This is a genomic window from Streptomyces sp. NPDC048171 (assembly GCF_043202655.1).
Classification (GTDB): Bacteria; Actinomycetota; Actinomycetes; order Streptomycetales; family Streptomycetaceae; genus Streptomyces.
In genome coordinates this window covers 471,722-528,040 of the sequence record NZ_JBIDAU010000005.1, presented here as the reverse complement: position 1 = coordinate 528,040, position 56,319 = coordinate 471,722, and the positions used below count along the sequence as shown (strand labels likewise).

At 71.9% G+C, this 56,319-nt stretch carries 49 protein-coding genes and 1 tRNA gene (1 of these 50 running past the window's edge); 18 read left to right on the top strand and 32 right to left on the bottom strand.

Going from position 1 to position 56,319, the window contains the following annotated elements; all coding sequences use genetic code 11:
• The 8 genes from tmk to bldG form a co-directional block, all read right to left on the bottom strand.
• On the bottom strand, window positions 1-1,842 hold the 5' portion of the coding sequence (tmk, locus tag ACGF3J_RS17015; RefSeq protein ID WP_393854246.1) for a dTMP kinase. Its footprint begins 1,497 nt before the window's first position; the window shows 1,842 of its 3,339 coding nt (coding positions 1-1,842); it begins with the start codon at window positions 1,840-1,842; its stop codon lies off the left edge, out of view.
• A 116-nt stretch (window positions 1,843-1,958) separates the two neighbouring features.
• Window positions 1,959-4,802 (bottom strand): type I DNA topoisomerase, encoded by a 2,844-nt coding sequence (topA, locus tag ACGF3J_RS17010; RefSeq protein WP_161331968.1) that lies wholly within the window; start codon window positions 4,800-4,802, stop codon window positions 1,959-1,961.
• A 270-nt stretch (window positions 4,803-5,072) separates the two neighbouring features.
• Window positions 5,073-5,270: a hypothetical protein gene (locus ACGF3J_RS17005; protein WP_393854245.1), complete on the bottom strand. Its 198-nt coding sequence runs from the start codon at window positions 5,268-5,270 to the stop codon at window positions 5,073-5,075.
• A gap of 205 nt (window positions 5,271-5,475) precedes the next feature.
• The gene (locus tag ACGF3J_RS17000) at window positions 5,476-6,999 is read right to left on the bottom strand and encodes a methyltransferase (RefSeq protein ID WP_393854244.1); all 1,524 of its coding nucleotides are present in this window, start codon (window positions 6,997-6,999) and stop codon (window positions 5,476-5,478) included.
• Between the two features lie 45 nt (window positions 7,000-7,044).
• A complete protein-coding gene (locus ACGF3J_RS16995; RefSeq protein WP_161331965.1) occupies window positions 7,045-7,635 on the bottom strand; it encodes a small secreted protein in 591 nt (196 codons plus the stop codon).
• A 206-nt stretch (window positions 7,636-7,841) separates the two neighbouring features.
• Complete coding sequence (locus tag ACGF3J_RS16990) at window positions 7,842-10,247, bottom strand: sodium-translocating pyrophosphatase (RefSeq protein ID WP_161331964.1); 2,406 nt, start codon at window positions 10,245-10,247, stop codon at window positions 7,842-7,844.
• A 303-nt stretch (window positions 10,248-10,550) separates the two neighbouring features.
• Window positions 10,551-10,982, bottom strand: a complete 432-nt coding sequence (locus ACGF3J_RS16985) for an ATP-binding protein (RefSeq protein ID WP_125490188.1) — start codon at window positions 10,980-10,982, stop codon at window positions 10,551-10,553.
• A 107-nt stretch (window positions 10,983-11,089) separates the two neighbouring features.
• A complete protein-coding gene (gene bldG / locus ACGF3J_RS16980) occupies window positions 11,090-11,431 on the bottom strand; it encodes an anti-sigma factor antagonist BldG (RefSeq protein WP_003975386.1) in 342 nt (113 codons plus the stop codon).
• Window positions 11,432-11,513: 82 nt separating this feature from the next.
• Here bldG and ACGF3J_RS16975 point away from each other — a divergent pair, with 82 nt between their 5' ends.
• A complete protein-coding gene (locus tag ACGF3J_RS16975) occupies window positions 11,514-13,988 on the top strand; it encodes a DEAD/DEAH box helicase (RefSeq protein WP_393854243.1) in 2,475 nt (824 codons plus the stop codon).
• Here the strand turns inward: ACGF3J_RS16975 and ACGF3J_RS16970 are convergent.
• The 7 genes from ACGF3J_RS16970 to ssd form a co-directional block, all read right to left on the bottom strand.
• Window positions 13,933-14,403, bottom strand: a complete 471-nt coding sequence (locus tag ACGF3J_RS16970; protein ID WP_393854242.1) for an Rv3654c family TadE-like protein — start codon at window positions 14,401-14,403, stop codon at window positions 13,933-13,935. The two genes, ACGF3J_RS16975 and ACGF3J_RS16970, sit on opposite strands and share 56 nt — an antisense overlap.
• Complete coding sequence (locus ACGF3J_RS16965) at window positions 14,400-14,813, bottom strand: TadE family type IV pilus minor pilin (RefSeq protein WP_202558076.1); 414 nt, start codon at window positions 14,811-14,813, stop codon at window positions 14,400-14,402. The genes ACGF3J_RS16970 and ACGF3J_RS16965 overlap by 4 nt, the downstream gene beginning before the upstream one ends.
• On the bottom strand, window positions 14,800-15,027 hold the full coding sequence (locus ACGF3J_RS16960) for a DUF4244 domain-containing protein (protein WP_161328734.1): 228 nt from the start codon (window positions 15,025-15,027) through the stop codon (window positions 14,800-14,802). The genes ACGF3J_RS16965 and ACGF3J_RS16960 overlap by 14 nt, the downstream gene beginning before the upstream one ends.
• Window positions 15,028-15,115: 88 nt before the next feature.
• Window positions 15,116-15,916, bottom strand: a complete 801-nt coding sequence (locus ACGF3J_RS16955) for a type II secretion system F family protein (protein ID WP_393854241.1) — start codon at window positions 15,914-15,916, stop codon at window positions 15,116-15,118.
• Window positions 15,913-16,791 carry a type II secretion system F family protein gene (locus ACGF3J_RS16950; RefSeq protein ID WP_393854240.1) on the bottom strand — a complete coding sequence of 293 codons (879 nt, stop codon included), beginning with the start codon at window positions 16,789-16,791 and terminating at the stop codon, window positions 15,913-15,915. Before ACGF3J_RS16950 ends, ACGF3J_RS16955 begins: the two co-directional genes overlap by 4 nt.
• Complete coding sequence (locus ACGF3J_RS16945) at window positions 16,788-18,053, bottom strand: TadA family conjugal transfer-associated ATPase (protein WP_393854239.1); 1,266 nt, start codon at window positions 18,051-18,053, stop codon at window positions 16,788-16,790. Before ACGF3J_RS16945 ends, ACGF3J_RS16950 begins: the two co-directional genes overlap by 4 nt.
• 233 nt (window positions 18,054-18,286) lie before the next feature.
• Window positions 18,287-19,438, bottom strand: coding sequence for a septum site-determining protein Ssd (gene ssd / locus ACGF3J_RS16940; protein ID WP_393854238.1), 1,152 nt, complete (start codon window positions 19,436-19,438; stop codon window positions 18,287-18,289).
• Between the two features lie 585 nt (window positions 19,439-20,023).
• Between ssd and ACGF3J_RS16935 the strand changes: the two genes are divergently transcribed.
• Window positions 20,024-20,869, top strand: a complete 846-nt coding sequence (locus tag ACGF3J_RS16935; RefSeq protein WP_386934439.1) for an HAD family hydrolase — start codon at window positions 20,024-20,026, stop codon at window positions 20,867-20,869.
• A gap of 345 nt (window positions 20,870-21,214) precedes the next feature.
• Here the strand turns inward: ACGF3J_RS16935 and ACGF3J_RS16930 are convergent, their stop codons facing one another.
• Window positions 21,215-22,039 carry an oxidoreductase gene (locus ACGF3J_RS16930; RefSeq protein WP_393854237.1) on the bottom strand — a complete coding sequence of 275 codons (825 nt, stop codon included), beginning with the start codon at window positions 22,037-22,039 and terminating at the stop codon, window positions 21,215-21,217.
• Between the two features lie 111 nt (window positions 22,040-22,150).
• Between ACGF3J_RS16930 and ACGF3J_RS16925 the strand changes: the two genes are divergently transcribed.
• Window positions 22,151-23,131, top strand: coding sequence for an ATP-binding protein (locus tag ACGF3J_RS16925; protein ID WP_393854236.1), 981 nt, complete (start codon window positions 22,151-22,153; stop codon window positions 23,129-23,131).
• Between the two features lie 22 nt (window positions 23,132-23,153).
• Here ACGF3J_RS16925 and ACGF3J_RS16920 read toward each other — a convergent pair whose 3' ends face one another.
• Complete coding sequence (locus ACGF3J_RS16920; protein ID WP_393854235.1) at window positions 23,154-24,434, bottom strand: hypothetical protein; 1,281 nt, start codon at window positions 24,432-24,434, stop codon at window positions 23,154-23,156.
• 316 nt (window positions 24,435-24,750) lie between these two features.
• On the opposite strand from ACGF3J_RS16920, the gene ACGF3J_RS16915 reads away from it, so the two are divergent.
• The 6 genes from ACGF3J_RS16915 to ACGF3J_RS16890 all read left to right on the top strand — a co-directional run bounded on the left by ACGF3J_RS16915 (window position 24,751) and on the right by ACGF3J_RS16890 (window position 32,783).
• Window positions 24,751-27,111, top strand: a complete 2,361-nt coding sequence (locus ACGF3J_RS16915; protein ID WP_161328743.1) for a bifunctional SulP family inorganic anion transporter/carbonic anhydrase — start codon at window positions 24,751-24,753, stop codon at window positions 27,109-27,111.
• Between the two features lie 207 nt (window positions 27,112-27,318).
• Window positions 27,319-29,274 carry an acetate--CoA ligase gene (acs, locus tag ACGF3J_RS16910; RefSeq protein ID WP_393854234.1) on the top strand — a complete coding sequence of 652 codons (1,956 nt, stop codon included), beginning with the start codon at window positions 27,319-27,321 and terminating at the stop codon, window positions 29,272-29,274.
• Window positions 29,275-29,486: 212 nt separating this feature from the next.
• A complete protein-coding gene (nhaA, locus tag ACGF3J_RS16905; RefSeq protein WP_161328745.1) occupies window positions 29,487-30,911 on the top strand; it encodes a Na+/H+ antiporter NhaA in 1,425 nt (474 codons plus the stop codon).
• A gap of 114 nt (window positions 30,912-31,025) precedes the next feature.
• A complete protein-coding gene (locus tag ACGF3J_RS16900; RefSeq protein ID WP_053142649.1) occupies window positions 31,026-31,514 on the top strand; it encodes a phage holin family protein in 489 nt (162 codons plus the stop codon).
• Window positions 31,511-32,464: an alpha/beta fold hydrolase gene (locus ACGF3J_RS16895; RefSeq protein WP_161328746.1), complete on the top strand. Its 954-nt coding sequence runs from the start codon at window positions 31,511-31,513 to the stop codon at window positions 32,462-32,464. Before ACGF3J_RS16900 ends, ACGF3J_RS16895 begins: the two co-directional genes overlap by 4 nt.
• Before the next feature lie 127 nt (window positions 32,465-32,591).
• Entirely contained in the window at window positions 32,592-32,783 is a 192-nt protein-coding gene (locus ACGF3J_RS16890) for a hypothetical protein (RefSeq protein WP_161328747.1), read from the top strand.
• 15 nt (window positions 32,784-32,798) lie between these two features.
• Here ACGF3J_RS16890 and ACGF3J_RS16885 read toward each other — a convergent pair whose 3' ends face one another.
• From ACGF3J_RS16885 to nth, 3 genes are read right to left on the bottom strand one after another with little or no spacing between them, the layout of a single operon-like run.
• Window positions 32,799-33,998 (bottom strand): MarP family serine protease, encoded by a 1,200-nt coding sequence (locus ACGF3J_RS16885; protein WP_161328748.1) that lies wholly within the window; start codon window positions 33,996-33,998, stop codon window positions 32,799-32,801.
• A 45-nt stretch (window positions 33,999-34,043) separates the two neighbouring features.
• Window positions 34,044-34,757, bottom strand: a complete 714-nt coding sequence (locus ACGF3J_RS16880) for a CoA pyrophosphatase (RefSeq protein WP_161328749.1) — start codon at window positions 34,755-34,757, stop codon at window positions 34,044-34,046.
• A 52-nt stretch (window positions 34,758-34,809) separates the two neighbouring features.
• Window positions 34,810-35,817 carry an endonuclease III gene (gene nth / locus ACGF3J_RS16875; protein ID WP_161328750.1) on the bottom strand — a complete coding sequence of 336 codons (1,008 nt, stop codon included), beginning with the start codon at window positions 35,815-35,817 and terminating at the stop codon, window positions 34,810-34,812.
• A 369-nt stretch (window positions 35,818-36,186) separates the two neighbouring features.
• Between nth and ACGF3J_RS16870 the strand changes: the two genes are divergently transcribed.
• Window positions 36,187-36,861 (top strand): Crp/Fnr family transcriptional regulator, encoded by a 675-nt coding sequence (locus ACGF3J_RS16870; protein WP_122616797.1) that lies wholly within the window; start codon window positions 36,187-36,189, stop codon window positions 36,859-36,861.
• Window positions 36,862-36,880: 19 nt separating this feature from the next.
• Here the strand turns inward: ACGF3J_RS16870 and ACGF3J_RS16865 are convergent, their stop codons facing one another.
• The 5 genes from ACGF3J_RS16865 to ACGF3J_RS16845 all read right to left on the bottom strand — a co-directional run bounded on the left by ACGF3J_RS16865 (window position 36,881) and on the right by ACGF3J_RS16845 (window position 40,507).
• On the bottom strand, window positions 36,881-37,723 hold the full coding sequence (locus ACGF3J_RS16865; protein WP_161328751.1) for an MBL fold metallo-hydrolase: 843 nt from the start codon (window positions 37,721-37,723) through the stop codon (window positions 36,881-36,883).
• Window positions 37,720-38,637: an NUDIX hydrolase gene (locus ACGF3J_RS16860; RefSeq protein WP_393854233.1), complete on the bottom strand. Its 918-nt coding sequence runs from the start codon at window positions 38,635-38,637 to the stop codon at window positions 37,720-37,722. Before ACGF3J_RS16860 ends, ACGF3J_RS16865 begins: the two co-directional genes overlap by 4 nt.
• 72 nt (window positions 38,638-38,709) lie before the next feature.
• Window positions 38,710-39,720, bottom strand: a complete 1,011-nt coding sequence (locus tag ACGF3J_RS16855; protein ID WP_393854232.1) for an alpha/beta fold hydrolase — start codon at window positions 39,718-39,720, stop codon at window positions 38,710-38,712.
• Window positions 39,721-39,881: 161 nt separating this feature from the next.
• Window positions 39,882-40,349: a RidA family protein gene (locus ACGF3J_RS16850; protein ID WP_393854231.1), complete on the bottom strand. Its 468-nt coding sequence runs from the start codon at window positions 40,347-40,349 to the stop codon at window positions 39,882-39,884.
• A complete protein-coding gene (locus tag ACGF3J_RS16845; RefSeq protein WP_003975360.1) occupies window positions 40,346-40,507 on the bottom strand; it encodes a DUF4177 domain-containing protein in 162 nt (53 codons plus the stop codon). Before ACGF3J_RS16845 ends, ACGF3J_RS16850 begins: the two co-directional genes overlap by 4 nt.
• Before the next feature lie 107 nt (window positions 40,508-40,614).
• On the opposite strand from ACGF3J_RS16845, the gene ACGF3J_RS16840 reads away from it, so the two are divergent.
• Window positions 40,615-41,592 (top strand): ArsA family ATPase, encoded by a 978-nt coding sequence (locus ACGF3J_RS16840; protein WP_393854230.1) that lies wholly within the window; start codon window positions 40,615-40,617, stop codon window positions 41,590-41,592.
• Window positions 41,589-42,980 carry an ArsA family ATPase gene (locus ACGF3J_RS16835; RefSeq protein ID WP_393854229.1) on the top strand — a complete coding sequence of 464 codons (1,392 nt, stop codon included), beginning with the start codon at window positions 41,589-41,591 and terminating at the stop codon, window positions 42,978-42,980. Before ACGF3J_RS16840 ends, ACGF3J_RS16835 begins: the two co-directional genes overlap by 4 nt.
• A gap of 36 nt (window positions 42,981-43,016) precedes the next feature.
• Here the strand turns inward: ACGF3J_RS16835 and wblA are convergent, their stop codons facing one another.
• Window positions 43,017-43,355 (bottom strand): transcriptional regulator WblA, encoded by a 339-nt coding sequence (gene wblA, locus ACGF3J_RS16830; RefSeq protein ID WP_064729040.1) that lies wholly within the window; start codon window positions 43,353-43,355, stop codon window positions 43,017-43,019.
• 460 nt (window positions 43,356-43,815) lie between these two features.
• Between wblA and ACGF3J_RS16825 the strand changes: the two genes are divergently transcribed.
• Window positions 43,816-46,110, top strand: coding sequence for a transglycosylase domain-containing protein (locus tag ACGF3J_RS16825; protein ID WP_393854228.1), 2,295 nt, complete (start codon window positions 43,816-43,818; stop codon window positions 46,108-46,110).
• Between the two features lie 86 nt (window positions 46,111-46,196).
• Here ACGF3J_RS16825 and ACGF3J_RS16820 read toward each other — a convergent pair whose 3' ends face one another.
• The gene (locus tag ACGF3J_RS16820) at window positions 46,197-46,661 is read right to left on the bottom strand and encodes a GatB/YqeY domain-containing protein (protein WP_125493024.1); all 465 of its coding nucleotides are present in this window, start codon (window positions 46,659-46,661) and stop codon (window positions 46,197-46,199) included.
• A gap of 130 nt (window positions 46,662-46,791) precedes the next feature.
• On the opposite strand from ACGF3J_RS16820, the gene ACGF3J_RS16815 reads away from it, so the two are divergent.
• From ACGF3J_RS16815 to ACGF3J_RS16805, 3 genes are all read left to right on the top strand, one after another.
• Entirely contained in the window at window positions 46,792-47,721 is a 930-nt protein-coding gene (locus tag ACGF3J_RS16815; protein WP_393854227.1) for a metallophosphoesterase, read from the top strand.
• A gap of 134 nt (window positions 47,722-47,855) precedes the next feature.
• Window positions 47,856-48,605 carry a Pr6Pr family membrane protein gene (locus ACGF3J_RS16810; protein ID WP_393854226.1) on the top strand — a complete coding sequence of 250 codons (750 nt, stop codon included), beginning with the start codon at window positions 47,856-47,858 and terminating at the stop codon, window positions 48,603-48,605.
• Between the two features lie 67 nt (window positions 48,606-48,672).
• Window positions 48,673-48,746 (top strand) — tRNA-Pro (locus ACGF3J_RS16805).
• Between the two features lie 77 nt (window positions 48,747-48,823).
• Here the strand turns inward: ACGF3J_RS16805 and ACGF3J_RS16800 are convergent.
• The 3 genes from ACGF3J_RS16800 to ACGF3J_RS16790 all read right to left on the bottom strand — a co-directional run bounded on the left by ACGF3J_RS16800 (window position 48,824) and on the right by ACGF3J_RS16790 (window position 51,181).
• On the bottom strand, window positions 48,824-49,411 hold the full coding sequence (locus ACGF3J_RS16800) for a class IV adenylate cyclase (protein ID WP_161332514.1): 588 nt from the start codon (window positions 49,409-49,411) through the stop codon (window positions 48,824-48,826).
• Between the two features lie 114 nt (window positions 49,412-49,525).
• Window positions 49,526-50,746: a cation:proton antiporter gene (locus tag ACGF3J_RS16795; RefSeq protein ID WP_346346332.1), complete on the bottom strand. Its 1,221-nt coding sequence runs from the start codon at window positions 50,744-50,746 to the stop codon at window positions 49,526-49,528.
• Between the two features lie 153 nt (window positions 50,747-50,899).
• Window positions 50,900-51,181 (bottom strand): DUF3040 domain-containing protein, encoded by a 282-nt coding sequence (locus tag ACGF3J_RS16790; protein WP_346346333.1) that lies wholly within the window; start codon window positions 51,179-51,181, stop codon window positions 50,900-50,902.
• 289 nt (window positions 51,182-51,470) lie between these two features.
• On the opposite strand from ACGF3J_RS16790, the gene ACGF3J_RS16785 reads away from it, so the two are divergent.
• Window positions 51,471-51,779, top strand: a complete 309-nt coding sequence (locus tag ACGF3J_RS16785; protein WP_161332515.1) for a zinc-ribbon domain-containing protein — start codon at window positions 51,471-51,473, stop codon at window positions 51,777-51,779.
• A 77-nt stretch (window positions 51,780-51,856) separates the two neighbouring features.
• Here ACGF3J_RS16785 and ACGF3J_RS16780 read toward each other — a convergent pair whose 3' ends face one another.
• Both ACGF3J_RS16780 and ACGF3J_RS16775 read right to left on the bottom strand, forming a co-directional pair.
• On the bottom strand, window positions 51,857-53,407 hold the full coding sequence (locus ACGF3J_RS16780; RefSeq protein WP_202559071.1) for a flotillin family protein: 1,551 nt from the start codon (window positions 53,405-53,407) through the stop codon (window positions 51,857-51,859).
• Between the two features lie 66 nt (window positions 53,408-53,473).
• Window positions 53,474-53,983, bottom strand: a complete 510-nt coding sequence (locus tag ACGF3J_RS16775; protein ID WP_161332516.1) for an NfeD family protein — start codon at window positions 53,981-53,983, stop codon at window positions 53,474-53,476.
• A 233-nt stretch (window positions 53,984-54,216) separates the two neighbouring features.
• Between ACGF3J_RS16775 and ACGF3J_RS16770 the strand changes: the two genes are divergently transcribed.
• Window positions 54,217-56,139, top strand: coding sequence for an NAD(P)-binding protein (locus tag ACGF3J_RS16770; protein ID WP_161332524.1), 1,923 nt, complete (start codon window positions 54,217-54,219; stop codon window positions 56,137-56,139).
• The last annotated feature ends 180 nt before the right edge of the window (window positions 56,140-56,319 follow it).

Below are 56,319 nucleotides of genomic sequence, written 5' to 3'. Positions count from 1 at the left end.
TCCGGCGCCCTGGTAGGCGACCGAGGAGTCGATGTACCGGTCGGAGATGACCACGGCGCCGCGCTCCAGCGCGGGCCGCACCACGGTGTCGACGTGCTCCGCGCGGTCGGCGGCGTACAGCAGCGCCTCCGCGCGGTGCGACAGACCGGCGCTGGAGACGTCCAGCAGGATGGAGCGCAGGCGCTTGCCCACCGGGGTCGCCCCCGGCTCGCGCGTGAGCACGACTTCGTGTCCCTTGCCCCGGATCCACTCGGCGAGGGCCTCGGCCTGGGTGGACTTCCCGGCGCCGTCACCGCCCTCCAGGGCGATGAAGAAGCCGCCCGTCGCGGGCGTCGGCACCGGGTCGTCGCCGCCGAGCAGCGCGTCCCGCAGGTCGTGCCGGAGCGGAACGCCGGACCGGTCGTCGACCTTGGCCAGCACCAGCGCGGCCACCGGCAGCAGCAGCGCGCCGACCAGCATCAGCACGAACGCGGCGCCGCCGTGCGCGAAGACGAACTTGCCGCTCTCCAGGCGGTGCGGGCCGATCGCCGCGGCGACCACGGGCGCTACGACCGCGCCGAGCGCCACGCAGACCCGGACGACCGCGTGCAGGTGCTCGGTCGTGCGGGCGCGGCGGCCGTCCTCGGTCTCCTGGTCGAGCAGCGCGTGCCCGGTGTTCGCGGTCACGCCGGCGCCGACACCGGCCAGCACGAGGAGCAGCAGCACGGTGGTGTCGTCCGGGACGAGCCCGGCGGCCAGCAGGGCGACGCCGGCGAAGGCGATCGCCAGCGCGAGCAGGCGGCGGCGCGACAGGGAGGGCAGCAGGGCCGGGGCCGTACGGATGCCGACGACGACTCCGCCGGTGAGCGCGCCCACCATCAGCCCGTACAGCACGGGGCCGCCGCCCAGGTCCTTGGCGTGCAGCACCGCCACGGCGACCACGGCGGCCACGACGGCGGCGACCGCCGCGCAGGCGAAGACCAGCAGGGGCAGGACGCCGGTGCGGCCCTTGTCGACGCCGGTGCCGCTCTTGGGACGGCGCAGGCCCTCCAGCGGCGACCGCGCGCGGGGGGTGCGGACGCCGGGCAGCTCCAGGAAGGTCACCACGGACAGGGACGCGGCGAAGAGACCGGCCGCGACGTACGAGGCGAGCGCCGCCTGGTGCTCGGCGAACCAGTCGATACCGGCGCCCAGCAGGTTGTTCACCAGTGCCGCGGCGACCAGCACGGCGCCGGCGAGGGGGATCGCGACGAAGCCCGTACGCAGCGACAGGCGGCGCAGCGCGTCCATGTGGTCGGGCAGCGGCCGTACGGTCGCGCCCTCCAGGGGCGGCGCCGGCAGCAGCGCGGGGGCCGCGCTCTCGCGGCACACCGTCCAGAAGCGCTCGGCGACGCCGGTCACGAAGGCGGTCACCAGGAGGACGGCGAGGGCGTTGTCCGGCGTCCAGTCGATCCACAGGGGGGCGACGATCAGCAGGGCTGCCCGCAGCCCGTCGGCGCCGACCATGGTCCAGCGGCGGTCGAGCGGGCCGTCCTGCGAAGTGAGTGAGGTGAGGGGTCCGAGCAGGACGGCGCCGAAGAGCAGCGTCGCCAGGATCCGGACGCCGAAGACGGTCGCCACTGCGAACGCCACGCCCCGGTAGCCCCCGCCGAAGGAGCCCGCGCCGATCGCGGCCTGCACGGCGAGGAGGACCAGCACCAGCAGGGCGAGGATGTCGCCGACACCCCCCACGAGCTGTGCGCTCCACAAACGCCTCAGCTGCGGCCGGCGCAGCAGGGCGCGGACGGCGCGCTCGCGGGAGTCCGCGACCAGGGCGTCGTCCGGGGCGGGGTGAGGGGCCGTTGGTTGCTCGGCTCGCGTCATGCGTTCAGCCTATCGGTCGCCGCCGACAGTCCGGCATGCCCGGCGGCACGTACGAACGCCCCGGCATCCGAATGATGCCGGGGCGTTCGTTTTGCGAAGGCGTTCCTGAGTCGGGCTCAGTCCTCCGACGTCCGCGAGGCGGTCGCCTTCTTGGTGGCCGTCTTCTTCGCGGTGCTCTTGGCGGCGGTGGTCTTCTTGGCGGCCGTGGTCTTCGCCGCGGCCGTCTTCTTGGTCGCCGCCGCCTTCTTGGCCGGAGCCTTCTTGGCGGCCGTCTTCTTGGTGGCCTTCTTCGCCGTCTTCTTGGCGGGCCCCTTGGCGCGCTTCTCGGCGAGCAGCTCGTAGCCGCGCTCCGGCGTGATCTCCTCGACGCTGTCGCCGGAGCGCAGGGTCGCGTTGGTCTCGCCGTCGGTGACGTACGCGCCGAAGCGGCCGTCCTTGACCACGACCGGCTTCTCGCTGACCGGGTCGGTGCCCAGCTCCTTGAGCGGCGGCTTGGCCGCGGCCCGGCCACGCTGCTTGGGCTGGGCGTAGATCGCCAGCGCCTCCTCCAGCGTGATCGTGAAGAGCTGCTCCTCGGCCTGGAGGGACCGCGAGTCGGTGCCCTTCTTCAGGTACGGGCCGTAGCGCCCGTTCTGCGCGGTGATCTCGACGCCCTCGGCGTCGGCGCCGACGACGCGCGGCAGCGACATGAGCTTCAGTGCGTCGTCCAGGGTGACGGTGTCCAGCGCCATCGTCTTGAACAGCGAGGCCGTCCGCGGCTTCACGGCGTTCTTGCCGGTCTTCGGGGTGCCCTCGGGGAGCACCTCGGTGACGTAGGGGCCGTAGCGGCCGTCCTTGGCGACGATGGTGTGGCCGGTGGCCGGGTCGGTGCCCAGCTCGAAGTCGCCGCTCGGCTTGGCGAGCAGTTCCTCCGCCAGCTCGACGGACAGCTCGTCGGGGGCCAGGTCGTCGGGGACGTCGGCGCGCTGGTGGTTCTCGGCGTCCTTCTCGCCGCGCTCGACGTAGGGGCCGTAGCGGCCCACGCGCAGCTTGATGTCGTTGCCGACGGGGAAGGAGGACACCTCGCGGGCGTCGATCGCGCCGAGGTCGGTGACCAGTTCCTTGAGGCCGCCGAGGTGGTCGCCGTCGCCGTTGCCGGCCTCGGCCGCGCCGCCGGTCCCGGTGCCTTCACCGAAGTAGAAGCGCCGCAGCCACGGCACCGACTGGGCCTCGCCGCGCGCGATGGCGTCGAGGTCGTCCTCCATCTTGGCGGTGAAGTCGTAGTCGACGAGCCGCCCGAAGTGCTTCTCCAGGAGGTTGACCACGGCGAAGGAGAGGAAGGACGGGACGAGTGCCGTGCCCTTCTTGAAGACGTAGCCGCGGTCCAGGATGGTGCCGATGATCGACGCGTACGTGGACGGGCGGCCGATCTCGCGCTCTTCCAGCTCCTTGACCAGCGACGCCTCGGTGTAGCGGGCCGGGGGCTTGGTGGCGTGGCCGTCGACGGTGATCTGCTCGGCCGTCAGCGCGTCGCCCTGGGCGACCTGCGGCAGGCGGCGCTCGCGGTCGTCCAGCTCGGCGTTCGGGTCGTCGGCGCCCTCGACGTAGGCCTTGAGGAAGCCGTGGAAGGTGATGGTCTTGCCGGAGGCGCTGAACTCGACGTCGCGGCCGTCGGAGGCGGCGCCGCCGATCTTCACGGTGACGCTGTTGCCGGTCGCGTCCTTCATCTGGGAGGCGACGGTCCGCTTCCAGATCAGCTCGTAGAGCTTGAACTGGTCGCCGGTCAGCCCGGTCTCGGCGGGCGTGCGGAAACGATCACCCGACGGACGGATCGCCTCGTGCGCCTCCTGGGCGTTCTTGACCTTGCCGGCGTACGTCCGCGGCTGCGCGGGCAGGTAGTCGGCGCCGTACAGCTGCGTGACCTGGGCGCGGGCGGCGGAGACCGCCGTGTCGCTCAGCGTCGTCGAGTCCGTACGCATGTAGGTGATGTAGCCGTTCTCGTACAGCTTCTGGGCGATCTGCATGGTCGCCTTGGCGCCGAAGCCGAGCTTGCGGCTCGCCTCCTGCTGGAGCGTCGTCGTACGGAACGGGGCGTACGGCGAGCGGCGGTACGGCTTGGACTCGACCGAGCGGACGGCGAAGCGCGTGTTCTCCAGGGCGGCGGCCAGCGCGCGGGCGTTCGCCTCGTCGAGGTGGAGGGTGTTGGCGCTCTTGAGCTGTCCCAGGGAGTCGAAGTCGCGGCCCTGGGCGACACGCCGGCCGTCGACCGTCTGGAGGCGGGCGACCAGCGACGACGGGTCGGAGGCGTCGCCCGCGCGGCCGGTGGCGAAGGTGCCGGTGAGGTCCCAGTACTCGGCGGAGCGGAACGCGATGCGCTCGCGTTCCCGCTCGACGACGAGGCGGGTGGCGACGGACTGGACGCGGCCCGCCGACAGCTTCGGCATGACCTTCTTCCACAGGACCGGCGAGACCTCGTAGCCGTAGAGGCGGTCGAGGATGCGGCGGGTCTCCTGGGCGTCGACGAGCTTCTGGTTGAGCTGGCGCGGGTTGGCCACGGCGGCCCGGATGGCGTCCTTGGTGATCTCGTGGAACACCATGCGCTTGACCGGGATCTTCGGCTTGAGGACTTCCTGGAGGTGCCAGGCGATGGCCTCGCCCTCGCGGTCCTCATCGGTGGCGAGGAAGAGTTCGTCGGAGTCCTTCAGGAGGTCCTTGAGCTTCCTGACCTGCGCCTTCTTGTCGGCGTTGACCACATAGATCGGCTGGAAGTCGTGTTCGACGTCCACACCGAGGCGGCGGACCTCGCCGGTGTACTTCTCGGGCACCTCGGCGGCGCCGCTGGGAAGGTCGCGAATGTGCCCGACGCTCGCCTCGACGACGTAGCCAGGGCCGAGATAGCCCTTGATCGTCTTCGCCTTGGCAGGCGACTCGACGATGACGAGTCGGCGGCCGCCGTTCGCGGTCTCGCTGGTCGGGGACAACTTCGCTCTTCTCTCCGGTCGACGCTGGGCCTCCCCGGGCCGTGGTCCCCGGGGTCGGGTCGTACTGCGTTTCGGTCGTGACGCTGCGGAGTGTGACGGTACCTCCCGCCCCCGTGTCAAACGGGAAAAGCCCGCAACGGCCACTCGAACGGTAACCCGACGAACCCTGTTCCTGCCGCCCGGAGTGGTCACCGGCCCGGATCCGGATATCCGGAGCGCGATCCCCCGATTACCCGGGGGAGGGTGCGGCAGGGGACCGGAACCGGCCTCTCACACGTGCGACAGGCACCATGCCCCGAGGGCCAGCGCGACCACGCCGGCGACGCTCGCGACGGTGGCCGATGCGACGGGGCTCACACCGTGCGCGACGGGCCGGCCGTGCCGCACCCGCGTCGTGGTCCACACCAGCAGACCGGCCCCGAACAGGGCGAACACCAATCCCGCGAAGATCGCCGACCCGCTCTCCATGGCCCCGTGCCCCTTTTCTCCAGCCCGCGCGTGTGCAGCATCCGGGACGCTGTCACGCGTGGGCGGCGGGCAGGCGAACCCGAGGTGAACGGGGAGCCGACGGGCGGCCGGCCACCGCGCGTGGCTCGTTCCTCCCGTTCGGCGACGGGAGGCAGGGGACCGGTGAGGCATGTCTCCATGCGACACGCCTGCGCGCGGCATGTCCCTACGCCGGTTCGAGGAACCCCTGCTCCACCAGCAGCCGGATCTGGGCGGGCGTGCGGTCGCGCAGCGCCACCGGGTCCTCGCCGACCAGCTGGGCGATGGCGTCCAGGATGCGGCCCGCGCTCATGGTGCCGTCGCAGACGCCGGCGAAACCGGCGCCGACCGTGTCGACCCGGGTGGCCCGGCGCATGCCGCGGTTCTGGCGCAGGACGACGTGCTCCGGGTCCTCGGCGCCGGGCAGCCCTACCTGCTCCTGGACGACCTCGCCGGCCAGCGTGAAGTGCGCTTCGAGCAGGGCGGCGTCGTCGTGGGCGCGGAGGTAGTCGACGCGGTCGAAGTGCGCGCGCACCGTCTCGCCGAGCGGCTGCTCGATCGGGTGCGGCCACTCCTCGGCGACGACCGAGGGCTCGGCGGCCCCGGTCCGGCGCAGCGTGATCCAGCCGAAGCCGACGGCCCTGACCTTGCGCGCCTCGAACTCGTCCAGCCACGCGTCGTACCGCGCCTGGTATTCGGCCGGGTCACCGCGGTGGTCGCCGGCGTCCCTGAGCCACAGCTCGGCGTACTGCGTGACGTCCTGCACCTCGCGCTGCACGATCCAGGCGTCGCAGCCGCGCGGCACCCAGGAGCGCAGCCGGTCCGTCCACTCCTCCCCCTCCACGTGCTGCCAGTTGGCGAGGAAGTGCGCGAACCCGCCCGGGTTCAGCCGCTCCCCCGTCTCCTGAACGAGCCGGCGGCACAGATCGTCCCCGCCCATGCCGCCGTCGCGGTAGGTGAGGCGGGCACCGGGCGAGATCACGAAGGGCGGGTTGGAGACGATCAGGTCGTACGTCGCGTCCTCGTCGACCGGCTCGTACAGCGACCCCTCGCGCAGCTCGGCGGCCGGGGCCCCGGACAGGGCGAGAGTGAGCGCGGTGATGTGCAGCGCGCGCGGGTTGACGTCGGTCGCGGTCACGCGTGTGGCGTGCGCGGCGGCGTGCAGGGCCTGGATGCCGGAGCCGGTGCCGAGGTCGAGGGCGGCGGAGACGGGCGTGCGCACGGTGAGGCCCGCGAGGGTCGTGGAGGCGCCGCCGACGCCGAGGACGACGCCCTCGGCGTGGTTGCCGATGCCTCCGGCGCCGCCGACCGCGCAGCCCAGGTCGGAGACGATGAACCAGTCCTCGCCGCCGGGTCCGCCGTACGGCCGTACGTCCACGGTGGCCGCCACCTCGTCGTCCGCCCGGACCAGCCAGCCGGTCTCCAGGCAGGCGTCGACGGGCAGAACGTCCGTCACGCGCGCGTGGGGCACGGGTTGCTGGAGCAGGAACAGCCGGACGAGCAGTTCGAGCGGCGTGTCGCCGCGGGTGGCCCGGAGCGCGGGCACGGTCTCGCTGCGCGACAGCGCCGCGTAGGCGGGGGCGCCGAGCAGCTCCAGCAGTCCGTCGGCGGTGAAGGAGGCCCCGAGCAGGGCGTCCCGCAGCCGGGCGGTGACGTCGGGGCGGTCGGCGGAGGGCAGGGGGGACAGGCTGGCGTTACTCACACCACCCATTGTGGCCCCGCTCCCCGGCCTCCGCCCCGTGTCCGCCCGGGGAGATCAGCCCGTCGTGGCCGACGGCGTCACGGAGGCCGCCTTGCAGCTCTCCTGCTTCGCCATCGCCTGGCCGACCTCGCCCTCCTCCAGGGTCTTCAGCGCGTCACTGCCGCTCTTGCTGAGCTTGTTCAGCTCGGTGGCGATGTCCTTGAGGCCGTCGGCGAACTTCGCCTGGTCCTTGGTGTCGAGGTCCTCCACCTGCTTCCTGAGGGAGGCGTACGACGTGGAGAGGCCGTTCAGCTCGGTGACCGCGTCCTTCTGCTTCTTCTCGCCGTCCTCGACGTCCGGGGCGCCGGCCTTCTGGACGGTGGCGCCCATCGCCTTGTAGGCGTCGGACATGTCCTGGAACGCCTTCGCGTCGGTCTTCTGGACCTCCGCCGGAGTGCTGTTGTCCGAGGTCTCCTTCTGGATCGCCGCGTTGGCCGCCTCGATCTTCTTGGCCTGCGGCTGCACGCCGTCGCAGACGTCCTTCGCCCAGGAGTTCAGCTTCTCGTTGTCGTCGCTGCCACCGCATCCCGTCAGCGCCAGTGCCAGTACCGCACCGCCGGACAGTGCGACCGCGAGCTTCTTGTTCACCGGTTTGGTCCCTTCCATGGCTCTCGGCCCCGGAACATACACGCCGGATGGAGGACATCCGCCGGACGAACATCCGTTAAGACCGTATTGAAGCCATTTGCACCAAGAGAGAGAAGGGTCACGGTGAAGGGAGCGCATTAGCACGGGCCGGGCGGACGACACGCCAACACGCGCCGTCCGACCGGCCTTTGAGCTGCGCCCCTACGACGGCGCCGCGGTGCCCGCTACGAAACCACCGCGGGATCGGCCGACTTGGGCTCGTGGCCGGCGTTGTCTTCGTCACCCATGGCGATCCCGCGCCGTTTGGACACGTAGACCGCCCCCGCGATGACGAGGAACGCGAGGACCGCGATCAGCACCCGCACGCCGATGCTTTCGTCGGGGCCGTAGGAGAACTTGATGACGGCGGGCGCGATGAGCAGTGCCACCAGGTTCATGACCTTCAGCAACGGGTTGATGGCCGGTCCCGCGGTGTCCTTGAACGGGTCGCCGACCGTGTCGCCGATCACGGTGGCGGCGTGGGCCTCGCTGCCCTTGCCGCCGTGGTGGCCGTCCTCGACGAGCTTCTTGGCGTTGTCCCAGGAGCCGCCGGAGTTGGCGAGGAACACCGCCATCAGCGTGCCCGCGCCGATGGCGCCCGCGAGGAACGCCCCGAGCGCGCCGACGCCGAGCGTGAACCCGATGAAGATCGGCGCCAGTACGGCGAGCAGTCCGGGCGTGGCGAGTTCCCGCAGGGCGTCCCTGGTGCAGATGTCGACGACCTTGCCGTACTGCGGTTTCTCGCTGTAGTCCATGATCCCGGGGCGCTCCCGGAACTGCCGCCGCACCTCGTGGACCACCGCGCCCGCCGACCGCGACACCGCGTTGATCGCCAGCCCCGAGAAGAGGAAGACGACCGCCGCGCCCGCGATGAGCCCGACGAGGTTGTTGGGCTGCGAGATGTCCATCATCAGGCTCATCGGCGCACCCTCGCCGCTGAGTTTCTCGCCCACGTCCGCCGCGCCGGTGGTGATGGCGTCGCGGTACGACCCGAACAGGGCCGCCGCCGCGAGGACCGCGGTGGCGATGGCGATGCCCTTGGTGATGGCCTTCGTGGTGTTGCCGACGGCGTCCAGGTCGGTGAGCACCTGGGCGCCGGCGCCCTCGACGTCGCCGGACATCTCGGCGATGCCCTGCGCGTTGTCGGAGACCGGGCCGAAGGTGTCCATGGCGACGATCACGCCGACCGTGGTGAGCAGGCCGGTGCCGGCCAGCGCCACCGCGAACAGCGCCAGCATGATCGAGGCGCCGCCGAGCAGGAAGGCACCGTAGACGCCGAGGCCGATCAACAGGGCGGTGTAGACGGCGGATTCGAGACCGAGGGAGATACCGGCGAGGACGACGGTGGCGGGACCGGTGAGCGAGGTCTTGCCGATGTCCTTGACGGGGCGCCTGGTGGTCTCGGTGAAGTAGCCGGTGAGCTGCTGGATCAGGGCGGCGAGCACGATGCCGATGGCCACCGCGACCAGCGCGAGGATCCGCGGGTCGCCGCTCTTGCCCGCGATGGCCGCGTCGGTGACGCCGTCCAGCTCCGAGTACTTCCCGGGCAGATAGACGAAGACGGCCACCGCGACCAGGACGAGCGAGATCACCGCGGAGATGAAGAAGCCCCGGTTGATCGCGCTCATGCCGCTGCGGTCGGAGCGCCGGGGCGCCACCGCGAAGATGCCGATCATGGCGGTGACCACACCGATCGCCGGCACCAGCAGGGGGAACGCCAGCCCGGAGTCGCCGAAGGCCACCTTGCCGAGGATCAGCGCGGCCACCAGGGTGACGGCGTAGGACTCGAAGAGGTCGGCTGCCATGCCCGCGCAGTCGCCGACGTTGTCGCCCACGTTGTCGGCGATGGTCGCGGCATTGCGCGGGTCGTCCTCCGGGATGCCCTGTTCGACCTTGCCGACCAGGTCGGCGCCGACGTCGGCGGCCTTGGTGAAGATGCCGCCGCCGACCCGCATGAACATCGCGATCAGCGCGGCACCGAGGCCGAAGCCCTCCAGGACCTTCGGCGCGTCGGCCGCGTACACCAGCACCACGCAGCAGGCGCCCAGCAGGCCGAGCCCCACGGTGAACATGCCGACCACGCCGCCCGTGCGAAAAGCGATCTTCGTCGCCTTGTGCGAGACGAGAGTGAGATCCTTTTCCGGTTCGCCCGGGGCCGGGGTCGCTTCCCGCGCCGCCGCGGCGACACGCACATTGCTGCGCACGGCGAGCCACATGCCGATATAGCCGGTGGCCGCCGAGAACGCCGCGCCGATCAGGAAGAAGATCGATCTCCCGGCCCGTTGATTCCAGTCGTCCGCGGGCAGCAGCATGAGCAGAAAGAACACGACGACGGCGAATACGCCGAGCGTGCGAAGCTGCCTGGCCAGATAGGCGTTCGCGCCTTCCTGGACGGCCGCCGCGATCTCTTTCATGCTCTCGGTGCCCTCGTCCGCCGCGAGCACCTGGCGCACCAGGATGCCCGCGAGCACCAGGGCGGCCAGTGCGACGACGGCGATGACCGCGATCAGGACACGGTTTCCGTCGGTGAGCACGGCGGCCGCGAGGGTCGAGGGGTCGCCCAACTGATGAGGGGTGGAAAGCTCCGCCATTCGTCCTCCTTGACGCTTGGGCTGAGCTCAAGATGTGGACGGGATTGTAGGTACCGGAAGCTGATCAAAACAGTGCACGACAAAAGGAAATGACCTGTCAACCACAAGGAGCGGAGAAGTAGTAATGCCCTTCCCGCATTAACACTTCGGTTTCCTGCCGTGATCCATTCTTGATCCATTCACCGCGTCATTGATCGTGAATGAATTCACTTGGCGCCCGCACGGCACCACTGTAGATCCGCACATGACGAAGGGCCCTACGAGGTAGGGCCCTACGGGTGATACGGGGGGAGGCGGGAGCGGTCAGACCGGTGGCAGCACCGCCGGCGCGGTCGGCCAGGTCATGCGGATCAGTCCGCCGTCCTCACCGGCCTTGACCTCCACGTCGTCGACGAGTCCGCTGATGACCGCGAGGCCCATCTCGTCCTCCTCGGCCTCCGGTTCGTCGGCCCCGGAGCCCGGGGTCCGGTCACCGGGTACCGCGTGCGGCGCCTCGTCACCGACCTCGATGGAGAACTGCTTCTCCTCCTCGATCAGCGACACCTTGACCGGCGCCGTGATGCCGACGTGCTGGTGCAGGCCCACAGCCCGCGTGCATGCCTCGCCGACGGCGAGCCTGACCTCGTCGAGGACGGCCTCGTCCACTCCGGCCCTGCGTGCCACCGCGGCCGCCACCAGACGGGCGGTACGGACATGCTCGGGCAGCGCGCTGAAGCGGAGTTCAACGGTGGCCATGCATCCCCCTCGGAACTACGGGCGTGCTTTCGAGGGTCCGGGCCGGCGACGGCCCGGACCCCCCTCGTTCTCTCACCGTCCCGGGCCCGCGAGCCCGGGACCGGTCGTCAGTCGGTGGCCGCCACCGCTTCCTCGACCGAGGTGTGAATGGGGAACACCTTGGTGAGGCCGGTGATACGGAAGATCTTGAGAATGCGCTCCTGGTTGCAGACCAGGCGCAGCGAGCCCTCATGGGCGCGCACCCGCTTCAGTCCGCCCACCAGCACGCCGAGCCCCGTGGAGTCGAGGAAGTCCACGCCCTCCATGTCGACGACGAGGTGGAAACTCCCGTCGTTCACGAGCTCGACCAGCTGCTCACGCAGCTTGGGCGCGGTGTATACGTCAATTTCGCCACCGACCTCGACGACCGTACGATCGCCGACGGTACGGGTCGACAGGGACAGGTCCACGGATCCTCCAGCACCTTGCTATCGAGCGGTCGTCCATCGGGACACCTCGGCTTGAAGCCCCCAGGACGGTACGCCAGCCGCGATGGCATTCAATCACTTACCGGCAGGCGTGCACGACGCCTTGGTCCCATTGTCCGTCACGCCAGTGACAGACTCGGTGCCGATGGCCAAGAATCACCGACCCGATCGACCCCCGGCGGAGCCCGGCTCCCGGCCGGAACCAGGCACGGTCCTGGACCGGCTCGCCGCGGGACCGAGTCGGGCTGCGCGCATCACTCATACGGAGCACTTGCCCCCGCGTGTGGGCCGTCATGCCCTCTGGCCGGACCGGATTCGGCCGGAGGTCGTCGCCGCCGTGCGGACCGCGGGTATCGAGCATCCGTGGGCCCACCAGGCACGCGTCGCCGAGCACGCCCTGGACGGCGACTCCGTGGTGGTCGCCACCGGCACCGCCTCGGGCAAGTCGCTGGCCTATCTGGTGCCGGTGCTGTCGACGCTCCTGGACGGCTCCGAGGCCCCCAACGGACGCGGCGCCACCACCCTCTACCTGGCCCCGACCAAGGCGCTCGCGGCCGATCAGTGCCGGTCGGTGAAGGAACTTTCACAACCTCTCGGCACGGCCGTCCGCGCCGCGGTCTACGACGGCGACACGCCGTTCGAGGAACGCGAGTGGATCCGCCAGTACGGCACCTACGTGCTGACCAACCCGGACATGCTGCACCGCGGCATCCTGCCGTCCCACCCCCGCTGGTCCTCCTTCCTGAAGTCGCTGAAGTACGTCGTCATCGACGAGTGCCACACCTACCGCGGCGTCTTCGGCTCCCACGTCGCGCAGGTGCTGCGCAGGCTGCGCCGGCTGTGCGCCCGTTACGGCGCGTCGCCCGTGTTCCTGCTCGCCTCCGCCACGGCCGCCGAGCCGTCGGTGGCGGCCCGCCGGCTCACCGGGCTCCCGGTCGTCGAGGTCGCGGACGACGCCTCACCGCGCGGTGAACTGGTGTTCGCCCTGTGGGAGCCGCCGCTGACCGAGCTGGAGGGCGAGAAGGGCGCCCCGGTGCGCCGCACGGCCACCGCCGAGGCCGCCGACCTGCTCACCGACCTCACCGTCCAGGGCATGCGGTCGATCACCTTCGTACGGTCCCGGCGCGGCGCCGAACTGATCTCGGTGATCGCCCAGGAGCGCCTCGCCGAGGTCGACCGCTCCCTGACCCGGCGCGTGGCGGCGTACCGCGGCGGCTACCTCCCCGAGGAACGCCGCGCCCTTGAGCGCGCCCTGCACTCCGGCGAGCTCCTGGGGCTCGCGGCGACGAACGCCCTCGAACTCGGCCTCGACATCTCCGGCCTGGACGCCGTGGTGATCGCGGGGTATCCGGGCACGCGGGCGTCCCTGTGGCAGCAGGCGGGCCGGGCGGGTCGCGCGGGTCAGGGGGCCCTGGCGGTGCTGGTCGCCCGGGACGACCCACTGGACACCTTCCTCGTCCATCACCCCGAGGCGCTGTTCGACCAGCCCGTCGAGTCGACCGTCCTCGATCCTGACAATCCCTACGTCCTCGCCCCCCATCTGTGCGCGGCGGCGGCCGAGCTGCCGCTGACGGAGGAGGACCTGAAGCTCTTCGGCCCCGCCTGCGAGGAGCTGCTGCCCCAGCTGGAGGCGGCCAAGCTGCTCCGCCGGCGGACCCGGGCCTGGCACTGGACACGCCGGGAGCGGGCCGCCGACCTGACGGACATCCGCGGGGAGGGTGGACGTCCGGTCCAGGTCGTCGAGGCCGGGACGGGGCGGCTGCTGGGCACGGTGGACGCCGGTGCCGCCCACACGAGCGTCCACGAGGGCGCCGTGCACCTCCACCAGGGCCGCACCTATCTCGTCCGCTCCCTCGATCTGGAGGACTCCGTCGCGCTGGTCGAACAGGCCACCCCCGCCTACTCGACGGTCGCCCGCGACACGACGGCGATCTCGGTCCTGGAGACCGACATCGAGGTCCCCTGGGGCGACGGGCGCCTGTGCTACGGCTCCGTCGAGGTCACCAACCAAGTGGTCTCCTTCCTCCGCCGGCGGCTCATCACCGGCGAGGTCCTGGGCGAGACGAAGCTCGACCTCCCTCCTCGGACGCTGCGCACGCGCGCGGTGTGGTGGACGGTCACCGAGGACCAGCTCGACGCGGCCCGGATCAACCCGGAGATCCTCGGCGGCGCCCTGCACGCCGCCGAGCACGCCTCCATCGGCATGCTGCCGCTGTTCGCGACCTGCGACCGCTGGGACATCGGCGGGGTGTCGATCCCGCTGCACCCGGACACGCTGCTCCCCACCGTCTTCGTGTACGACGGCCACCCCGGCGGCGCGGGTTTCGCCGAGCGCGCCTTCCACACGGCCCGCGAGTGGCTCACGGCCACCCGGGAGGCCATCGCCTCCTGCGAGTGCGACGCCGGCTGCCCGTCCTGCATCCAGTCCCCCAAATGCGGCAACGGGAACGATCCGTTGCACAAGCGGGGAGCGGTGCGGCTGCTCACGGTGCTGCTGCGGGGCGCGGAGGCGGCGGCAGCGGCGGTGGAGACCCAGTAGGCAGGGGTTCGGTGGGCCGGGGTTCCGTGGGCCGGGGTTCCGTGGGCCGGGGTTCCGTGGGCCGGGGCTCGGTGGGCAGGCCCGGGCCCGGGCCCGCCCTCGCGCGGACCTCCGCCGCGAACGGGCCCCGGCCCGACGCCGCCGACACGTCCGAGACCTGCCCGTTCAGCACGCAGCGCACCAACCGCGCGCCCTGGGCCCGCGCGACCCGGTCGGCCTCGGCACACGCCGCCGTGCCGCCCCGGGCCCAGTGGTCCGCCGCCGCCAGCGCCGCCAGATCGGCGCCCCCGGCGGCGCGGTGCCGGGCCACCACCGCCTGTCCCAGGGCCAGCACGATGCCGAACACCAGGCACAGGACGGCGACGGCACCCACACTCCAGACGGTGGCCGACCCCTGGTCGTGGGCGCGCCTCACGGCTCCGTCCCCACCGCTCGCTCCGCCGACGCCACGGCCTCCTCCCGTACCTCGAAAGGCAGGCCGTGCAACGCCGGTGGTTCGGCCACCACGGTCACACGGACCAGGCCCGCCTCCCGGGCGACCGTGACGCGTGCCCCGCGCGGCGCCGCCTCCCGCGCGAGCTCGACGACCGCGCCGTCCGGGTCCTGGCGTGCCGCCGCGCGTGCGCCCGTGCGGGCCGCGTCCACGCACTGGATCTGGGCGGCCACCACCAGCAGCCCCCACACCAGTGCCATCGCGAAGACCACCAACACCGGCAGCACCACGGCCGTCTCGGCGGTCACGAACCCTCCGTCCGAGCGGCGGCCGCACCCCCGGCGGGTTCCCGGCGCCGCCTGTGTCCCGGCCGTCCGCTCACATCCGCGCATCGAGCGCCCGCTTCACGATGCCCTGCAACTCGGCGCTGACCGTACCGCTCGTCACGACCTTGTAGAGGACCACGGCGAACGCCACCGCCGCGACGATCCCCATCGCGTACTCCGACGTCACCATGCCCGCGTCCCGCCCCGCGACCCGCCGCCGCAGCGCCGTCCGCGCTCCGCACACCAGGGCACCCAGCCGTGCCCGTACCGCCTGATACATCTCAACCCCCGTGAGGTTCGGTCCCGTTGTTCACTCGCTCGTCCTTCTGTTCACTCGCTCTCCGGCCCGCGCCGGTACATCCCTTGCGTCAGCGGCCACCTCCTCCGTCTCCCAGCACACCGCCGGCCAGCCCGATGACGACCGGCAGTACGCCGACCGCGATGAAGGCGGGCAGGAAGCACAGCCCCACCGGCGCGGTGACCATGACGGCCGCCCGGCGGGCCCGAGCCGTCGTGGCGCGGGCCCAGTCGGCGCGGGCCTGGGCGGCGAGCCGGGCGGCCGGACCTGCCGCGGGCAGTCCCGACACGTCGGCCCGTTCCAGCAGCCGCGCCAGCGGACCGGCGCCCGGGATCTCGGCCAACCCCCGCCAGGCGCCCTCCGGTTCACCGCCGAGACGCACCTCCGCGGCGCCACGCCCCAACGCCTCCCCCACGGGCCCGTCCAAGGCGTCCCCCACCGCCCGCGCGGCGGTCACCGGACTCGCGCCCGCGGCGACACAGGCCGCCAGCAGATCGGCCGCCAAAGGCAGTTGACGCGCGGCCTGCGCGGCGGTTGCCCCCGCCTCGGACGTACCGCCGGCCGGGCCTCGGGAGCGTCGCCGCCACAGCAACGCCGCGCCCGCCAGCCCCACCGCGGCACCGGCCGCACCCCCCACCACGACCCAGCCGGCACACACCGTGCCCAGCAGCGGCAGCCACGCGCGGGCGGCGGCCCGCACCTCCGCGGCGCGTCGTGGGGCCACGGGAGCCGGGGCCGGTGCCAACAGCCCCGTGAGCCGTCTGTGCACCGTCCGCTCCCGCCGCGCGGCTCCGAGCACCCGCACCGGCCAAACGACCGCCGCCAGAGCCCCCGCCATTACCCCCAGCCTGTGGACAACGTCCCCGCTCATGACACCGCCTCCGCTCCACGCACGATCCGCGTCACCCACCACACGCCCAGGCCCTCCAGCAGTCCGCCGGCCAGCAAGCAGCCGAGCCCTGCTCCGGTGTGCAGCAGCACGTGCAGCGGATCGGAGCCGAGGGCGACGCCGAGCAGGAGGCCGAGGACCGGCAGACCCGCGAGCATCACCGCCGTGGCCCGGGCGCCCGCCAACTGGGCGCGCAGGTCGGAGCGCTGGTCCCGTTCGGCGCGCAACGCGCCCTCCAGCCGGTCGAGTCCGGCGGCCAGTCCCGCCCCCTGGTCGACGGCGACCCGCCAGCAGGCGGCGAGTCCCCGCAGCCCCTCGGCGCCCGGCTGCCGCGCCGCTGCCACCAGCGCCGCGGGAACGTCCCCGCCGAACCGGGCCGCCGCCAGCACAGCGGCCTGCGCGTCCCCCAGCCCGCCGGAGTCCCGCTCGGCGCACAGCAGTGCCTCACCGGGCTGCCGACCCGCCCGCACTTCCCCGGCGAGTGCCCCACAGAGCGCGAGCACCGCGTCCTGCCGCCGCTCCCGGGCCCGCCTCGCATCGCCGGCCAGCCGCGTCCGCCGCAGCACCGGCACCCCGGCCGCTCCCGCCAGCAGCGGCAGCACCGAGGCGCCCAGCAGCGCCAGCGCCAGCCCCGCGACCGGGGACCACCACTCGAATCGCAGACGGCCACGGGCCCGCCGCAGCCGCTCCGACGCCCGGCGCAGCGAGGGCGGTCCAGGCTCGCCCTTACCCCCTTCCGCAAGCACCGCCCGCGCGCGTCGTACGCCGGAGTGCCATCCGCCCGCCAGCCAGGCGGCGGTCCCCAAGCACGCCAGGGCCACACCCGTCGACAGCTCGCCGGCTCCGGTCACCGTCATCGCCCACCTCCCGTCCCACGGCGGCCTCGCCCGTCGAGTCCGTCGAGTCCTCGGACCCCGTCGAGCCCTCCGCCTTCTCCGAGTCCGTCGAACCGGTCGAGTCCCTGGAGCCCTCCGAGCCCTCCGAACCCCTCGCCACGGAGCAGCTCCCGCAGCCGCGCCCAACCGCGTTCGGCCACGAAGGACGCCGTGCCCCACCGCAGGGCCGGCACCGTCCGCACCAGCCCCGACGGATCCCGCTCCAGCACATGCACTTCGGCGATCCGGCGCCCGCCGGTCCGGTCGCGGACCAGGTGCAGGACGACCGAGAGGGCGGCGGCGAGCTGACTGTGCAGGGCCGCGCGGTCCAGGCCGGCCGCCGTGCCGAGCGCCTCCAGCCGGGCCGGTACGTCGGCGGCGGCGTTGGCGTGCACCGTCCCGCACCCGCCTTCGTGACCGGTATTCAACGCCGCGAGCAGATGGACCACTTCGGGGCCGCGCACCTCGCCCACGACCAGCCGGTCCGGACGCATGCGCAGCGCCTGCCGGACCAGGTCCTCGAGGGTGACCAGGCCCGCGGCCTCCTGGTTGGCGGGTCTGGTCTCCAGGCGGACGACATGCGGGTGATCCGGCCGCAGTTCCGCCGAGTCCTCGGCGAGCACGATGCGCTCGTCCGGTCCGACAAGCCCGAGCAGCGCGCTCAGGAGCGTCGTCTTGCCGCTGCCCGTGCCTCCGCTGACGAGGAACGACAGCCGGGCCCGCAATAGGGCGCGCAGCACCCGGTCCCCGCCCGGCGGCACGGTGCCCGCCGCCGCCAGCTCGTCGAGCGTGAACGCGCGCGGCCGCACCACCCGCAGCGACAGGCAGGTGCAGCCGACGGCGACCGGTGGCAGCACCGCGTGCAGCCGGGTGCCGTCGGGGAGCCGGGCGTCCACCCACGGCCGGGCGTCGTCGAGCCGTCGTCCGGCGACGGTGGCGAGGCGCTGGGCGAGCCGCCGTACCGCCCCGGCGTCCGGGAAGGAGACGGGCGTGAGTTCCAGACCACCGCCCCGGTCGACCCAGACCCGGTCCGGTGCGGACACCAGCACGTCGGTCACCGACGGGTCGGCGAGCAGCGGTTCCAGTGGCCCGCTGCCGACCAGTTCCGACCTGAGCCGGGCCGCGGTGCCGAGGATCTCGGCGTCTCCGAGCACCCGCCCCTGTTCGCGCAGGGCCTGCGCCACGCGCGCGGGTGTCGGCTCCGCCCCGCTCTCGGCCAGCCACCTGCGCACCCCGTCGAGCATCCCGGGAGCGGGAGCCGGTCCCTGAGCCCCACCCGCGACCGAACCGGCCGACCGCACCGAACCGGCCGACCGGACCGGAGGACCGGCCCCACCCGCGGGCGTCCGAGAGGCCCAGCCGGGGACGACCGCGGCAGTCCGCCCCCTCGGCGTCTCGGGACCGCGGCCCCCGGATCCCCCGTCCACCGCGCACCCTCCTCCGCCCAGCTCCCCCGCGTAGACCGAACCCACCGCGCTCACACCACACCCCCCGTCTCCACCAGCGCCCGGTCCCAGAACTCCCGGCAGAACCGCGCCAGGGGTCCGCGGGCGGACGTGCCCGGCGGGCGTCGGCTCTCCGTGGCGCGCAGGAGTCCCGACTCGACCGGCACCTCGCCGGCCAGGGGCAGTCCGAGCAGCCGCGCCACCTCGCGGTCGTCGAGTCCGGAGGCGTACGGCCCGCGTACCGCGACGCGGAGGTCGCGCAGGACCATGCCGACCGCGGTGGCCACCCGGCCGGCCGCCGCGACGGCCCGCAACTCGGCGGGGACGACGAGGAGCCCGACGTCGAGCTGGGCGAGGACCTCCGCGACGCCGTCGTCGATCCGGCGCGGCAGGTCGACGACGACCGTGCCACCCCTGCGGCGGGCCGCGGCGAGCACCGCGCGGACGGCCTGCGCCGGTACCGCGACGCAGTCGCCCCGGTCCCAGCTGAGCACCCGCAGCGCATGCAGCTCGGGCAGCGACTCCTCCAGGGCGCCGCCTCCGACGCGTCCGCGGGATGCGGCGAACGCGGGCCACCTCAGCCCGTCGGCGCTCTCACCGCCGAGGAGGACGTCCAGACCGCCGCCCAGCGGATCGGCGTCCACCAGCATGCTGCGCATCCCCTCCCGCGCGGAGGTGACGGCGAGCGCGCAGGCCAGCGTCGACGCTCCCGCGCCGCCCCGGCCGCCGATGACGCCGACGGTGAGGGCCGGCCTGCCGACGCCCTCGGTGACGTCGGCGATGCGGTCGACCAGCCACTGCTCGCCGTCGGGCAGCACCAGCACGTGGTCGGCGCCGATCTCGACGGCCCGCTGCCAGACCCCGGAGTCGTCCTGGTCGCGGCCGACGAGGACCACGCCGCGCCTCCGCGCCGCTCCACGCACGCGCCGCGCGGCGTCGTCGCCGACGATCACTAGCGGCGCGGCCTCCCAGCCCCCGAGCTGTCCGGACGTACCGCCCCCGGTCGCCCCGGCGGACGCCCCCGGTACCGCCGGCAGCGAGTGGTGCACCTCCGGTGTGGCGCCGGCCGCGGCGCACAGGCGCAGCAGATCGTCGAGGAGTTCGGTGTCCTCGGTGACGATCAGCGGCCCGCCGCGCCGCCCTGCCGCGGTGGGCGGCGGATCGTGCGTGATGTTTCCGGCCATGGTTCGCTTCCCCCTTCGATTCGCGGCCGTGTGAAGAACCGGAAAGCGGTCCCCGCATGAACGGCCGACATGGCGTGTCCGGCAAAAAGATCCGGCCGTGGAAGTCGGCGCGGCCCGGACGCATGGGAATCACGGTGCGGCGAACGCGGAAATAGTGTGGATCTTGGTCCAAAACTGTGGACAAGTTGACGATTGTGAATATCGGCGTCACTCAAACCGGTGAGCCCTGCCGGGCCTCCCGTGCCCCCGTCCACACTCCGCCCACACCGCGTTCGCACCCGTTGCATGGCTTCCGCAGAGCAGCCTGACGACTACACCGAGTAACAGATCATGGACATGGCGACAGGGACTCCGCACGCCACCACGACACGGAGCCCGGAACGGGACGAGAGCCTGAAAACCCACCCGGACATGCGACGACCCCCGCCGGGGGGGAGAGCGGGGGTCGTCTCCACGGCCGACTCGGGGGGGGAGGAGTCGGACCGGGTTAGCACGGTCGCGAACGATCCGTGACTTCCATGGTGTACCCGAGAGCCTTCTCAGGCAAACCCACACGCCCCACCTTACGCCGAATGGGCTGCGCCTATGCTCGGGGTCGTGGAAAACCACTCCTTGCCCCACTCCATGCCCCGCACAGCGGCCTTCTTCGACCTGGACAAGACGGTCATTGCGAAGTCCAGCACGCTGACGTTCAGCAAGTCGTTCTACCAAGGCGGACTGATCAACCGCAGGGCTGTGTTGCGTACCGCATATGCCCAGTTCGTCTTCCTCGCCGGAGGGGCCGACCACGACCAGATGGAGCGGATGCGGGAGTACCTGTCCGCACTGTGCCGGGGCTGGAACGTCCAGTTGGTCAAGGAGCTGGTCGCCGAGACCCTCCACGACCTGATCGACCCGATCATCTACGACGAGGCCGCCTCCCTGATCGAGGAGCACCACACCGCCGGCCGCGACGTCGTGATCGTCTCCACGTCGGGCGCCGAGGTCGTCGAACCGATCGGTGAACTGCTGGGCGCGGACCGGGTGGTGGCGACCCGCATGATCGTGGGCGACGACGGCTGCTTCACCGGCGAGGTGGAGTACTACGCGTACGGCCCCACGAAGGCGGCGGCGATCCGGGAGCTGGCCGAGTCGGAGGGCTACGACCTGTCCCGCTGCTACGCCTACAGCGACTCGGCGACCGACGTGCCGATGCTGGAGGCCGTCGGCCACCCCCACGCGGTGAACCCGGACCGGGCGCTGCGCCGCGAGGCTCTCGCGCGCGGGTGGCCGATTCTCGATTTCCACCGGCCGGTGCGGCTCAAGCAGCGGATCCGGGGATTCTCCGTACCGCCCCGCCCGGCCCTGGTGGCCGCCGCGGCCGTCGGCGCCGCGGCGGCCACCGCGGGCCTCGTCTGGTACGCGAGCCGGCGGAGGTCCGCGGCAGCCTGACGGCACGCAGGGCCAGCAGGGCCCTTTCACCCGCGTATGAGCGCAAAAGTAAAGAAGTGCGGCGAGCACTTCCGCTTGCTCGGGGGCAGGAGTACAAAGGAATCAACGGCCCGCGAGACCAAGGACATCCGAAAGGATCACCTTAGAAAACGCATTTGGCCCCACGGACCGAGCATGGCCACTGGGCACCCACGCGACGTCGACCCGTCGATTACGGGCCAGCCGCACCAGGTGACGGGCAAAGTACCCGGCCTGATGGGCAACACATCGAGGACGCTTGGTACCCCGGTGGACATGCCAGCGGCGGTACGAGCCTTCGTACCGCCGCATTTCTGCGTCCGGCGCCTACGCCGCCCCGCGCTGGAGCGCCTCGCACACCGCCGTCGACTCGCGCGCGCCGAGTGTCACCGCCCTGCCGCAGTGGGCGATCCAGGCGGCCATGCCCTCAGGAGTTCCGGAAGCGTAGCCGTCGAGCGCCGCCAGGTAGGGCGCGCGCCCCAGTTCGGCGTAGCCGACCTCGGCGGGGCAGACCGACTTGGGGTCGAGGCCGCTGCCGACCAGGACGATGCGCTCGGCCGCGCGCGCGACCAGCCCGTTGTGGGAGGTGAAGGGCCGCAGGGCCAGGAGTTCGCCGTGCACGACGGCGGCCGTCACCAGCGCCGGCGCGGAGCCGCCCGCCGTGACCAGCGCGGCGAGCCCGTCCAGCCGGCCGTGCGCCTCCCCGGCGCCGGGCAGCGGCAGTTCGACGAGCGGTTCGTCCACCGGCTCGCCCTCCTGGCGGGGCCGTCCCACCTGGTCCGCCTTGTCGGCGGCCGCGACCAGGTGCAGCCTGGCCAGCACCCGCAGCGGCGACTGACGCCAGATGGAGAGCAGTTGCCCCGCCTCGGCGGTCAGCCGCAGGGCCGCGCCCACCGCGCGTGCCTCGGCGTCACCGCTGAAGTCGGTCCGCCTGCGGACCTCCTCCAGGGCCCAGTCCGCCCCGGACAGCGCGGCCGAGCCCCGGGCGCCGCGCAGGGCCGCCTCGGAGGTGATCTCGTTGCTGCGGCGCCGCATGATCCGGTGGCCGTAGACGCGGTCCACGGCCCTGCGTACGGACTCCACGGACTCGGCCACGCCGGGCAGTGCGCCCAGGGCCGCGAGCGGATCGGCGGTCGCGCCTGTCGTACTCATGAGTACGACCCTACGCATCCCGGCGCCACGCCCCACGAATGAGTGGTCTTCTTCACGTATTACCGGCCCCGTGTGCCACGTACAGCTATCGATCCACTACGCTTGGTGAACATGAAAATTGCTTTCGTTGGGAAGGGCGGCAGCGGCAAGACCACCCTGTCCTCCCTGTTCGTCCGCCATCTCGCCGCCGGCGGCGCACCCGTCGTCGCGATCGACGCCGACATCAACCAGCACCTCGGGGCCGCACTGGGCCTCGACGAGGCGGAGTCGGCCGGGCTGCCCGCGATGGGCGCGCACCTGCCGCTGATCAAGGACCACCTGCGCGGCACCAACCCGCGCATCCCCTCCGCCGAGAAGATGATCAAGACGACGCCGCCCGGCGAGGGCTCACGCCTGCTGCGGGTGCGCGAGGACAACCCGGTGTACGACGCCTGCGCCCGGCCGGTGGAGCTCGACGGCGGGACCGTCCGTCTGATGGTCACCGGCCCCTTCACCGACGCCGACCTGGGAGTCGCCTGCTACCACTCCAAGACGGGAGCGGTGGAGCTGTGCCTGAACCACCTGGTCGACGGCCGTGACGAGTACATCGTGGTCGACATGACCGCCGGCTCGGACTCGTTCGCCTCCGGCATGTTCACCCGCTTCGACATCACGTTCCTCGTCGCCGAGCCGACCCGGAAGGGCGTCTCCGTCTACCGCCAGTACAAGGAGTACGCCCGCGACTTCGGCGTCACCCTGAAGGTCGTCGGCAACAAGGTGCAGGGACCGGACGACCTCGACTTCCTGCGCGAACAGGTCGGCGACGACCTCCTGGTGACCGTCGGGCACTCGGACTGGGTGCGCGCCATGGAGAAGGGCCGCCCGCCCCGGTTCGACCTCCTGGAGGACGTCAACGACCGTGCCCTGCGGGCCTTGCGCACGGCCGTGGACGAGACGTACGAGTCGCGGGACTGGGAGCGCTACACGCGCCAGATGGTCCACTTCCACCTGAAGAACGCCCAGAGCTGGGGCAACGAGCGCACCGGGGCCGACCTGGCGGCGCAGGTCGACCCCGGCTTCGTGCTCGGCGAGGAGGTCGCCACCCCGGCGTGACCCCCGCGCGGGGGCCGTCGCGCTACTGCTTGGCGGCCGGTGCCCCGGGGACGCCCTTCGGCGCCGGTGCGGGCGCGGCCAACAGGAAGGGCGCCCAGCCCTTCGCGGGGGCCTCGCCGACGCCGAGGGTGCGCAGCTTCTTCAGGACCTTCGGATCCTGTGCGTCCAGCCAGTCCGCAAGCTGCCGGAAGGAGACGCAGCGCACCTCCTTCTCGTTGCACATCTGCCCGATGGCCTCCTCGATGGCGCGCATGTAGGTGCCGCCGTTCCAGGACTCGAAGTGGTTGCCGATGATCAGGGGTGCGCGGTTGCCGTCGTAGGCCCGCCGGAAGCCCTGGAGCAGGCTGTCACGCATCTGGTCGCCCCAGAACTCCCGCTTCGCGGGGTCGCCCTGGGTGGTGGTGCCCGACTGGTTGACCATGTAGTTGTAGTCCATGGTGAGCTGCTCGTAGGAGTGGCCGGGGAACGGCACGAGCTGCATCGAGAGGTCCCACAGGCCCTGCTTCTTGGCCGGCCAGACCTGGTTGTTGACGCCGCTGCTGTCGTAGCGGAAGCCCATCTCGCTCGCGGCCCGCACGAAGTTCTTCTGGCCCTCCAGACACGGGGTGCGGGCGCCGATCAGCTCCTTGTCGTAGTCGAACGGAAGAGGCGACGCGTCCCCCGTCCCGGTGTTGCTCTTCCAGGACTTCACGAACTGCTTGGCCTGGCCGATCTCGTCCTTCCACTCGTCGACCGACCACTCGCCGACACCGCCGCCGGCGCCGCAGAAGTGCCCGTTGAAGTGGGTGCCGATCTCGTTGCCCTCCAGCCACGCCAGACGCAACTGCTCGACGGTGTCGGCGATGCCCTGCTCGTCGTTGAAGCCGATGTCGGAGCGGCCCGGGGAATGCTGCGGCGGCCTGTACAGATCCCGCTTCTCCTCCGGCAGCAGATACACGCCGCTCAGGAAGTACGTCATCGTGGCGTTGTTCTCCTTGGCCACTTCACGGAAGTGGGAGAACAGTTTCTGGCTGTCCTCACCCGCGCCGTCCCACGAGAAGACCACGAACTGCGGTGGCTTCTGGCCGGGCTTGAGCCGTTCGGGGCGGGGCAGGTGCGGCTGCGCTCCGGTGTAAGCGGTGGAACCGTCGCCGATCAGGCGGACCGCGTTCTTCGGCGCCGGGGCGGCTTCCCCCTTTTCCTTCTGCGAGCCATGTGTCCCTTCACCGGAACCGCTGCCGCTGTCGAGCGCGCAACCGGCGAGTGCGGAGGCGCAGACCGCCGCGACCACGGTGCACGCGGCCATCCTGCGGGTGGTGGCCATGTTCCGCCCACCTTCTTCCTTCTCTCGGGCCAACGCCGACGAGGCGATGTCGGGTGCTGAGCCGGGCCATGCCGTCAGCGCGGTCAAGGTGACACGGAAATGAGAAGGAATTAGTACGACAAGCCGATGAAATAACCGGTTCACTCGACTGAGCGGCCCATTACTCCATTTGCGCGAAAAGCCTATGCCTTTTCTTTACTCTGAATTACGCTCTGTTTACTGAGCGCAATCACCGCGCTCTGGCATCCCGCCGCTGTACGCCGTGACCCACGGCCGCATGACCGCGACCGCGCAGCCCCGGAGGAGACGGGAAAAGATGTCAGCCTGCGTCCCCGCCCACACCGATTCGGCCCGTACCGAGCACGTCCACCCACCGCACAGCCCGCCGCCCCGCGGCCCCAGGCGCTTCCGCGTGGCGGGCGCCGACGTGTCGGCCGCCATCGCGGTCTTCCTGATCGCCCTGCCCCTCTCCCTGGGCATCGCCCTCGCCACCGGCGCCCCCCTCCAGGCCGGCCTCGTCGCCGCCGCGGTGGGCGGGATCGTCGCCGGGTGGATCGGCGGCTGCCCACTCCAGGTCAGCGGCCCCGCCGCCGGTCTCACCGTGGTCACCGCCGACCTCATCCAGCAGTACGGATGGCGCACGACCTGCGCCATCACCGTCGTCGCCGGCCTCGCCCAACTGGGCCTCGGCTGCCTGCGCGTGGCCCGCTCGGCCCTCGCCGTGAGCCCCGCCATCGTGCACGGCATGCTCGCCGGCATCGGCGTCACCATCGCCGTCGCCCAGCTGCACATCGTCCTCGGCGGCACCCCGCAGAGTTCCGTGCCCGACAACCTGATCGCGCTCCCCGCGCAGCTGGCGAACCTGCGCCCGGCCGACGTGGCGGTGAGCGTGCTGACGCTGACCCTGCTGACGTTCTGGCCCCGCGTGCCGGGCCGGGCGGGGCGGCTCCTGGGCAAGATGCCCGCCGCCCTGATCGCCGTCGCGGGCGCCACCGTGGTCGCCGCCCTCGCCGGGCTCCGCCTGCCCAAGGTCGACCTGCCGTCCTGGAGCAGTCACGCGCTGGCGACGCTGCCCGAGGGTCCGGTGCTCGGGCTGGTCGCGGCCGTCCTCACCACCACGCTGGTGTGCAGCGTGCAGTCCCTGCTCGGCGCGGTCGCCGTGGACAAGCTGGTCGCCGCCCGGCCGGGGCTGACCGGCCGCGTCGAGCGCTCCAACCTCGACCGCGAGCTGCTCGGACAGGGCGCCGCGAACATCGTCTCCGGGTCGCTCGGCGGACTGCCCATCGCCGGCGTGGCCGTGCGCAGTTCCGCGAACGTGGCGGCGGGCGCCGTCAGCCGGAACTCCACGATGCTGCACGGCGTTCTCGTAGTGATCGCCGCGCTCCTGCTGGTCCCGGCCCTGGAGCTCATCCCGCTCGCCTCACTTGCCGCCCTGGTCATGGCCGTCGGCCTCAAGATGGTCTCGCTGAACCACATCCGCACGGTGACCCGCCACCGTGAGGTGCTGGTCTACGCGGTCACCACCACCGGTGTGGTGTTCCTCGGCGTCCTGGAGGGCGTTGCCCTGGGCATCGCCGTCGCCGTCGCCGTGGCCCTGCACCGGCTCACCCGCATGCGCATCACCCACGACGAGACCGCGGGCGTCCACCACGTGCACGTGCGGGGCCAGTTGACGTTCCTGGCGGTGCCCCGGCTCAGCCGGATCCTGCACCAGGTGCCGCACGGATCGGCCGCCGTCGTGGAGCTGGACGGGTCGTTCATGGACCACGCGGCGTTCGAGACGCTGCAGGACTGGCAGAAGACACACACCGCGCAGGGCGGATCCGTCGACATCACCGGCCGCCGTCCCGGCACCCGCATCTCCGAACCGGCGGACACGGACAACTGCCGCTGCCGCCCCTGGACCCCCTGGCGCAACCACCAGTGCGAGCGGCCGCCCACCGCGCCCCCGCCCGGCACCGGCCGGCCGGATGCCACCGGCGACGCCGCCGACCCGGCGCCCGGTGCGGCCGACGGACGCGAACTCGCGCGCGGCATCAGCGCCTTCCAGCGCAACACCGCCCCCCTGGTCCGCGGCGAGCTGGCCCGGCTGGCCCGGGAGGGTCAGCAGCCCTCCCAGCTCTTCCTGACCTGTGCCGATTCCCGGGTCGTCACATCGATGATCACCTCCAGCGGCCCCGGCGACCTCTTCGTCGTACGCAATGTGGGCAACTTCGTACCGCTGCCCGGCGACGAGGGCGACGACTCGGTGGCCGCCGCGATCGAGTACGCGGTGGACGTGCTGAAGGTGCGGTCCATCACCGTGTGCGGGCACTCCGGGTGCGGAGCCATGCAGACGCTGCTCAACGCCGAGCCCGGCGGCAGGCAGACGCCGCTCAAGAGATGGCTGCGGCACGGGCTGCCGAGCCTGGAGCGCCTGCCCGAGGACGACGGCACCCGGCCCCGCCTCGCCGGGCGCGGGCCCGCAGACGCGGCCGAGCAGCTCTGCCTGGCCAACGTGGTCCAGCAGTTGGAGCACCTGCGCGCCCACGAGTCGGTGTCCCGGGCCCTGGGCGCCGGCGACCTGGAACTGCACGGCATGTACTTCCACGTCGGCGAGGCCCAGTCGTACCTGCTCGCGGAGAGCGGCGGGGAGGCCGTGTTCGAGCGGGTGCTGGAGACCGACCTGACCGCCTGACCGCCCCTGGGGTGTGACGGGCGTTACAGAGGCTGAACTCGGCACCACCGACGTCCGTGGGTACGGGTGACCAGGGCCGCGAAGGGAACGCGGCAAAGGAACACGACAGGTCTAAACCAATTGCCCGTCGGCCCTTGTCACCGGCCCCCCGGGTCTGATGAGCTGTGGCCTGGGACACAACGGACAACCCTGAGAAAGGGAGATGTCGTGAGCAACGAATCCTTGGCCAACCTGCTCAAGGAAGAACGCAGGTTCGCACCCCCCGCCGACCTGGCCGCGAACGCCAACGTCACGGCAGAGGCGTACGAACGGGCCAAGGCAGACAGGCTCGGCTTCTGGGCCGAGCAGGCCCACCGGCTGACCTGGGCCGAGGAGCCGACCGAGACGCTCGACTGGTCGAACCCGCCGTTCGCCAAGTGGTTCAAGGACGGCAAGCTCAACGTCGCCTACAACTGCGTCGACCGGCACGTGGAGGCCGGGCACGGCGACCGCGTCGCCATCCACTTCGAGGGCGAGCCCGGCGACAGCCGCTCCGTCACCTACGCCGAGCTAAAGGACGAGGTCTCCAAGGCCGCCAACGCCCTGCTGGAGCTGGGCGTGCAGAAGGGCGACCGGGTCGCGGTCTACATGCCGATGATCCCGGAGACGGCGATCGCGATGCTGGCCTGCGCCCGGATCGGCGCCGCGCACTCCGTGGTCTTCGGCGGCTTCTCCTCCGACGCCCTCGCCACCCGCATCCTGGACGCCGACGCCAAGGTCGTCATCACCTCCGACGGCGGCTACCGGCGCGGCAAGCCGTCCGCGCTCAAGCCGGCCGTCGACGAGGCCGCCGAGCGGGCCGGCATCGTCGAGCACGTGCTCGTCGTCCGCCGCACCGGGCAGGACGTCGCCTGGGACGACTCCCGGGACAAGTGGTGGCACGAGACCGTCGACCGGCAGCCGGCCGGGCACACGCCGGAGGCGTTCGACGCCGAGCACCCGCTGTTCATCCTCTACACGTCCGGAACGACGGGTAAGCCCAAGGGCATCCTGCACACCTCCGGCGGCTACCTCACCCAGACGGCGTACACGCACTGGGCGGTCTTCGACCTCAAGCCGGAGACCGACGTCTACTGGTGCACCGCCGACGTCGGCTGGGTCACCGGCCACTCCTACATCGTCTACGGCCCGCTGGCCAACGGCGCGACGCAGGTCATGTACGAGGGCACCCCGGACACCCCGCACCAGGGCCGGTTCTGGGAGATCGTGCAGAAGTACGGCGTGACGATCCTCTACACCGCGCCCACCGCGATCCGGACGTTCATGAAGTGGGGCGACGACATCCCCGCGAAGTTCGACCTGTCCTCCCTGCGCGTCCTCGGCTCGGTCGGCGAGCCGATCAACCCCGAGGCATGGGTCTGGTACCGCAAGAACATCGGCGCGGACGCGACCCCGGTCGTGGACACCTGGTGGCAGACCGAGACCGGCGCGATGATGATCACGCCGCTGCCCGGTGTCACCGAGGCCAAGCCGGGCTCCGCCCAGCGCCCGCTGCCCGGCATCAGCGCCACCGTCGTCGACGACGAGGCCCGCGAGGTGCCGAACGGCGGGGGCGGTTACCTGGTCCTCACCGAGCCGTGGCCGTCGATGCTGCGCACCATCTGGGGCGACGACCAGCGGTTCATCGACACGTACTGGTCGCGTTTCGAGGGCAAGTACTTCGCGGGCGACGGCGCCAAGAAGGACGACGACGGCGACATCTGGCTCCTCGGCCGGGTCGACGACGTGATGCTCGTCTCCGGCCACAACATCTCCACCACCGAGGTCGAGTCGGCCCTCGTCTCCCACCCCTCGGTCGCCGAGGCGGCCGTGGTCGGCGCGGCCGACGAGACAACCGGACAGGCCATCGTGGCCTTCGTGATCCTGCGCGGCACGGCGGCGGAGTCCGAGGACCTGGTCGCCGAGCTGCGCAACCACGTCGGCACCGCGCTCGGCCCGATCGCCAAGCCCAAGCGGATCCTGCCGGTGGCCGAGCTGCCGAAGACCCGCTCCGGCAAGATCATGCGGCGCCTGCTGCGGGACGTGGCGGAGAACCGCCAGCTCGGAGACGTCACCACCCTGACCGACTCCACCGTCATGGACCTCATCCAGACGAAGCTCCCCGCGGCACCCAGCGAGGACTGAACCACCTGCTCCGAGGGCACCCGGCGAAACCGCCGGGTGCCCTTTTCGCGCATTTGGCACCCTTATGCACAGTTGCAAAGATCACCCGGCCGCCGCGCCAGGGTTTGGGTACCCTAAAAAGCGCGTAAGAGAACCCACAAGATCCTCATGGTGTGCCGGGAAGTCTGGTCGGCGAGTGTTCCAGTGCTGCCCACAGACCGGAGGTCTTCCCCGTGACCGCGCCCCGCACCCCCCGCAAAGCCTTCGGACGCCTGTCCCTCCCGGAGCGGAACTACGTCGCGGAGGCGCTGCGCACCGAGACCGTCGGCGGTGTGCTGCTGCTGGTCGCCGCGGTCGCCGCACTGGTGTGGACGAACATACCGGCGCTGCACGACAGCTACGAGAGCGTCAGCGACTTCCACTTCGGCCCCGCGGCCATCGGCCTGGACCTCTCCGTCGCCCACTGGGCCGCCGACGGCCTCCTCGCGATCTTCTTCTTCGTGGCCGGCATCGAGCTCAAGCGCGAACTCGTCGCCGGTGACCTCAAGGACCCCAAGGCCGCCGCCCTCCCCGTGGTGGCCGCCCTGTGCGGCATGGCCGTACCGGCCCTCGTCTACACCGTCACCGCCACCACGGGCGGCGGCTCCCTGGCCGGCTGGGCCGTGCCCACCGCCACCGACATCGCCTTCGCGCTCGCGGTGCTCGCCGTCATCGGCACGTCCCTGCCGAGTGCCCTGCGCGCGTTCCTGCTGACGCTCGCGGTCGTCGACGACCTGTTCGCGATCCTGATCATCGCGGTCTTCTTCACCTCCGACCTGAACTTCGCCGCACTGGGCGGCGCAGTCGTCGGCCTCGGCGTCTTCTGGCTGCTGCTGCGCAAGGGCGTGCGCGGCTGGTACGTGTACGTCCCGCTCGGCCTCGTGATCTGGGGGCTGATGTACAACAGCGGCATCCACGCCACCATCGCCGGTGTCGCGATGGGCCTGATGCTGCGCTGCCACCGGCGCGAGGGCGAGGAGCACGCGCCGGGCGAGCACATCGAGCACCTGGTGCGCCCCCTGTCGGCGGGCCTGGCCGTGCCGCTCTTCGCGCTGTTCAGCGCGGGTGTGTCCATCTCGGGCGGAGCGCTCGCCGACGTGTTCACCAGGCCGGAGACCCTCGGTGTGGTGCTGGGCCTCGTGATCGGCAAGACGGTCGGCATCTTCGGCGGCACCTGGCTGACCGCGCGCTTCACCAAGGCCTCGCTCAGCGACGACCTCGAATGGGCCGACGTGTTCGCGGTGGCGACGCTGGCCGGCATCGGGTTCACCGTCTCGCTGCTCATCGGAGAACTGGCCTTCGAGGGCGACGCGGCGCTGACGGACGAGGTGAAGGCCGCCGTCCTCACCGGCTCGCTGATCGCGGCGGGCCTGGCGACGGTGCTGCTGAAGATACGGAACGCCAAGTACCGCGGGATGGTGGCCGACGAGGAGCGCGACGACGACCTCAGCGGCGTACCGGACATCTACGAGGAGGACGACCCCGCCTACCACCTGCGCGTGGCCGCCATCTACGAGAAGAAGGCCGCCGAGCACCGCCGGATCGCCGAGGAGATGGAGGGCGCACGGCTTGCCGAAGTGAAGGGCGGGGCAGGCGATGAGGGCGGCGGTCCGGCATGATCTGACGAGACGGTACAAAAGACGGGACCGTTCGCGCTCGGACCGGACGCATCGGGGCCGAGGACGACGTCACGAAACCGTACGCAGATGAGCCAGCAGAAGAGGGAGACCGCGATGAGCGCACCCGACGGCAGCCCGGTCGGCACCGAACGCAGCATCGGCCAGCTGTTCGCCTCGGCGACCACCGAATTGTCGGCGCTCGTGCACGACGAGATCGCGCTGGCCAAGGCGCAGCTGAGGCAGGACGTCAAGCGCGGGGCGACGAGCGGCGGCGCGTTCTCCGCGGCCGGGGCCGTCCTCCTGTTCTCGCTGCCGATGCTGAGCTTCGCGCTCGCCTACGGCATCCGGACCTGGAGCGGCTGGAACATGGCCGTCTGCTTCCTGCTGTCCTTCGCGGCGAACGTCCTCGTCGCGGCGCTCCTCGCGCTGATCGGCATCGTCTTCGCGAAGAAGGCCAAGAAGGGCAAGGGCCCGCAGAAGGTCGCCGCCTCGGTGAAGCAGTCGGCGGGCGTGCTGCAGAACGCCAAGCCGCACCCGCGTCCGGAACTGCCCGCCGACCGGTCCCCCGAAGCCATCGAGGCTGTGGCACGCTCGTCCTCATGACCGGCTCCACCACCCCTTCGGGCCCGCCCCCCACCTCGGTCGTCCGGCCGGCCATGCCCGGCGGCCACGAGGTGATCCACCGGGACGTCGCGGCCAACGGCGCCCGCTTCCACATCGCCGAACTGGGCGACGGGCCGCTGGTGCTGCTGCTGCACGGCTTCCCCCAGTTCTGGTGGACCTGGCGGCACCAGCTCGTGGCGCTCGCCGACGCCGGCTTCCGTGCCGTCGCCATGGACCTGCGCGGGGTCGGCGGCAGCGACCGCACCCCGCGCGGCTACGACCCCGCCGGCCTGGCCCTGGACATCACCGGGGTGGTCCGCTCGCTCGGCGAGCCGGACGCCGCGCTGGTCGGCCACGATCTGGGCGGCTACCTGGCCTGGACGGCCGCGGCGATGCGGCCCAAGCTGGTGCGGCGGCTCGCGGTCTCCTCGATGCCGCACCCCCGGCGCTGGCGCTCGGCCATGCTCGGAGACGTACGGCAGAGCCGGGCGGGCTCCTACATCTGGGGGTTCCAGCGCCCGTGGGTGCCGGAGCGTCAACTCACCGCGGACGACGGCGCGCTGGTCGGCCGGCTGCTCCACGACTGGTCGGGGCCGCGGCTGCTGGACGAGGAGGCGGTGACGGCGTACCGGCGCGCGATGTGCGTTCCCTCCACGGCGCACTGCTCCGTCGAGCCGTACCGCTGGCTGGTGCGTTCGCTGGCCCGTCCGGACGGCATCCAGTTCTACCGCCGCATGAAGCGGCCGGTGCGCGTGCCGACCCTGCACCTGCACGGTTCGCTCGACCCCGTGATGCGGACGCGGAGCGCGGCCGGGTCCGGGCAGTACGTCGAAGCGCCGTACCGCTGGCGGCTGTTCGACGGTCTCGGGCACTTCCCGCACGAAGAGGATCCGGTCGCGTTCTCGACCGAACTGATCAACTGGCTGAAGGATCCCGAACCCGATCGGTGACGGAATGAACGCATCCCGCATCCGAACCAGAACGCTTGTCCTATGAACGGCCACTTGCCCCGCGCATAGGCCAATTGGGCGCCCGCCGAGCGGTTATCGACCTTGGGTCGGGGGCACACGTCCCGGTATGGGCTGGACGCACGACTACAACGACGTAGCACGCGACGGCCGCTCCACGAGCGGCATGAACATCCACCGAGGAGGCGGCACCCCGCAACTGGCGGGTGCGGACCCACGGGTGGGCATCCCCCTCATCCTGCGCCGCCGGGCCCGCTGGGTCTCGGTACGGCTGCGCCACCAACGCGGCTCGCAGGTCTAGGCGGGCGGTTGGCGCTCAGAGCGCGCAGCTGTCGCTGTCCACCTGCTGGTTGGCGGCGCGGCCCTCGCTGATGTCCTCGCGGATCTCGTCCACGGTGAGCGCGTAGCCGGTCTCGGGGTCGTCCAGGGACTTGGCGAAGACCACGCCGTAGACCTCGCCCTCGGGCGTCAGCAGGGGGCCACCGGAGTTGCCCTGACGGACGGTCGCGTACAGCGAGTAGACGTCACGGCCGACGGTGTCGCGGTGGTAGATGTCCGGACCGTTGGCGGTGATGCGCCCGCGGATGCGGGCGGCACGGACGTCGTAGGCGCCGTTCTCCGGGAAGCCCGCCACGATCGCGCCGTCGTCGCGGCTCGCGTCCTCGTCCGTGAACCGCAGGGCGGGCGCGTCCAGTTCCGGCACGTCGAGTACGGCGATGTCGCGCCGCCAGTCGTAGAGGACGACCGTCGCGTCGTACTTCCTGCCCTCGCCCCCTATCTGCACGGTGGGCTCGTCGACGCCGCCCACCACGTGGGCGTTGGTCATGACCCGGCGGTCGCCGAAGACGAAACCGGTGCCCTCCAGGACCTTGCCGCAGTCGGGGGCGGTGCCCATGACCTTGACGATGGACCGCTTGGCGCGGTCGGCGACGGGGCTGTTCGCCAGCGCGGGGTCGGGCGGCTGCGTGTCGGGGATCGACTCGTTGGAGAAGGGGCTGAAGACCTGCGGGAAGCCGTTCTGCTCAAGGGCCGAGGTGAAGCTCTCGAACCAGCTGTCGGCCCCCGCGGGCAGCACCTCCTGCATACCCCCCAGCACCGTGGACTGCCGCACCTCCTTGCCGATCGTCGGCATCGTGGTCCGGGCCAGCGCGGAACCGATCAGCCAGGCGACCAGGAGCATGGCGACGACGTTGACCAGGGCGCCGCCGGTCGCGTCCAGGGCGCGGGCCGGGGACCAGGTGATGTACCGGCGCAGCTTGTTGCCCAGATGCGTGGTGAGGGCCTGGCCGACGGAGGCGCACAGGATGATGACGACGACCGCGACGACGGCGGCGGTCGTGCTCACCTCCGCGTTGTCCGTCAGTACGTCCCAGACGACCGGCAGCAGATAGACGGCGACGAGACCGCCCCCGAGGAAGCCGGTCACCGACAGGATGCCGACGACGAAGCCCTGGCGGAACCCGACGATCGCGAACCAGACGGCGGCCAGCAGCAACAGGATGTCCAGCACGTTCACTGATTCAGGCCTCGCCTTGTCGTCTTCGGTACGCAGGCCACCCTGTCATGCGCGCCAGTCCAGCGGGACCTGCTTGTCCCGGTCCCAGGGCCGCTCCCAGCCCGCGAAGTGCAGCAACCGGTCGATGACACCGGCGGTGAAGCCCCACACGAGCGCCGATTCGACCAGGAATGCCGGGCCCCGGTGCCCGCTGGGATGGACGGTGGTCACCCGGTTGGCCGGGTCCGTGAGATCCGCCACGGGGACGGTGAAGACCCGCGCGGTCTCGTTGGGATCGACGACGCCGACCGGGGAGGGCTCGCGCCACCAGGCCAGCACCGGGGTGACGACGAAGCCGCTGACCGGGATGTAGAGCTTGGGCAGGGCACCGAAGAGCTGCACACCGGACGGGTCGAGCCCGGTCTCCTCCTCGGCCTCGCGCAGGGCGGCCCGCAGCGGCCCGTCGCCCCGCGGATCACCGTCCTCGGGGTCGAGGGCGCCGCCCGGGAAGGCCGGCTGGCCGGGGTGGGAGCGCAGGGAGCCGGCCCGCTCCATGAGCAGCAGCTCGGGGCCGCGGCCGGCCCGGCCCGCGCCGTCCCCGAAGAGGATCAGCACGGCGGACTGGCGGCCGGCCCCGTCCGCGGGCGGCAGGAAGCGGCTCAGCTGCGTGGGCCGCACCGTCTCGACGGCCCGCACCACCGGGTCCAGCCAGCTGGGCAGACCCTCCTTGCTGAGCATCGCGCCCCGCGCGTGGCCCTGCGTGTCGCTCGCCCGTGTCATCCACACCCCCGTCCTGCCGACTCCAACGCCCGGCGCCCCCGGGATCGTTCCGTCACGCGGACCCCAGCGGCGGTGCCGCCTTCCCGCCCGCGTCCAGGTAGGCCCGCGGCGGGTTCAGCCGCTGGCCGGGGAAGCCGCCCTTCTCGTACTTCAGCAGCTTCTTCGCCTTCTCCGGGTCCGTCTCGCCCTCGCCGTACGCCGGGCAGAGCGGGGCGATGGGGCAGGCGCCGCAGGCGGGCTTGCGGGCGTGGCAGATGCGGCGGCCGTGCCAGATCACGTGGTGCGAGAGGTCCGTCCAGTCACTCTTCGGGAAGAGCGCGCCGACGGCGGCCTCGATCTTGTCCGGGTCGGTCGCATCGGTCCACTCCCAGCGGCGCACCAGGCGCTGGAAGTGCGTGTCCACGGTGATGCCGGGACGGCCGAAGGCGTTGCCGAGCACGACGAAGGCGGTCTTGCGGCCCACACCGGGCAGTTTGACCAGATCTTCGAGGCGGCCGGGGACCTCGCCGCCGAAGTCCTCCGCCAGGGCCTTCGACAGCCCTATGACCGACTTGGTCTTGGCCCGGAAGAACCCGGTCGGGCGCAGGATCTCCTCGACCTCCTCGGGGTTGGCGGCGGCCAGGTCCTCGGGGGTGGGGTACTTGGCGAAGAGCGCGGGGGTGGTCTGGTTGACCCGCAGGTCGGTGGTCTGGGCGGACAGCACCGTGGCCACGACCAGCTGGAACGGGTTCTCGAAGTCCAGCTCCGGGTGGGCGTACGGGTAGACCTCGGCCAGCTCGCGGTTGATCCGGCGGGCCCGGCGGACCAGGGCGGTGCGCGACTCGCCGCGCGGCGGCTTCGCGGCGACGGTCTTCGCCGGGGCGACGCCCTTGACGGCGGCGGAGGCCTTCTTGGGGGCGACGGCGGGCGTCTTGGCGGGAGCCTGCCTCTTGGCGGACGCGGTCCTCTTGGCGGGCGCGGTCTTCTTCGCGGACGCGGTCTTCTTCGCGGGCGCGGACTTCTTGGCAGAGGCCGCCTTCTTCGCGGGGGTCGCCTTCTTCGCGGGCGCGGACTTCTTCACGGCATCCTTCCCCGCGGTCACCCTCTTGGCAGGCACCGCCTTCTTTGTCGCTTTCGCCGATTTCCTACCGCCATCGGGGCCCTGTTCGCCCACAGCGGAATCGCGACGTGCACTCACCCGCGCAACCCCCTCGGCCTGTGCTCTCACCGGCGATTTGGACACCCGGCCAGCCTACGGCCCGGCACCGACATCCGCCCCGGACCCCGAAGATCGACGTCCAATCGGACCCCTGCCGCGTACCCCGGGACACCAGTGCGGCATCCTTGTGACAGATCACACTGTTTGGACTGTCCGGCAAAATGGGCACCACGGACCCCTGGTACACCGGGGGAACAAGATCCTCTGAGCCGGTCGACAAGGAGAGAACTCGTGGACGACGTTCTGCGGCGCAACCCGCTCTTCGCGGCGCTCGACGACGAGCAATCCTCGGAGCTCCGCGCCTCCATGAGTGAGGTGACCCTCGCCCGCGGCGACACCCTGTTCCACGAGGGGGACCCCGGAGACCGCCTCTACGTGGTCACGGAAGGCAAGGTCAAGCTCCACCGCACGTCCCCCGACGGGCGCGAGAACATGCTGGCCGTGGTCGGCCCCAGCGAGCTGATCGGTGAGCTGTCGCTCTTCGACCCGGGCCCGCGCACCGCGACCGGCACCGCGCTGACCGAGGTCAAGCTGCTGGCCCTCGGCCACGGCGACCTGCAGCCCTGGCTGAACGTCCGCCCCGAGGTGGCCACCGCCCTGCTGCGCGCCGTCGCCCGCCGCCTGCGCAAGACCAACGACGCCATGTCGGACCTGGTCTTCTCGGACGTCCCCGGCCGCGTCGCCCGCGCTCTGCTGGACCTCTCCCGCCGGTTCGGCGTGCAGTCCGAGGAGGGCATCCACGTCGTGCACGACCTGACGCAGGAGGAGCTGGCCCAGCTGGTCGGCGCGTCCCGCGAGACGGTCAACAAGGCCCTGGCGGACTTCGCGCAGCGCGGCTGGCTCCGCCTGGAGGCCCGCGCGGTGATCCTGCTGGACGTGGAGCGGCTCGCCAAGCGCTCGCGCTGAGCCGCCCCTGGTCCCTTCGTCAGCCGAGTCGCTGGATGAGCCCGTGCTCGTCCAGGTACTCGAGCTGCGCCCGCACCGAGAGCTCCGCCGCCGGCCACAGGGACCGGTCGACGTCCGCGTACACGTGGGTGACGACCTCGCCCGGCGTCCGGTGACCGTTCTCCACCGCCGTCTCGACCTGGGCGAGGCGGTGGGCGCGGTGCGCGAGGTAGAACTCCACGGCGCCCTGGGCGTCCTCCAGGACCGGCCCGTGCCCCGGCAGCACCGTGTGCACCCCGTCGTCGGCCGTGAGCGACCTGAGCCGGCGCAGCGAGTCCAGGTAGTCCCCGAGACGGCCGTCCGGGTGGGCCACCACCGTCGTACCGCGCCCCAGGATCGTGTCGCCTGTCAGGACCGCGCGGTCGGCCGGGAGATGGAAGCACAGCGAGTCCGCCGTGTGCCCGGGCGTCGGTACGACCCTCAGCTCCAGGCCGCCGACGCCGACCACGTCGCCCGCCGCCAGCCCCTCGTCGCCCAGCCGCAGGGCCGGGTCCAGCGCCCGGACGTTCGTGCCCGTCAGCTCGGCGAAGCGCGCGGCGCCCTCCGCGTGGTCCGGGTGACCGTGCGTCAGGAGGGTCAGCGCGACGCGCTTGCCCGCGCGGGCGGCCGTGTCCACGACGTTCCGCAGGTGGACGTCGTCCAGTGGGCCGGGGTCGACCACGACGGCCAGGTCGGAGTCGGGTTCGGCGAGGATCCAGGTATTCGTGCCGTCCAGCGTCATGGCGGAGGGATTGGGCGCCAGGACGTTCACCGCGCGTGCGGTGGCCGGCCCGGAGAGGACGCCGCCCCTCGGCTGGCCGGGCAGTGCTGCTGCGTCCGTCATGCGGTGGCTCCCCCGGTCGGGTCGGAAGGTGTCGCGGACGTCGGCGCCGTACTCGGCACGTGCTTGGTGAACTCCTCGTGCCCCGGCCAGGAGAGGACCACCTCGTCGCCCTCCAGCCGCGCCCGTGCGAGCACCGGGGTCATGTCGCGGCCCGGGGCCGACGCCAGCGCCTCGGCCGGCGTACGGCAGGCCGCGAGCCCGCGCAGGGTCGCGACGGTCGGCGGCATCATCAGCAGCTCGCCCTTGTCGTACCCGGCCGTCGCCTCCGCCGGCGTGATCCACACCGTGCGGTCGGCCTCCGTGGAGGCGTTGCGGGTGCGCTGCCCCTCGGGGAGCACGGCCACGAAGAACCAGGTGTCGTAGCGCCGGGACTCGAACTCCGGGGTGATCCAGCGGGCCCAGGCGCCCAGCAGGTCGGAGCGCAGGACCAGGCCCCGGCGGTCCAGGAACTCCGCGAAGGACAGCTCGCGGGCGACCAGGGCGGCGCGGTCCGCCTCCCAGTCGGCGCCGGTCGTGTCGCCGGCCACCGAGTCGCCGGTCGGTCCGGCGAGCAGGACGCCCGCCTCCTCGTACGTCTCCCGCACGGCCGCGCAGACGATCGCCTGGGCGCCCGCCTCGTCGACGCCGAGCCGGTCCGCCCACCACGCGCGCGTGGGGCCCGCCCAGCCGATGGCGCGGTCGTCGTCGCGCGGGTCGACGCCGCCGCCCGGGTAGGCGTACGCGCCCCCGGCGAACGCCATGGAGGTGCGGCGGCGCAGCATGTGGACGGCCGTACCGGCGCCGGTGTCCTTGAGGAGCATGACCGTGGCAGCGCGTCTCGGGGCGACCGGGGTGAGGGTGCCGGCCGCCAGCGCGCGGATGCGGTCCGGCCACTCGGGTGGGTACCACTGCCCGTTCGCCTGCGGATTCGCCATGGCCGGAGGCTATCCGGTGACGGGCGGATGTTCGAGTGGTCCCAGGGGTGGGGCGGGCCTCAGGGACGGACGTCAGCCGGGGAGGGCGGCCAGCCACTCGGTGAGCAGCCGGTTCGTCTCGTCGGGGCGCTCCTGCTGGAGCCAGTGCCCGCAGCCGTCCAGCAGGTGCGAGGCGCTGAGACCCGGCAGGGTCGTGGGGTACGCCTCGATCGCGTCGGACAGCCAGGTCGTGGAGGCGTCCAGGGCGCCGCCTAGGAACAGGGCGGGCCGGGTGACCGGGGCGCCCTGGTGTTCCGCCAGGTCCTCCCAGTCGCGGTCCATGTTCCGGTAGCGGTTGAGGGCGCCGGTCAGGCCGGTGCGCTCGAACTCCGCGGCGTAGACGTCCAGCTCCTCCTCGGTCAGCCAGGAGGGCAGCCGCCCGGCGGCCGGGAACCGGTCGCGCAGTCTGCCGCCGGGGGCGACGAAGTGCGGGTCGGGGGCTTCGGGCGGGGGCATGGTGTCGGCGGAGAGGGCGGCGTAGAAGCCGGCCAGCCAGCCGCGCACGTCGGGTTCGATCTCCGCCTCGGCGCGTCCGGGCTCCTGGAAGTAGGAGACGTAGAACTCCTGCCCGGCGAAGGGGCCTGAGGGGCCGCTCATCCCCGCGAAGACGTCGCTGGGCCGCGGGCCGCCCGGCGGCGTGTACGGCACGCTGAGCAGACCCACCGCGCGGAACACGTCGGGCCGCAGCAGCGCCGAGTGCGCGGCGATGTTCGCGCCCCAGTCGTGGCCGACGACGACGGCGGAGCGCTCCCCCAGGGCCTCCACGACGGCGACGTTGTCCGCCACGAGGTCCAGCATCCGGTACGCCTCGACCGCCTCTGGCCGCGAGGAGCGCCCGTAGCCGCGTACGTCGATCGCGACGGCCCGGAAACCGGCGGCGGCCAGCGCGGGCAGCTGGCGGCGCCAGGAGTACCAGGACTCGGGGAAACCGTGGACCAGCAGGACCAAGGGCCCGCTGCCCTGCTCCACCAGGTGGATCCGCCCGGCGGGCGAGGCCACCAGACGGTGGACCCACTGATCGTTCACGGACGACGACTGCGACACGACTCCTCCTGACACGTACGGCCGAACGACCGGGCCCGGATTCACGGCCCGGTCTCCGGGTCCGATCCTGCGGGTGGCAGGTGAGCGAGGCGAGGATTGTTGCCGGGGTGGCAAAGAGGTGCGCAAGACACCGTCACGCCACCCCCGCGGATCGCGGCCGGCTACGCCTGGACCAGCTCCACCTGGATCTCGACCTCGACCGGTGCGTCCAGGGGCAGGACCGCCACGCCGACCGCGCTGCGGGCGTGGACGCCCTTGTCGCCCAGGGCCGCGCCGAGCAGCTCGCTGGCGCCGTTGATCACGCCGGGCTGGCCCGTGAAGTCGGACGCGGAGGCCACGAAGCCGACGACCTTCACCACGCGCGCGATGCGGTCGAGGTCACCGGCGACGGACTTCACGGCGGCCAGGGCGTTCAGCGCGCAGGTGCGGGCGAGTTCCTTGGCCTCCTCGGCGGTGACCTCCGCACCGACCTTGCCGGTGACCGGAAGCGTGCCGTCCACCATCGGCAGCTGGCCGGAGGTGTAGACGTACGGCCCGGACTGCACGGCCGGCTGGTAGGCGGCCAGCGGCGGGACGACCTCGGGCAGGGTCAGCCCGAGCTCGGCCAGCTTCGCCTCGACGGCGCTCATGCCTGCTTCTCCCGCTTCAGGTAGGCGACGAGCTGCTCGGGGTTGTTCGGCCCGGGCACGACCTGGACGAGCTCCCAGCCGTCCTCGCCCCAGGTGTCCAGAATCTGCTTCGTGGCATGGACGAGCAGCGGCACGGTTGCGTATTCCCACTTGGTCATGCGGCCGACTCTAGCCGCTGCCCGGAACCCCCTTCGCAGGCCGACCACGGCGACGTTGTCCACAGCCTCCGGAGTACTCGGCGCGCGGACTGGTTACGCTCGAATACGTGAGCAGGCTCCAGGTCGTCAGCGGCAAGGGCGGAACCGGTAAGACCACGGTGGCCGCCGCCCTCGCGCTGGCCCTCGCCACCGAGGGGAAGCGCACGCTTCTCGTCGAGGTCGAGGGCCGCCAGGGCATCGCGCAGCTCTTCGAGACGGAGGCGCTGCCTTATGAGGAGCGGAAGATCGCCGTCGCTCCAGGGGGCGGGGAGGTGTACGCCCTCGCCATCGACGCCGAACTGGCGTTGTTGGACTACCTCCAGATGTTCTACAAGCTGGGCAGCGCCGGCCGCGCCCTGAAGAAGCTCGGCGCGATCGACTTCGCGACCACCATCGCGCCGGGGGTCAGGGACGTACTCCTGACCGGCAAGGCGTGCGAGGCGGTCCGCCGCAAGGACAAAAGCGGACGTTTCCTCTACGACTACGTCATCATGGACGCCCCGCCGACCGGCCGCATCACCCGGTTCCTCAACGTGAACGACGAGGTGGCGGGCCTCGCGAAGGTCGGCCCGATACACAATCAGGCGCAGGCCGTGATGCGGGTGCTGAAGTCGCGGGAAACGGCCGTGCACCTGGTGACGCTGCTGGAGGAGATGCCCGTCCAGGAGACCGCCGATGGCATCGCCGAGCTGCGCGCGGCACGCCTCCCGGTGGGCCGGGTCGTCGTCAACATGGTCCGGCCCGAGGTACTGGACGCCACCGACCTGGAGCTCGTACGGAGCACCCCGCGCGGGGCGCTGGCGCGGTCCCTGTCCGGCGCCGGGCTCGGCGGGGCACGGCGGGGCGGGCATGCCGAGCGGCTGGTGGACCCGTTGCTGGCGCAGGCCGAGGAGTACGCCGAGCGGTACACGCTGGAGCAGGAGCAGCGGTCCGTCCTGACCGACCTCGACCTGCCGCTGCACGAGCTGCCACTGCTCGCCGAGGGCATGGACGTCGCGGGCCTGTACGAACTCGCCACCGAGCTGCGGAAGCAGGGGATCGCATGAGTCCGGACCCGGCCGCCCGGCCCCAGGAGGGCGCGCGGCGCCTCTCCCACGCGCGCGTACTCGACGTCGACCCGCTGCTGGAGGACCCGAAGACCCGCATCGTGGTGTGCTGCGGCGCGGGCGGGGTCGGCAAGACGACCACCGCGGCGGCCCTGGGCCTGCGCGCGGCCGAGCGGGGCCGCAAGGTGGTCGTCCTGACCATCGACCCGGCCCGGCGGCTCGCCCAGTCGATGGGCATCGACTCGCTGGACAACACGCCGCGCCGGGTGAAGGGCGTCGACGACTCGGCGGGCGGTGAGCTGCACGCCATGATGCTCGACATGAAGCGCACCTTCGACGAGATCGTCGAGGCGCACGCGGATCCCGAGCGGGCGGCGGCGATCCTGGGCAACCCCTTCTACGCGTCACTCTCGGCGGGCTTCGCGGGCACGCAGGAGTACATGGCGATGGAGAAGCTGGGGCAGCTGCGGGCCAGGGACGAGTGGGACCTCATCGTCGTCGACACGCCGCCGTCCCGTTCGGCCCTGGACTTCCTGGACGCCCCCAAGCGCCTCGGGTCCTTCCTGGACGGCAAGCTGATCCGCGTCCTGCTGGCACCCGCGAAGGTCGGCGGCCGGGCCGGCATGAAGTTCCTCAACGTCGGCATGTCGATGATGACCGGCGTCCTGGGGAAGGTGCTGGGCGGGCAGTTCCTGAAGGACGTGCAGACCTTCGTGGCGGCGATGGACTCCATGTTCGGCGGTTTCCGTACGCGCGCGGACGCGACGTACAAGCTCCTCCAGGCCCCCGGCACGGCGTTCCTCGTGGTCGCGGCCCCGGAGCGGGACGCGCTGCGCGAGGCCGCGTACTTCGTGGAGCGGCTGGCGGCCGAGGACATGCCGCTGGCCGGCCTGGTGCTCAACAGGGTCCACGGCAGCGGCGCCGACCGGCTGTCCGCCGAGCGGGCGCTCGCCGCCGCGGAAAATCTTGAGGATCCCCGCATTGTGGATCAGAGCGGCGGGAAAGCTGGACTTCGTAACTCTCCCGACACGTACGGAAGTTCAGACACTCACGAGGACGGCGTACCGGACGCGGCGACGCCGGACGCAGCGCCGCCGGATACGGACACACAGGACGCGGACACGCAGGCCCCGGACACGCCGGACGCGGACACACCGGAGCGGTCGGTGGACCAGCTGGCCTCGGGTCTGCTGAGGCTGCATGCGGACCGGATGCAGCTGCTCGCCCGCGAGCAGCGCACACGCGACCGCTTCACCGCGCGTCATCCCGAGGTGGCGGTCACCGAAGTGGCCGCACTGCCCGGTGACGTGCACGACCTCGCCGGCCTGCGGGACATCGGGGTCCGTCTCGCGACGGTCCACCCCGAGCTGCCGGAGACGGACGTCTGACTCCGACCGGGCGTCCGAGTAGCCCGGAGCGGCGGCTCAGCCCACGGCCATGTAGTTCTCGTACACCTCGTCGTCGTCGAGAGGCAGGATGCCGGCCCCCCGCTCGTACTCCGTCCGCGCCGTCTCCAGCAGCCGGCGCCAGGACGTCACGGTGGGCCGCCTGCGCAGCAGTGCGCGGCGCTCCCGCTCCGTCATGCCTCCCCACACGCCGAACTCGACGCGGTTGTCCAGCGCGTCGGCCAGGCACTCGGTCCGCACCGGGCACCCGGTGCACACCGCCTTGGCCCTGTTCTGCGCTGCTCCCTGAACGAACAGTTCGTCCGGATCGGTAGTGCGGCAGGCGGCCTGCGCACTCCAGTCGGTTACCCAGCCCATACCGGCGCCGTCCTCTCCCGAATCGAGGCTCCCCCACGGCGGCAGCGGCATATTCACCGCCGCCAGTTGAGGACGTTACGGAAGGTGGGCACAGCGCAACACCCCCTTCGGGCCCAATCTTGAATGGCCCGAACGGACTATGGGTAAGCGGCAGATCACCCGGGGGAGTGAGCTGGCGACATGCGCGACGATCCCGACATTCGGGTCATCTCTCTTGCGCCACAACGGACACCGATTGACACACAAGGCGGATTCGGACACGCAATCCACACGCCGTGGCACGCGCCGACACACACCAACGCGCCCCCAATGGGGGCCCCTCAGAAAAAAACCGAGCGGATCCGGAACGATTCGGGGTCGCCGGACGTATTGATACGTGGCCGCACTGCTGTGACAGTTGAGTGCAGCTTAGGCCAAGGCATATACGCGTGTCCGGCGAATGAGAACGTAGGCTGCCTCCATGCCAAAGAAGCGCTCGGGCGGTGGTCTGTCGCCAACGCAGCAGGCCGCCAAGTTCCTCGGTGTCAGTGTGCTCGCGGGAGCGGTGCTGGCCGGCATCGCACTGCCCGCCGTAGGCGCGCTGGGGCTGGCGGCCAAGGGTTCGGTGGAGGGCTTCGACGCCCTCCCGGCCAACCTGAAAACTCCCCCGCTGAGCCAGCGCACCGCCATCCTCGACGCCGAGGGCGGCACCATCGCCACGGTCTACTCGCGCGACCGCACGGTGGTCGACCTCAAGGACATGTCGCCGTACATGCAGAAGGCGATCGTCGCGATCGAGGACTCGCGCTTCTACCAGCACGGCGCGATCGACCTCAAGGGCGTCCTGCGCGCGCTCAACAAGAACGCACGCAGCGGCGAGGTCTCCGAGGGCGCGTCCACCCTCACCCAGCAGTACGTCAAGAACGTCTTCGTGGAGGAGGCCGGCGACGACCCGACGAAGGTCGCCCAGGCCACCCAGCAGACCATCGGCCGCAAGATCCAGGAGCTGAAGCTCGCGATCCAGGTCGAGGAGGAGCTGGGCAAGAAGAAGATCCTCGAGAACTACCTGAACATCACCTTCTTCGGCCAGCAGGCGTACGGCGTCGAGGCCGCCGCCCAGCGCTACTTCTCCAAGTCCGCCAAGGACCTCAACATCCAGGAGTCCGCCCTCCTGGCCGGCATCGTCCAGTCGCCCAGCCGGTACGACCCGGTCAACGACGAGGCCGAGGCCACCAAGCGGCGCAACACCGTGCTGACGCGAATGGCCCAGGTCGGCGACATCTCCCAGGCGGAGGCCGACAAGGCGAAGGAAGCCCCGCTCGGGCTGAAGGTCAGCCGGCCCAAGAACGGATGCATCACGGCCGTGAAGAACGCCAGCTTCTTCTGCGACTACGTGCGCGAGGTCTTCCTCAGCGACAAGGTCTTCGGCAAGACCCGCAAGGACCGGGCCAAGATCTGGAACCAGGGCGGCCTGACCATCCGTACGACGATGGACCCGCAGGCCCAGGAATCGGTCCAGCAGTCGCTCAAGGACCACGTCAACAAGTCGGACTCGGTGGCCGCGGCGAGCACGCTGGTCGAGCCCGGCACCGGCAAGATCGTCGCGATGGGCCAGTCGAAGCCGTACGGCTACGGCAAGAACGAGACCGAGTACAACTACTCGGTCGACGCGGCCTACGGCGGCTCCAACTTCGGCTTCCCGACGGGTTCGACGTTCAAGCCGTTCCTGGCGGCCGCGGCGCTGGAGCAGAACGTACCGCCGACGAAGGAGTACTCGTCGCCGTACGACATGGACTACCCGAGCCCCATCCAGACCTGTGACAAGCCCTGGATCAACGACTCGAGCTACCGCGTGGAGAACGAGAACGAGTCGGAGGTCGGTCCGTACCGCCTGAAGGAGGCGATGGCCAAGTCGGTCAACACCTACTTCGTGCAGATGCTCGCCGACATCGGCCTGTGCCCGGTGTCCGAGATGGCGGACAAGCTCGACGTCCACCAGGGCAACGGCGACAAGCTCCCGCAGAACCCCTCCGCCCTCGCCCTCGGCTCGGTCGGTATGTCCCCGCTGACCATGGCGAGCGCCTACGCGACCTTCGCCTCGCGCGGCATGTACTGCACGCCGGTCGCCATCGAGTCGATCACGCAGAAGGTCGGCAACAAGCAGTCGTCGCTCGAGGTGCCGAAGTCCACCTGCTCCCGGGCCATGACGGAGAAGACCGCGGACAGCGTGAACACCCTGCTGCAGGGTGTGGTCGACTCCGGTACGGGTAAGGAGGCCGGCCTCAGCGACCGCGCCAACGCGGGCAAGACCGGTACGACCGACGAGCGGAAGAACGCCTGGTTCGTCGGCTACACGCCGAACATGTCGGGCGCCGTCTGGGTCGGCAGCGCCACCCAGAAGGTCGAGATGAAGAACATCACGATCGGCGGCGTCTACCACCCGCTCGTCTTCGGTGGCGCGGTCCCCGGTCCCATCTGGAAGGACGCCATGACCGGCGCCCTGGCCGGCAAGGACTCCCCCTCCTTCAACCTCGTCGACATCCCGGACGGCGAGAAGGAGAAGGACAGGGACAAGGGCCGTGACGAAGGGGCCGAGGACCCGGGGCAGGACGACGGGAACAACGGCGACGACGACGGCTTCATCGGCGGCCTGATCGACGGCGGCACCGGCAACGGCGGGTCGGACAACGGCGGTGGCGGCAACGGTGGCGGAGACGGCGGTTTCCCCGGGAACCTGATCCAAGGGCCGGGGAACGGGCCGGGCGGACGCGACTGAGGCCGCACGCGTCATGAGTGAGGGCGCCCTCCGCTTTTCGCGGAGGGCGCCCTCACTCGTTCACTCGTTGCGCGCTGGGGCAGGGCTCAGCCGGCGAGCGTCCTCTTGACCGCGGCGGCGACCCGGCCGCCCTCGGCCAGTCCGGCGACCTTCGGGTTGACGATCTTCATGACGGCGCCCATGGCCCGCGGCCCCTCGGCACCGCCCGCCTTCGCCTCCTCGACGGCCTGCGCGACGATCGCGTTCAGCTCGTCGTCCGACAGCTGCTTGGGCAGGTACGCGGCGAGCACCTCGCCCTCCGCCTTCTCCCGCTCGGCGCTCTCGGCGCGACCCCCCTGCGCGAAGGCCTCGGCGGCCTCCCGGCGCTTCTTCGCCTCGCGGGTGATCACCTTCTGCACCTCGTCGTCGGAGAGCTCCCGCTTCTCCTTCCCCGCGACCTCCTCCTTGGTGATCGCGGCGAGCGTCAGCCGGAGCGTCGAGGAGCGCAGCTCGTCACGCTCCTTGATCGCGGCGTTGAGGTCGGCGTGCAGCTTCGACTTGAGCGTGGTCATGGACCTGATTGTCGCAGGTACGGCCGGACGATCGCCCGCCGATTTAACGGCGGGCGCCGATCGGCCCCACGGACGGTCGGCCCGTGGCCCGTGTTCGGCCCATCGCCCGCGCTTCTGACACGATGGACATATGCGCGCGCGATACGGAGTGCCCCTGGGAATCACGGCGGTTGGCGCCGCCGGTCTGGTCTACGCGGCGGGGATCGAGCCCCGCTCGTTCCGCCTCCGGCGGGTGACGGTCCCCGTCCTGCCCGTCGGCATGGGTCCGCTGCGCGTGCTCCAGGTCTCCGACATCCACATGGTCGGCGGCCAGCGCAAGAAGCAGCGCTGGCTGCGCTCCCTGGCCGGGCTGCGCCCCGACTTCGTGATCAACACGGGTGACAACCTGTCCGACCCGGAGGGCGTCCCCGAGGTCCTGGACGCCCTGGGCCCGCTGATGGAGTTCCCGGGCGCCTACGTCTTCGGCTCCAACGACTACTACGGCCCCAAGCTCCGCAATCCCGGCCGGTACCTGACCGAGAAGCTCCAGGGCCGTCACGGCCTCAACGGCAACCCGCCCGCCGTGGGCGTCGTCCACAACCCGTGGGAGGACCTGCGCGACGGCTTCGACGCCGCGGGCTGGCAGAACCTCACGAACACGCGCGGCACGCTCAAGATCGAGGGCACGTCCGTCGAGCTGACCGGCCTCGACGACCCGCACATCAAGCGGGACCGGTACGCGGAGGTCGCGGGCGGCCCGTCCGGCACGGCGGACTTCTCGATGGGCGTGGTGCACGCGCCGTACCTCCGCGTCCTGGACGCCTACGCGGCGGACGGCTACCCCTTGATCCTGGCCGGCCACACGCACGGGGGCCAGCTGTGCATCCCCTTCTACGGCGCGCTGGTCACCAACTGCGACCTGGACACGGACCGCGTGAAGGGCCTGTCCACCCACACCGCGGAGGGCCGCACGTCCTACCTCCACGTCTCCGCGGGCTGCGGCGCGAGCCGCTACACCCCGGTCCGCTTCTTCTGCCCACCGGAGGCGACGCTGCTGACGCTGGTGGCGCGGGGGCGGTAAGGGGGCGCGGCCCGGCCCCGGGAGGGCGGCGGGCGGCCGGTGTACGGGCAGTCGTCGAACGATCGGCGGGCGGCGGGTAACCCACACGGCCCACCCGCATAGCCCGATATGCCCGGTCTGTCTAGCGTGAGGCCATGACAGCCCCGATACCCAGGGACATCCCGGACCTCCCGCCGATCCCGGGTCACCGCGCCCTGCTGCCCACGGTCGTACCGGCGACGGCCGTCGTGACCCCGGTACGCCGCAGGCTGACCGCGGTCTTCCGCCTCCTCACCGCCATGCTGGCGCTGACCGGAGTGACGATCGAGCTGCTCGTGGGCGGCCCGGTCCTGAAGACCCTGAGCCACTTCACGATCCAGAGCGGCCTCCTGCTGGCGCTGGTCATGATCGCGTCCGCCCGCTGCGCCTGGTCCGCCCACCACCCCCTGCCGGGCTCGGTGACGGGCGCGGCCCTGCTCTACGTCGCCACCGCCGGCCTGGTCCACCACCTGCTCCTGACCAACGCGGCGAGCCCATTCGTCGCACCGGACGGCGCCGGCGCGGGCTGGCAGACGGCCGCGACCCACATCCTGCACACGGCGGTCCCGGTCGCCGCGGCCCTGGACTGGCTGCTCCTCACCGTCCCCGGCCGCCTGTACCTGCGCCACGCCCCCACGTGGCTCCTCTACCCCCTGGCCTACCTGGCCTTCACCCTGGCCCGCGGCGAGCTGCTGCTCCCCGGCACCCAGGACCGCTACCTCTACCCCTTCCTCGACGTCGACCAGCACGGCTTCAAGGGAGTCCTGGGCAACGCCCTCCTCGTCGGCCTGGCCCTCTACGCCCTGGCCGTCCTCCTCATCGCCCTCGACCACATCCGCCCGAACCCACTCCGCCGACCCCGCTAAACCGGATTTCGTCTCCGGCCACCGGTGGGCTAAAGTAAACGACGTCGCCGCGACGAGCAGCGACGATCGGGGTGTGGCGCAGCTTGGTAGCGCGCTTCGTTCGGGACGAAGAGGTCGTGGGTTCAAATCCCGCCACCCCGACAGTGAAGTTCCAGGTCAGGGGCCTGATCCGCTCAGCGGGTCGGGCCCCTGAGTGGTTTCCGGGGGCGCCTTCTTGATCAGAGGCGCGGTGCCGCCGAGGAAGTGTCCTCCCGCTGCTCGACGTCGGAGAACAAGAGGGTCGGCTCGGTGAGGATGTCCCGGTCGGCCTCGCTCCGGTAGATCGCGTCGACGCTTCCGAAGCGGGCCTCGGAGTAGTCGAGATCGAGCAGCGCGGCGGCCTGCCGGACCGATGTCTCGTCGGGGCCCTCGATCTCCAGGAAGGTGGGGAGCCCCGGCCAGGTGTCGAAGTCGAAGACGACCTCGCCCAGGCGCCATTCCTCGCGGTAGTTCTCCTGGTAGCGCACCTCAGTGAGGCCGGCGCGGCGCAGGATGTCGGCCGTGGCGTCGAGGTCGGACACCTCGGTCTCGATCTCCTTGGTGCCGTCGATCCTCGTACCGTCGGTGACCTGCTTGAGCGTGAGCGTGGAGCGGGTGCCCTCTTCCCGGAGACGGATCCAGGTCCCGCGCTCGAAGGAGTCGGCCTCGAAGATCCTGCGGGTGAGGAGTGTGCGGGGGAAGGCTTGGGCGGCTCCGAGGGCGGTCAGCCCGGCCTGGAGGGCTGCGGTGTCGATCGCCAGGAACTTCGCCTCGTACTCGTGCTTCACGGTCCTTCTCTCGGTATGGGGGCGGCGGGGCGGTGGACGGTCGGGCTGCACGAGACACCATCGTGGGACGCGATTCCGTCCCGCGACCCATTTTCCGGTCGGCCGACTGTGCGGTCACACGTTGACGGGTGCCGACTCCGGGGGCTTCGGCTCGGCCGCCGACTCGGAGCACTTGCCCCCGGTCCCCGAGGCGACGACCCGCCGGGCCAGCGGTTCGGTGAAGCGGGCCGTCAAGGGGCCCAGTACGACCAGGATGAGGACGTACGCCGTCGCAAGCGGGCCCAGGCGGGGCTCCGTTGCGGTCGCGAGGCCGGCGATGACGATGGAGAACTCGCCCCGGGCGACCAGCGTGCCGCCCGCCCGCCAGCGGCCGCCGCCGCGGATGCCGGCCCTGCGTGCCGCGTACCAGCCGGTGGCGACCTTCGTGAGTGTGGTGACGGTGGCCAGGAGCAGGGCGGGGACCAGGACGGGCGGGATGTCGGCCGGGTCGGTGGACAGGCCGAAGAAGACGAAGAACACGGCGGCGAACAGGTCGCGCAACGGGGTCAGGAGGCTGCTCGCACCCTCGGCGACCTCGCCGGACAGGGCGATGCCCACGAGGAAGGCGCCGACCGCCGCCGAGACCTGGAGCTGCTGGGCGAGGCCCGCCACGAGCAGGGTCAGGCCGAGGACCACCAGCAGGAGCATCTCCGCGCTGTCCGAGGAGACCGCGCGGCTGATCAGCCGGCCGTGCCGGAGCGCCAGGTAGAGGACCGCGCCGACGGTGCCCAGGGAGATCAGCAGGGTGACGGTGCCGCCGGCCAGGCCGACGCCCGCGAGCAGGGCCGTGAGGATCGGCAGGTAGACGGCCATCGCGAGATCCTCGATGACGAGGATGCCGAGCACGACGGGGGTCTCGCGGTTGCCGAGTCTGCCGAGGTCGCCGAGGACCTTGGCGATGACGCCGGACGAGGAGATCCAGGTGACGCCGGCGAGCGCCACGGCGGCCACCGGGCCCCAGCCCAGGATCAGGGCGGCCGCGGCGCCGGGTACGGCGTTGAGGACGAAGTCGACCGCGCCGGAGGGGTATTGGGTCTTGAGGTTGGTGACCAGCTCGGAGGCGCTGTACTCCAGGCCGAGCAGGAGGAGCAGCAGGATGACGCCGATCTCCGCGCCCGTGGCGACGAACTCCTCGCTGGCCTGGAGGGGCAGGACGCCTCCGTGTCCGAAGGCGAGTCCGGCCAGCAGGTAGAGGGGGACGGGTGAGAAGCCCACCCGGCCCGCGAGGCGGCCCAGGAGCCCCAGAGCGAGGATGATCGCTCCCAGTTCGATCAGCATGGCGGTCGTGTCGTGCACGGGCGTCTGTCCTCCGGTCGGATGGGGATCGGTGGCGGCGTCTGTGCGCCTTCTCGGCCGAGGGGCGCGCCGGGGCACGACGTGATCCGGGGGGGGCAAGTGGGCCGTCCGGGTCACGCCGGGATGAAGCAGAGCGAGGTGGAGCCGGACGTGTCAGGCGTCGGACACGCCGTCGCGCTCGCACCGGTTCGGGTCGAGCAGCTCACCGGCCACGCCGGCGAAGACCAGGCCGGCGGCGATGAGCAGTCCGTGGGCCAGCACCAGGCCGGTGGCCAGCGCGCACAGCGCGGCGGCGAGCAGCAGCCAGGCCCGCCCGTACCGGTACTCCCGAGGGCGGCGGGGGCGGCCGTCGGCGAGGGCCCGCGCGAAGTCGGGGTCCTCGCGGTGCAGACGGGACGCGATCTCGCTGAGCTGGTGGTCGTCGGGCACGGGCACGTTGCCCCCCTTCGGCGTCGGTTCGGGCCCGGGGCCGGGGAGTTGACCCCAGCCTCGCCCGCGGCGGATGCCGGGCACCATCGGGATTGGTACCCAAATCCAGCGACGTCGGATGTGTAGGGAAACGTGCAGATCTTGTCGTGTCCATCAAGTTTCACGTGACGTACTCCCGTGCCGGCCCGGGGACCTGGTGCGCCGGGAAGCCGCGGACGGCGGGTGACCTCCGTAGTCTGGGAGAAGATCTGCGTGTCCCGCGCGCTCGCGGGGGCCGACCGGGAAGGACCGCATCGTGATCATCTTCGGTACCAAGGGATACCTCTACCAGCTCGCGATACTGACGCTGGTGTGCGGGCGGTGCGGGAACCCCTCCGCGCACACGCTCAGGAAGCGCGTCAACAAGTTCACGCTGTTCTTCGTGCCGCTGTTCCCGTTCTCGACGAAGTACGCGACACAGTGCACCTTCTGCGGTGCCGAGCAGCAGGTGTCGAAGGAGCAGGCGGAGCAGCTCCAGGCGCAGGGGGGCATGGGCGGCCCCGGTGCCGGCCCCGGCGGGCAGGCGTACGGGGCGTCGCCGCAGCAGCCGTACCAGCAGCCGTGAACCGGGCACCTCGGCCGGCACCCGGCCGTCGGCGGCTCGCGGGGGACGGCCGCAGGCCCTCCCCCGCGCGCGTGCCGTCAGCCCGTGATCTCCACCTTGCCGTTGCGCTGGTCCGGAGTCTCCGGGGTCTCCGGGGCCTTCGGTCCTGACGTGCCGGTGGTGGCCTTCCCCGTGATGCCCTGGAGCAGGGACGCAAGGTCGACGCCGGTGGTGGAGCCGAGCAGTTCCATACCCTGCGCGACGTTGTCGGCGACCGTGCGGGACAGGCGGCTCGCGCCGTCCGTCGAGATCACCGTCATCTTGTCCACGGCCGACAGCGGCTCGGACGCCTTCGCCACCACCTGCGGCAGCACCTCGACCAGCATCTGGAGCACGGCCGCGTCGCCGTACCGGTCGAAGGCGTCGGCCTTCTTCTGCATCGCCTCGGCCTCGGCCGCGCCCTTGGCACCGATCGCGGCGGCCTCCGCGTCGCCCTCCAGCCGCACGGCCTCGGCGATCGCCGCGCGCCGGGAGCGCTCGGCCTCACCCTGCTTGAGGCCCTCGATGGCCTCCGCCTCGGCCAGCGCGCCACGCCGCTGCTTCTCGCCCTCACCGGTGAGCCGGGCCCGCTCGGCCTCCGCCTGGGCGGCGGCGATCCCGGCGGAACGCTCGGCCTCGGCCTGCTTCACCCGCGCCACCCGGCGGGCCTCCGCCTCCTGCTCGGCGGCGTACCGCTGGGCGTCGGCCGGCTTGCGCACCTCGGTGTCGAGCTGGCGGTCCTTCAGCGCGGCCTGCCGCTCGGCGACCTTCTCCTGCTCGGCGAGGATGTCCTGCTGCCGGGCCGCCTCGGCCAGCGGTCCCGCCGCGTTGGCGCGGGCGGACGCCTGGTCGGTCTCGGCCTTGATCTCGGCCTGCTTCAGGTAGAGCGTGCGCTGCGCGACCGCGATCTCCTCCTCGGCCTTCAGCCGCGCCTGCTCGGCCGCCCGCCGGGCCACGGCCTCGGCGATGTCGGCCTCCTGCTTGGCGCGGGCCGCCTCGGGACGGCCGAGGTCCTCCAGGTAGGAGCCCTCGGTGGTGATGTCCTGGATCTGGAAGGCGTCCAGGACCAGGCCCTGCCCGGACAGGCTCGCCTCCGCCTCCTCGGCCACCTGGCCGGCGAACGCGGCCCGGTCCCGGATGACGTCCTCGACCGACATCCGGCCGACGATCGCCCGCAGCGCGCCGGACAGCACCTCCTGGGTGAAGCCGACGATGCCGTCCTGCTGCATCAGGAACCGCTGTGCGGCGGCGCGGATCGCGTCCTCCGTGCCGCCGACCTTGACGATCGCTACACCTTCCAGGTTGGCCTTCACGCCCCGCAGCGTCACCGCGCCGCGCACGGCGACCGGGATGTGCCGGGAGGAGAGGTCGAGCGCGAACCGCTGCTGCACGAACGGCACGACGAACACGCCACCGCCGACCACGACCTTCTGGCCGCTGTTGTCGGTGAACACCCGGCCCGTCTCCGGGTCGGTGGACTTCTTGCCGCGCCGGCCGGTGACGATGAACGCCTCGCTCGGACCAGCCACTTTGTAGCGGCTGACCACCACGAGCGCGAGCAGCACCAGGAGTACGACGACTCCCAGCACCGCGATGACGACAGGACTCATGACAACGCCCCCGAATCACACAGAGATAGAGACAGAGAAGACAGAAATCGGAAGAGACGGAGGTGGTCAGCGGTCCACCGGGCGGACCACGACCGACGTCCCCGTCGGCACCGCCTCGACCCACACCTCGGCGCCTCGCGCCACCGGCACCGCACTGCGCGCCGCGCACTTCAACGGCTGGCCCGCGAGCCGCAGCAGCACCTCGCCGTAGCCCTCCGCCGGGATGGCGGTCACGACCTTGCCGGACGTGCCGAGCAGGTCGTTCGTGCTCGGTGTGACGGCGGTCTGGTCGCGCATCAGCGCACGGCTGAAGCGGTACGTCAGCCAGGCGGCGCCCAGTCCCACGACCGCGCCGGCCGCGGCGGCCCCCGCCGGTCCGGTCCAGCCGGTGCCGAGGGCGATGGCGCCACCGAAGCCGGTCATCGCCACGAATCCGGCGACGACCGGCAGCGACAGCCACCCCTCCAGGACGCCGTCCAGCGCTCCGTCGAGCGCGCCTTCCAGCAGTCCGTCGAAGACCAGCGACAGGGCGAGCAGCACAACCCCCGTGATGCCGATTCCTAGAAACCAGGCCATGTGTGCCGTCCCCCTCCCACCCGTCGCTGAGCTCCGGTGAGAAGAATCCTCACATCCGGCGCCAGGGCGCGTCATTGCCGTGTTCCGGCAATCTTTATGCGTTCTTGATGCCGCCCTCCGCCTCTTCGGGCCCTCCGGGAACCGCGTCCGGCGCCTGTACTGTCCTTCTTCAAATGGGAACTCATACGGGGAGCGTTCCGAATCAGGTTCCGCAGGGCGACGCGTACGCACACATGGTGGTGTGCGGGGACGACGGGCTGGCGCACCGTCTCGCCGCCGAACTGCGCGGCGTCTACCGCGAACAGGTCACCCTCGTCGTCCCGCCCTCCGGGCGCCGGGTGCGGCAGCCGGTGGTCGGACGGGCCCGGGCGGCCTCGGCGGCGCTGCTGGACATGGTCAACGCGGCCGTCAACCGGAGCGGCAACGGCGACCAGGGCGGCGCGGGCCGCGAAGGTGCGGGGCGGGAAGGCGCGGGGCGCGAACTGGAGGCCACCGAGCCGACCGAGGACGTGCTCGCCGACGCCGGCGTGGAGCGGGCCGGCGCGCTGGCGCTGGTGTACGACGACGACGAGACCAACATCCGCGCGGCCCTGACCGCCCGCCGGCTCAACCCCCGGTTGCGGCTGGTGCTGCGCCTGTACAACCGGCGCCTGGGCCAGCACATCGAGGATCTCCTCGACCAGAGCGCCGCGCTGGCGACCGGTGGCGGGGGTGCGCCCGGGTCGGGCGCCGCCGAGCCCTCCACGACCGTGCTGTCCGACGCCGACACGGCCGCGCCCGCGCTGGCCGCCACCGCGCTCGTCGGCACCAGCAAGATCGTGGAGACGGACGGCCTGCTGCTGCGCGCGGTGGAACGGAACCCGCCGCTGCCCGGCCAGGTCGCCGACCCCGGCCTGTGCACCCTCGCGCTGCTCTCCGCGACGAGCAACGACCCGGCCGGGGCGGACGGTTCGGAGGACAGCGGGGAGGGCCCGCAGCTGCTGCCCGACGCGGCGGCGGTCCGGGCGGCGACGGGGCGCGGGACCGTGGCGCTGGAGCAGGTGTCGTACTCCGGACCGTCGCTGCCCGCCGGGCGGGCGGGCGTGCCGCCGTTCGCCGAGTTGTTCTCGCGGCGGCTGCGGTGGTCGCTGGCCGGTCTGGCGGCGTGCGTGGTCGCGCTTGCCGTGGCGCTGATGCTGGTCACGGACGACCATCCGCTGCACGCGACGTACGTGACGCTGCTCGACCTGTTCTCCATCAACGAACCCGCCCACAACGCGGACATCGCCCGTCAGATCCTTCAACTGCTCTCCGGCTTCGTCGGGTTGCTGTTGCTTCCGGTGCTGCTGGCGGCCGTGCTCGAGGCCCTGGGGACCTTCCGCACCGCTACCGCGTTGCGCAAGCCGCCGCGCGGGATCGGCGGGCACGTCGTCCTGCTGGGACTCGGCAAGATCGGCACGCGGGTGCTGACGCGGCTGCGGGAGATGGACATCCCGGTGGTGTGCGTCGAGGCCGACCCCGAGGCGCGGGGGCTGGCGACCGCCCGGCGGCTGCGGGTGCCCGTGGTGCTCGGGGACGTGACGCAGGAGGGGGTGCTGGAGGCCGCGAAGATCCAGCGCGCGCATTCGCTGCTCGCGCTGACGAGTGTGGACACCACCAACCTGGAGGCGGTGCTCTACGGGCGGTCCGTGCGGTCGGGGCTGCGGGTGGTGCTGCGGCTGTACGACGACGACTTCGCGACCGCCGTGTACCGCACTCTGCGCGCCGCTCATCCCGGTGCGCTGACCCGGAGCCGGAGTGTCACGCATCTGGCTGCGCCGTCCTTCGCCGGGGCGATGATGGGGCGTCAGATCCTCGGGGCGATCCCTGTGGAGCGGCGGGTGCTGCTGTTCGCCGCGGTGGAGGTGGCGGGGCATCCGCAGCTGGAGGGGCGGACGGTGGGGGAGGCGTTCCGGGCGGGGGCGTGGCGGGTGCTGGCGCTGGAGGTGGCGGACGGGTCGGCCTCCGGCGAGGGTGAGGCGGATGAGGAGGGCGAGGCGCCTCGGGAGTCCCGGTTGGTGTGGGATCTGCCCGATACGTATGTCCTCCGGGGTGAGGACCGGGTGGTGCTGGCGGCCACGCGGCGGGGGCTGGCGGAGTTGCTGGGGCGGCGCACGCGGGAGCGGTCCCCTGGATAGAGGGTGGGGGCGGGGTGCAGGGGCTCGGCCAATCCAGTCCCGTGGGGGGGGGGGGGGGGGGGGGGGGGGGGGGGGGGGGGGGGCGGCGCGGCGGCGGCGCCGCCCCCCCCCCCCCCCCCCCGCGCGGGCCCGGCGGGCGCGAGCGACGGGGCTAGGACGAAGGCAGCGACCGGGGCCAGG

What these genes read in the sequence shown, in the direction of transcription:
- ACGF3J_RS16815 (WP_393854227.1), top strand. Translation starts at nt 46,792, where the DNA reads ATGCGCGCGCGATACGGAGTGCCCCTGGGAATCACGGCGGTTGGCGCC.
- ACGF3J_RS16850 (WP_393854231.1), bottom strand. Translation starts at nt 40,349, where the DNA reads ATGAGCGCCGTCGAGGCGAAGCTGGCCGAGCTCGGGCTGACCCTGCCC.
- ACGF3J_RS16915 (WP_161328743.1), top strand. Translation starts at nt 24,751, where the DNA reads ATGTCAGCCTGCGTCCCCGCCCACACCGATTCGGCCCGTACCGAGCAC.
- ACGF3J_RS16920 (WP_393854235.1), bottom strand. Translation starts at nt 24,434, where the DNA reads ATGGCCACCACCCGCAGGATGGCCGCGTGCACCGTGGTCGCGGCGGTC.
- ACGF3J_RS16990 (WP_161331964.1), bottom strand. Translation starts at nt 10,247, where the DNA reads ATGGCGGAGCTTTCCACCCCTCATCAGTTGGGCGACCCCTCGACCCTC.
- ACGF3J_RS16780 (WP_202559071.1), bottom strand. Translation starts at nt 53,407, where the DNA reads ATGAGTCCTGTCGTCATCGCGGTGCTGGGAGTCGTCGTACTCCTGGTG.
- ACGF3J_RS16775 (WP_161332516.1), bottom strand. Translation starts at nt 53,983, where the DNA reads ATGGCCTGGTTTCTAGGAATCGGCATCACGGGGGTTGTGCTGCTCGCC.
- ACGF3J_RS17005 (WP_393854245.1), bottom strand. Translation starts at nt 5,270, where the DNA reads ATGGAGAGCGGGTCGGCGATCTTCGCGGGATTGGTGTTCGCCCTGTTC.
- ACGF3J_RS16880 (WP_161328749.1), bottom strand. Translation starts at nt 34,757, where the DNA reads ATGACACGGGCGAGCGACACGCAGGGCCACGCGCGGGGCGCGATGCTC.
- ACGF3J_RS16900 (WP_053142649.1), top strand. Translation starts at nt 31,026, where the DNA reads ATGAGCGCACCCGACGGCAGCCCGGTCGGCACCGAACGCAGCATCGGC.
- ACGF3J_RS16930 (WP_393854237.1), bottom strand. Translation starts at nt 22,039, where the DNA reads ATGAGTACGACAGGCGCGACCGCCGATCCGCTCGCGGCCCTGGGCGCA.
- ACGF3J_RS16860 (WP_393854233.1), bottom strand. Translation starts at nt 38,637, where the DNA reads ATGGCGAATCCGCAGGCGAACGGGCAGTGGTACCCACCCGAGTGGCCG.
- ACGF3J_RS16820 (WP_125493024.1), bottom strand. Translation starts at nt 46,661, where the DNA reads ATGACCACGCTCAAGTCGAAGCTGCACGCCGACCTCAACGCCGCGATC.
- ACGF3J_RS16960 (WP_161328734.1), bottom strand. Translation starts at nt 15,027, where the DNA reads ATGTATCAGGCGGTACGGGCACGGCTGGGTGCCCTGGTGTGCGGAGCG.
- ACGF3J_RS16845 (WP_003975360.1), bottom strand. Translation starts at nt 40,507, where the DNA reads ATGACCAAGTGGGAATACGCAACCGTGCCGCTGCTCGTCCATGCCACG.
- ACGF3J_RS16950 (WP_393854240.1), bottom strand. Translation starts at nt 16,791, where the DNA reads ATGACGGTGACCGGAGCCGGCGAGCTGTCGACGGGTGTGGCCCTGGCG.
- ACGF3J_RS16955 (WP_393854241.1), bottom strand. Translation starts at nt 15,916, where the DNA reads ATGAGCGGGGACGTTGTCCACAGGCTGGGGGTAATGGCGGGGGCTCTG.
- ACGF3J_RS16835 (WP_393854229.1), top strand. Translation starts at nt 41,589, where the DNA reads ATGAGTCCGGACCCGGCCGCCCGGCCCCAGGAGGGCGCGCGGCGCCTC.
- ACGF3J_RS16810 (WP_393854226.1), top strand. Translation starts at nt 47,856, where the DNA reads ATGACAGCCCCGATACCCAGGGACATCCCGGACCTCCCGCCGATCCCG.
- ACGF3J_RS16975 (WP_393854243.1), top strand. Translation starts at nt 11,514, where the DNA reads ATGGCATTCAATCACTTACCGGCAGGCGTGCACGACGCCTTGGTCCCA.
- ACGF3J_RS16825 (WP_393854228.1), top strand. Translation starts at nt 43,816, where the DNA reads ATGCCAAAGAAGCGCTCGGGCGGTGGTCTGTCGCCAACGCAGCAGGCC.
- ACGF3J_RS16925 (WP_393854236.1), top strand. Translation starts at nt 22,151, where the DNA reads ATGAAAATTGCTTTCGTTGGGAAGGGCGGCAGCGGCAAGACCACCCTG.
- ACGF3J_RS16965 (WP_202558076.1), bottom strand. Translation starts at nt 14,813, where the DNA reads ATGCGCGGATGTGAGCGGACGGCCGGGACACAGGCGGCGCCGGGAACC.
- ACGF3J_RS16770 (WP_161332524.1), top strand. Translation starts at nt 54,217, where the DNA reads ATGGTGGTGTGCGGGGACGACGGGCTGGCGCACCGTCTCGCCGCCGAA.
- ACGF3J_RS16895 (WP_161328746.1), top strand. Translation starts at nt 31,511, where the DNA reads ATGACCGGCTCCACCACCCCTTCGGGCCCGCCCCCCACCTCGGTCGTC.
- ACGF3J_RS16890 (WP_161328747.1), top strand. Translation starts at nt 32,592, where the DNA reads ATGGGCTGGACGCACGACTACAACGACGTAGCACGCGACGGCCGCTCC.
- ACGF3J_RS16985 (WP_125490188.1), bottom strand. Translation starts at nt 10,982, where the DNA reads ATGGCCACCGTTGAACTCCGCTTCAGCGCGCTGCCCGAGCATGTCCGT.
- ACGF3J_RS16935 (WP_386934439.1), top strand. Translation starts at nt 20,024, where the DNA reads ATGCTCGGGGTCGTGGAAAACCACTCCTTGCCCCACTCCATGCCCCGC.
- wblA (WP_064729040.1), bottom strand. Translation starts at nt 43,355, where the DNA reads ATGGGCTGGGTAACCGACTGGAGTGCGCAGGCCGCCTGCCGCACTACC.
- ssd (WP_393854238.1), bottom strand. Translation starts at nt 19,438, where the DNA reads ATGGCCGGAAACATCACGCACGATCCGCCGCCCACCGCGGCAGGGCGG.
- ACGF3J_RS16945 (WP_393854239.1), bottom strand. Translation starts at nt 18,053, where the DNA reads ATGCTCGACGGGGTGCGCAGGTGGCTGGCCGAGAGCGGGGCGGAGCCG.
- ACGF3J_RS17000 (WP_393854244.1), bottom strand. Translation starts at nt 6,999, where the DNA reads ATGGGTGGTGTGAGTAACGCCAGCCTGTCCCCCCTGCCCTCCGCCGAC.
- ACGF3J_RS16995 (WP_161331965.1), bottom strand. Translation starts at nt 7,635, where the DNA reads ATGGAAGGGACCAAACCGGTGAACAAGAAGCTCGCGGTCGCACTGTCC.
- ACGF3J_RS16865 (WP_161328751.1), bottom strand. Translation starts at nt 37,723, where the DNA reads ATGACGGACGCAGCAGCACTGCCCGGCCAGCCGAGGGGCGGCGTCCTC.